Below are 57671 nucleotides of genomic sequence, written 5' to 3'. Positions count from 1 at the left end.
TAGCAATTACGCAGTGCCTGGTCTCTACTTCTACGACAATGACGTCATTCAGATCGCCAAAGCGATCAAGCCGAGCGCACGCGGTGAGCTTGAAATCTCGACGATCAATGAGGTGTATCTGAATCGGGGAACTCTGACCGTGCAGGTTCTCGATCGGGGAACCGCGTGGCTGGATACCGGGACGTTTGAGTCGATGATGCAGGCAAGTGAATATGTGAAGGTCATCGAAGACCGTCAGGGTTTCAAAATCGGTTGCATAGAGGAAATCGCGTGGCGAGCCGGATGGATTAATGACGACCAACTCGCAGCACTTGCGGCGCCCTTGAACAAGAGCGGTTATGGGCGATATTTGGCCAAGCTGCTCTCTTAGCTCACGTGCCCAGAAACTGGTTGATTCCCCTCGCTTGTGCGCTGGTTAGTTCTTGGACGACCTGAGGCCGCTCGTAGAAGTCAATTTGCCGCTTGTAGTCGGAAAAGAATATCCTGCATGGTGTTGCGGATACCGACAGGCAGTGGCGTTAGATTTCGCTCATCGAGATCGGTCCAGACTACCGACTTCAGCCTCAGGTCGACCGCTTGGAGTGCTCCAGCTGCCGAGTATCCCAGCATGACATGCGGGTGATTTTTTGAGATCGAACGAAACAATCCCAGCAGGGTGCTGATTGTCACGGATTGTCCCGAAACCAGATTTTTCATTGTGTGCACAGTCGTTCCGGCATCGCTCAGAATGAGGGTGCGGTCGAGACCATCCAGAATTAACTCAGCGCAGTCGCGAACATAAATATAATCGCGGGATGTTTCCAGAGGTACAAAGATCGACGCTGGTTGGGTGCCAAATTGTGCTTTGGCGATGTGCGAGATGAGCCCTTGCATCTTTGTGAGACGTTGGCCCGGACCGTAGATGTTCGAGATCCTTCCCGCTAACGTCGAAATGCGCGCGGGAGCGAGCACCCTCGTCATGACCTGCTCTGCGTCGAGTTTGAACTGGCCGTAGCCGGAGAGCGGATGTGGCTCGGTCAACTCGGAGAAGGGCGGCTCGGGCGAGCCGGCATAGATACCTCCGGCAGAGGAAGCATAGAAGAAAGCTCCCGATTGCTGGCCTCCAGTTGCCGCAACGGTCGAAGCGATGGAGCTCACGATGAGGCGGAATTGTTCCAGTTCGCGTTCTATCTGTTCCGCACTGCTAGAGGTCACGACGGCACCTGCAGCCCACACGATCGCCCATCGGGATTGGGAGATACGGGACTGGTCAAGAAGTAGGTTCGTTGCTCGATTCACAGCGGCAACCATGCGTGCGTCGTCCGTCCACGGAAGTGATGGCACGTCGAGAACTGCCCACCCCGGTCGGTCCTCGACGGCCGAGACAATTGCGCTGCCCAGTAGACCCCGTGAACCAATAACCCAGACCAGAGAGGTCATTGGCGACCTTGAGCCGCGCGGCCCATCGGACCGTTTTGCGGGTCAGACGTAATAAGGTAGGGCGGCTTGCCCATCGCCATATTGACATTGACGCCGATGTACTCGGCGATGATGCCCAGCGAGAATAGGACCGCCCCCGACGTGAGCAGTTGAACAACAATCATCGATGCCCAACCCTGGGTGTCAACGCCGCCCGTGATGCGCGCAATGAGGATAACGATTGCAACGACGATGCCTATCGCGGCAAACAGGACGCCAAGCACGCTGACCAGCCTGAGGCCGCGCGTGCCACTGGATATGATCATTCGCAAGAAATGCGAGAACAAACGACGTGCGGAGTACCCGGACCGACGTTCACCTTCATCACGCAGGGTTACGGGCGAGGTCACGACCTTCGTCGCAACCCAGCTCATTGCGACGTCCAGGTACACACCAGACCCTGAGTAGGCGGCAATGCTGCGGCCGATGGTCCCAAGCATGAGACGGTAACTTTGGTAGTCGGCAGCATTGGCACTCCCGAAGAATCGCGTCAAGATCCACTTGGCTCCCTTGGAAGCAGCATTTCGCACAACCCCGTGTGGCGCTGGATTGAGTGGCTTGGCGTAAACGACATCGGCTTGCTCACGCAGGGCGGTATCCAGGAGCCCGCCAATCTCCAGGGGATTGTGCTGGCCATCCTCGTCAAGCGTAACGATCCATTCGCTCCCACTCGATGCCATGCCGGCGAGCGTCGCTGCGTGCTGGCCGTAATTCTTACTCAACCAGATTGCGCGAACGAAATCGTACTTCGTAGCCAACTCGCGCATGACACGGTCAGACTGGTCTGGTCCGTGATCGTGTACGAGGATCACCTCGCTGACTACGAAATGATGTCCCTCAGCGGAGGCAGTTTCGACCGTCAGCGGCGTGATTTCCGCGACGATTTCCGCGAGGGTCTTCTCGCCTTGATAGACCGGTACAACGATTGAGACTGTGTGCGGTTTAGTGTCCACGCTTGGTTTTCCTATCCGCTATTACGACTGATCTCGTCGCAGCATCCGTTTGAAGGTCCGGCGTCTTGGGTAAGGGGATTGCTCTCAGCGGCCAGATCATTGTCCGGCCCCCGAACTGCGGAGCGCGCCCAGAAACTGGACTACCTCATCCGGAACGAGACGCAGGTGCGACACCGTTATTGGTCCGGTGAGTCCAGAAATATGAAGGTTCGTCGTGCCAGGAGCTGCGGAAACCGGTAGGCGAACCGTACCCACGCCGTCCTTCAGGGTAACGGATACCTTCGATCCTTGCCCGTCGACCCACGCTTTGAGGTTCGCTTTGGGGTCAGCGGTGATAGTGAGCTGGGCTTCAAGTGAGACGGAATCAGTCGTGGTATTCGTGAGCCGAATTTTCGCATTGGAGAGGGCAGTTCCCCACTCGGGAAGGCCATCGGTACTGGACAGCGACTCGAAGTCAGGTTCGAAGTATCCAGTAACAGGTTGGGTGATGAGGCGAGTGATGGATTCAAGCTCGGTGGGAGGAATCGTTTCGCTGATTGTTTTAGCCAGATCCTGCAGATTAAAGAACGTAAACCGCTCGGACTCGCTCACCAGGGGCGTGTGGCCAAGGAGAGACGTCCATCCTGCCTCGAGGAGTGCAGCGTGATCTGGCAGCGCATTCCGGTCCACCATTATTCCAGCAAAGCCTGAGGCCGCGGCAAGATTAGCAACATCCTCGGGACGGTACTGCTCAAGAGCCAAGGGGTAGTCAGATCTCGGCCGTCCCTTAATTCCGCCAGCAGACCAGGAGATGTTCTCGGAGAGAAGGTAGGGGATCAATCCCTCCGAGCCCAGAACGCCTGTGACGGAAGAACTTTCGGGGAATGGAACATAGGGCAACTGCAGAATCATGGATCCGGAGCGGATACCCGTAAGTGCGGTGTCGATCCACACTGTGTCAGCATCGAAGGCTTTCGCTGCGGCTATTCGACCGGCCGTAACATCGCTCGGAGTTTGATCGACGAAGGCCACGACGAGCAGCAGGCTGGCCATGCCTGCAGCGACAACTGCACGAACCGAAAGCCGCCAATTGAACCTGCGGGCGGCATTTGCGATCAACCGATCCAACACAAGACCGACAATACCCAGCGCAAGAATCAGCATGACTATTGACATCCGGTTCCAGCCGCGAAGGCTGCTGGTGAAAAACGAGATTACGGTGGAGAGGCCACCGACCGTGGCGAAGAGAAAAGCTACGAACAGGAGCCCGCCGAGGTCGCCCACTCGGTTGAGTAACAGTTGCTGGTGTTCACCACGCCCGGCGCTGGCGTCACGCTCTGTTCGCCGCCGGGCGATTGCGAGATAGGCAATCGTCAGGAATCCGATCACGAGGCCCAACGCGCCGAGTGCTCCGAGTGCTGGTCGCTCGGACAGCAACGGGTAGTAATTGTCGTAGAGTTCCCGAAAATGTCTGAGTTCGGGAATCCGGTGACCAGGCCACGGCATGATGAGCTGAGTCAGCTTCAGGGCATAGATTTCCGCCTCAGGGGCAGAACGAGCGAGTCCCGCAGCATTCGCACCGTTGAATATGCCGTACAAAATGTCCGGCAGCATGTTGAGAAACATAACGCCAGCCGTGAACGCACCCAATCCCGCAGCTCCCCAGAAACGTGCCCAGGAACCGTCTCGAATAAGGACTGCGATACCGGCGAAGGCGAGGAGGACCAGAAAGAAGATTCCATAGTATGACCCAGATGACGCAAGAAGCGTGGTGAAGAGGAGACTACGGCTGGTCGGGCTAAAAATCACGGCCAACCATTTGTTTTGCGAGCGGCCGCGACCCCATAGACGCCCGCCTGACAGCAAAATCACCAACAAACCTGCACCGAGCGGTACCGCGTAGTAAGAGGCAAGCCACAGATGCCCCTCGCCGCGCATGAAGTGGTACGGGGCCACGGCGAACGCTGTGGCGAGGGCTACGGTCAGGGCTCTGGACACTCCGACGGTACGGAAGAACCAGACGGCACCGAGCGCAGCCAAGGGGAAACCGATTATGTAGTAGACGTTCAAAGCAACGGGCCATTGATCGGTGAATAGCCCAATGATGTTGGCAACGACTAGGTGGAGGTTGTCCGCCGTGGGGAAATCGTTGTATGTCTGGCCGTATGGGGCGCCGAGCAGGCCCTGGTACTCGTACCAGCCGGTTTGCAATACCGTTTTGAAATGCGCGCCCGTCGCGAGAGCGTCGCCGTTGTATTCAAACGGCGCATTCAGGCGCGCGCCCTTGAGATCGATGGCAAACCAAGTGACGATCGATGAAACAAGCGCGGTGACGAGATACAGGAGAGCGTCTGTGTGTGTCCACAGTCGTTCCGGAATGCTCGTGCGTTTAGTGACCTCGTTCGCCATTAATTGCCCCGGTTCATTCTTCGTCGCAACAGAATGTAGGCAAGTCGCCTCGCAAAGGACATGGCATAAGCACGTGCATTACCGAGGAGGACATCGCCGCCATTAACGACGTTGGGATGATCGAGCTTCAACCAACGGTGAAAATCACTCGCTTGTTGAGCCTGCTGACCAGCGAGGCGCACGCTCCACTGGGAATCGCTTATTCTGAATCCGGCCAGTACCTCTGGCACGGCGACGAAGTCGCCTTCCAAAAGAACTCGAACGTAGGTCGCCTCGTCAATGAGGTACGGAAAGCGCGAATCCCACCAGCCAACTCGTTCAAGTACGTCCCGGCGAATTAGGACGCAGGCGGGCTCGCCAAAGATATTGGTTCCAGATCGAACTGTTGCCCGTGCGGCTCGTGCACCGGCCATCTGTCCGCGGAGGCCGGCCAGGCCGCGGCGGGCAATTACGGGCTGGTTGCGAGCGTCTACGATTGATCGCGGCGAGGCGACCAGGACAACGTTGGAGGCCGACTTCATCGCTGCAACCTGTTTGGCCAGGATATCGGGGTGGATAAGATCGTCGCCGCAGACAAGTTTCAGGTAGGTTCCGGTCGCGGCTTGGCTAACACGGTTCCAATTTCGTAGTGCCCCTCCACCGGCTTCCGTGTCCAGGATCACCAGGCGCGGTTCGTGCCGGAACTTCTCTATGACGGCTTTTGTCGAGTCTGTGGATGAGTGGTCAGAAACGATGACCTCGAAATCTTCGAACGTCTGCGCAAAAACCGAAGCGAGGGTTTCCTCAAGGTACTCGGCATTGTTGTAGGCGGGGATAACGACGGAAACCGTGGTCACTCTGAGCTCATTTCTGGTACGTCTGACTGCGACGCTCTGGGGCGCCGAAAGGAAAAATTGCGGTGGCCGACGAAGCTGACCATTGTGGTGACAAAGACAATCAGAGCTTGAGCGACAATCGGTTCAAGTCCGAACAGTTCGACCAAGATCGGGAGAAGTATTGCGTTGATGCCGAGTGCGACTAGATACACCATCTCGAATCGCGCGAGATCGCGCCAGACATGCCCTCGTACACGGAACACGAAGCGCCGGTAGAGCACGAATGCGCAGAGCACGCTCGCGACGTGAGCACAACCCAGAGCGGCCATGTAGCCGAAGGCGCTTCCCACCGTGAATTGAAAGATCGCAAACCAGGCAAATCCAACGATGGTGTTCACGGCTCCGACAAGCAGGAAGGCGACTCGATAGTCCTTAACGACTCGTAGTAAAAGGCCGGGTGCACCCTGCATGCCCGCGGGGGGCTCTGGAAGCTCGTCGGCGGGCAGTGTCGAATTCATATCCTCGAGAGTTTCCTGGATGATCGGGCACCGATGAGGACCAGTGTCCTCTGGAGTCTACATTCCATTGCGTTGCCTGCCGCCGATGACGCGTGCGCGGAGGTACAGCGCGGCTTTCAGAATCATTCGGAGCGGCCAGAGGTACCAACCGGAATAGCGGTTCTCTAAATAGAGGTACGCACTGTTGTGATGTGCCCGAACCATGCGTGTTCGCGCCTGCTCCGTTGAATGAGCCCCGGTATGAACGACGATCGCGGACGGTACGAAGATATTCTCACGCCCGGTCAGTGCGATGCGCCGGCCCAGGTCGACGTCCTCAAAGTACATGAAGAACCGCTCGTCGAAACCGTTCAAAGTGTCAAACACTTCGCGAGAAAGCAGCAAACACGCCCCGGATAGCCAACCGGTGGCACGTTCGAGCTGGTAGCTGGATGCGTCATCGAGATACCGTTGCGACCAGGGGTTTCCGGCCCAGGTTTTATGGAGAAGAGCGTGGCCAATGCCGGTGCGAAGCGAGGGTTGTCGACGTGCCGACGGATAAACCTCGCCGTCGGCACCGACGATTCGCGGACCAAAAGCCGCACCAGTCGGGATCAGTCGAGCTGAAGCAAGGAGTCGATCGATGCTGTCTGGCTCAAAAGTCACGTCGGGATTGACCACGACAATCCACTCGATATCGGGGTTCAGCGTGCTCGTCACCGCATTGATCGCGGCACCATAGCCGACGTTTTCGCTCATCTCATGCAAGAGCACGGAGGGATACCCCACCAAGACAGGCTGAAGATTCACATCACTACCGAGGCTGTTGTCCGCAATGTGGATCTCATAGGGCTGTGATACGGCAGTCGGAACGGAGTTGAGAAGGTTGGAGATGATTCCGGACGACCTGAAGGTCACGGTGATAACAGCGATCATCCCTGCACCACCGTTGATTCATGCCCGACATATGCTGCGAGGTGTATCCGGGCGCTGCGAACCCAAGTAAAGCTGAGTGAGCGGTGCAGCGCCTCGTCGCGCAATGATGCTGAGTCTTCGGGATGTTCAATCACGCGTACGATAGCGGCCGCTATGGATACATCGTCGATCTCCGTATAGAGAACGGCATCCCCTCCCACCTCGGGCAGAGCGAGCCGACGGGTGGTGATCACCAACGCACCACTCGCCATTGCTTCGAGTACGGGCAACCCGAAACCTTCACCGAGGCTTGGATAGACGACGGCGAGCGCCCCATGGAGAAAGGACGGGAGCGCGTCGATCGGGAGGTAACCGGGCTGGATTATCCGCACCGTGCCTTGTGCTGCGGTGACCTCCGCGGCTATCGCTGTGTCCCAACCGGCTCCGCCGGCGAGAACCAAAACAGGAGCTGGATGTCTAGTTGCCACTAAAGCCATCGCCCGGATGAGTGCCGGAATGTTCTTGCGTGGTTCCAGGGTTCCGAGGAAAGCAATGTACGGTTCTTCCCCGAGCCCGATACTGGCGCGAGCGGTGGAACGCTCGGCCGCGGAGGGTGTGTGAAAAATCGACGTATCCACGCCGTGGTGAGCGACCAAGACCTGAGCAGGAAAGCCCGGTAGGTAGTTGGAAAGCTCGCGCGCAGTAGCCGCGCTGGGCACGACGACGGCGTCCGCGCCATTAACAGCCCGCTTGGTCCAGAACCGAAAGAAAGCACCCTTCAGCCGGGAATGAACCTGCGGGTCGCTGAAGAAAGTGGCGTCGTGGATCGTGACAACTCGGCGGAACGAGCCAACGAGCGGCATCGTGTAATGCGGAGAGTGCACGACAGTCGCACCGATCCGACGTGCAAGGAGCGGCAAGCCACTCTGCTCCCAGAGGAACCGCGCCGCACGGGATTGACACGCGCGCGGCAACTCGACGAGCGCGAATTCGGGGAAAGATTCCCGGAAGAACGCAGCATCTCGACTCTGACAGACGATGGTCACGCGCGCACCCGCTGCGGTCAAACCGCCAAGCAGGCCCTCGACGTAGCGTCCCACTCCGCCTCGTGCCTTCGGGAGCGCAGTGGCATCGAACAGAATACTTTCTTCAGGCACGTGTATTTTCCTCTAGACGACAGCCGGGACCGTCATAGTCTAATTGCGTACCTTCGGGCCAGTTGATTAACAAGCGCACGACTTGTGATTCCTTCAGCCTGCCCCGTTGCCTATGTGATAATGAGCTAGCAGACCTTTGATTTTCGAAGTAGACGCGGAAACGAGTAAATCAATGCCTCTCCACACCGACGGTAGTGCCAGAAAGCCGCGGCGGGGTCACCTGCAACGCCTAGTCGCAGTCGTAATCACGCTTGTGACGGCTGCGAGTCTGCTGGTCGCGCTCACTCCGCCTGCGCCGGCCGAAGCGCTCGATGGATCGGGTTTCAACGCCGGAAACATTATTAGCGATGGAGTCTTCTACGACCAGGGTTCGATGTCTGAATCCCAGATACAGGTATTCCTGAATGCTCAGGTGCCAATGTGCCGTTCCGGGTACACCTGCTTGAAGAATTACTCCGAAGTAACTACTTCGCACCCGGCCGACAGCCGGTGTGGCGCCTATCAGGGTGGGGGGCAGAGCAGCGCTGCGATTATCTACGCCGTCAGCCAAGCCTGTGGCATAAACCCGCAAGTGCTCCTCGTTCTTCTCGAAAAGGAACAGGGCCTCGTGACCGATTCCTGGCCCACGGACCGCCAATATCGCAGCGCAACGGGTTATGGCTGCCCTGACACCGCCGATTGCGATGCTGCGTACTACGGCTTCTACAACCAGGTCTACAACGCTGCCCACCAGTACAAGAACTACCAAGCCAACCCAAATAACTGGTCCTACCGTGCTGGTCGCGCGAACACGATCCAGTGGCATCCCAATGCTGCGTGCGGTACGTCGAGCGTCTACATCGAAAATCAGGCAACGGCCGCTCTCTATATTTATACGCCCTACCGGCCCAACGCAGCGGCCCTCAGCAATCTGTACGGCCTGGGCGATTCGTGCTCGTCGTATGGGAACCGCAACTTCTGGCGGATATTCACATCTTGGTTCGGAAGTACTCAGGCAAGCGGTGACCTCGTGAAGAGTGCCGACTCTCCGAGCATTTTTCTCATCGTGGGATCGACCAAACATCACGTGCCTTCGCAGGCAGTGCTCGAAAGTTTGCGTCCTCTGTATCCGTATCGAACCGTTGCCGCCTCGTACTTGGATGCCTTGCCAACAGGAAACACCGTTGGCGCACTGTTCCGCGACCCGGGCACGGGGGATATTTTTCTCTTTGAGAATGGTGTCAAGCACCGCTTCGCCACCTGTGAACTCGTGTCTCTGCTCGGAATGAGCTGTGGAAATACCGTTGATCTCTTGCCGTCGCAGCTAGCCAAGTTCCCCACGGGTGGCGAAGTCGCGCCGTTCGTGAAATCAGCCTTAAACCCGACGGTTTACTATCTCGATTCGGGAAAGAAGCGGTCGATTTCGACGTGGTCGATAGTCGCCGCACTGTACGGGCAGCAGGCCCCATTCATCTACACGGCCTCCGATGCCCTCATGAACTCCTACCCAGCGGGCCCAGCCCTTTTGGCTCCCGGAACTCTCGTCAAGGGTGCGTCTACTCCAGATATCTACATGATCGACGGAACAGGCGCAAAAATTCCGGTGTCCTCGTTTGATACGGCCGCTGATCTCGGAATAAATGGCTGGAGTACGCAATCTGAAGAATTAATGGCCGCGTATCCAACAGCGTCACAGCCGCTGACCAACGTCATTCAGTGCGGGGAACGCCGCTACATTGGCGGGAGTGGTCGACTGACTGCCCTGGCATCGAATGAAGTCGCGGCCCTTCCTGTCACCGCGGTGAGTCCGATCACGTGCGATGCGCTCCCAATGTCTGGCCAAACTGTTGACGGGTTGCTGTTTGTAACGACGGTTTCCGACGCGACGGTTTATCTAATCGATGGGGGTAAGTCTCGAGCGATCGACAGTTGGTCCACGGTGGCAGCTCTCAATGGCAACCGCGGACCGACCATCGTGAAGATCAGTCGTTTTGCATTCAACTCCCTACCGCGCGGAGCCGAAATGTTGGCTCCCGGCACTCTCGTGAAGGCAGCAAGCAATCCGTCTGTGTTCCTCGTAGACGGACTGGCTCGAAAAGTTGCCGTGGACTCATTTGGGATTACGAGCGAGCTTGGCATCGCTGGGTATACAACGCCATCAGACGCACGCTTGGCGACATATGGCACCGATACCACGCCATTGAAGATCGTGGTCAAATGTGGCGACGCCTACTTCATTGGAGGTCACGGCAAACTGTGGAAGCTATCATCACCAGACGGATTCGGTCTGGCCGCTACCGCGCTAAGCACCATCACGTGTGATGTCATACCGCACTCGCCGATAGTAGTAGCGGGCAATTTCTTCGTGAAGGATCCCGCCGGTTCTACGGTGTATCAGCTGTCTGGTGGTCAGAAGCGGCCCATCGAATCATGGGGGCGGCTGATTGCATTGAGCGGGAGTACTGAACCAACGATCGTGACGATTAGTGGTGGTCCGTTGGCGACCATTCCGACGGGTCCCTCCGCATAGTGCAGTTTCTGCATGGTAAGAATCGAAGAAACGCTCCACGGAGCCTACAGAAAGTGAACATGTCAGCTACTAAAAGGCACAACCGTGTGCTCACGACCGCCTCGATCGTGAGTGCGGTTATTGTCCATGTAGCTTTGCAGTGGGGGGCACTGTTCGCCCGATCTGATTTCTCGTTCAGTTCCTTTCGCGCCTACTTTGCAGGCGATCAACTTTCCTATATGTCCATGGTGGTTAATGCCTCGCAGGGTGAGCTCGCAAATGTCGAGCCGTTTACGCAGACCGGCACGAATAGCTACCCGCATCTGTATTACTACTTTCTAGGCACGGTGTCGCGGATTGTCGGCATTAGCCCGCTTCAGGCATGGGCCGTCGGTGGGCTGATATCTCAGATGATCCTTGTGGCGGTGCTCGCCACCGCGCTCGTGCTACTCAGCCGCCGGTGGTGGGCTGCGCTGCTTGCGCCAATCCCGTTCATCCTCGGGACATTTTCTGTTTTTCTGTCTGACAGTTGGTTCACGGCGATGGACTCCCACGCGGTACTGTGGGGCCCCTTCGGCGTGCTCTTTACACTGAACGGCGAATCGGTGGGACTCTGCATGGGGGCGGCGGCCCTGCTGCTGATCCTCATCGCCTTTCTCAGGGTGCGCCAGCCTTGGGCTCGGATCCTTCTGGTCTGCATCGCGAGCCTGACCGTCGGCCTCCTTGCCAACGTTCAGACCTACGCGTTCTTGACCGTGATCTACCTTCTGTCTTACGTCGTGGCGGCATATGTCATAGTCACAGCGCGCCGTCCGCGTCTCCTTGCGGGAATATCGCTGGTTTTGGTAGCGGGGCTGTTTATCGTTGGTCCTCTCATCGCTGCGGAGGCCGGTCCGCTCGTCACTTTGGTACTAGGGCTGATTCCGACAGTGCCAGGCTGGATCGCGCTAATCGCGAGATCCAGAGGCTTGGTGGCCGTGTTCATCCTGCTAGCAGGGCTCGCAGCACTACCCCAGCTGCTGGGGACGGCGCAGGGCATTCTCGGTGATGATCCATTCCTGACCTACCGCGTAGCGTCCAGTAAGAACTTGGGAGTAGATTGGCGTGGCATCGTCGGATCACTCGGTATTTCAATTCCTTTACTCGCGACGCTCGCTGCGGGGCTGCATCGGAAGAATATGCTGTGGATCGCTTATCCGGTGGGCGCGCTGGCGGCGTGGATTCTCGGAGCAACGAACGACGTATGGGGAGCAAATCAGGAACCGTATCGGTTCTGGCTCGATCTGTTCGTTCTCATTTCCATCTCTGCACTGCCGATCTTCGTCCTAGCGGCTCTCAGCTACTTCCGGCCCCGACCGGAGAGGCCAACATCGGAGTCGGAGTCGGAGTCGGAGTCGGACTTGGGCTTGGCTCCTGGCGTCCGGAGCAAGACGACCCTCGTTGCGACGTGGGTTTTTGCTCTTTGCGTTTCTACCGCGGCAGTGTCCGCCGTGGACTTCGCCCGGTTCGCTGTAGATACCACGTACCACTCACTCTGGAGCTACGACAACCCCAGGGACCACGCCATTGGCCAACTTGGAAAAGAGGCCGACGCGGCGCAAACGCGTGGTCTCATTGTCGCGGACCCGTGCGTGGACGTGCTCGCAATGAAGATCACGTCCGGTGCCCCGGTTGCTGATTACAACGTCGGTATGGCTTGGCCAGCCGATCATGATGCAGTGCATGCCGTCATGATCGAGCGGGGGGAAAATATACTCTCCATCGAACACGCGCACGCTGCAGGAGTGGAATGGGCCATTACCGACACAGCCTGTGCGGTGGACTGGGCGGCAACCTACGCGGATGATCTGAAAGCGGTCAGTTCCGTTGTCTACTATGAAAACGAGGTTGGTGAGCAGGAAAGGATCCAGCTGTGGAAAATTCAGTAATAGCCCTTGTTCGATCGGATTGGCGCGACATCCGACCTGACTCTCACCTGTTGAACCGCACATCGGCATTGTAGAACGGACGTAAATACCGTGGAATATGAACCCATTGAAGAATTGCGGAAACGGCTGGCTGCTGCAGAAGCGGAGCGCGACGATCTCAGGGCGCGCATAAATGCCGATCTGAATGACACCGTGACGGACTGGCTCGTATCGGTTGTGGCCTACGCGACGGTTGTCCCGGATGTACACAACACCGTCTCTTGGCGCGTCACGCGTCCGCTTCGGCTTGTTCGAACCTTTCAACTAAAAGTTTCTCAGGTTGGACTTCGACCGGCGGTCGGTATTGTTGCATCCCGGGCTCGTCGCCGACTGGCGCGCGGTCGTACACATTGAATCTGCTGCTTCCGCCGGAAGTGCGTTCTCAAAAGACCGCCATGGAATTAGCGCTTTCTCAGCGGCTTGGCGCGATCGCGCCAGATCTCGGCCTGAGCACGACGTCACTCGAGAGACTTCAAACAGAGGGGTCAGGACCGCTCCTTTGGGAAATTTGCCGTCTGGTGAAGGCTGACTTGACGAGCGACAGGGTCTGGTTGCTGTTCGTCGGCGTTGCCGGGTTGTTCCCTGAGCCCGACGAAGTCCGGTCCCTGCAACGCCAACTCGAACTTGTCGCGACGGCTCAGGTGCACCGAGTAGTTCTGAGTGCCTGTCGTGACTCAGCGATTCGGTACCGATCGCACCTCACCACAATTCGGGTGGTCCGAGAGCAAGTCTTAGTGGACGTCAACTTTTCTGCTCGTACGGGGCACAATAGCGGCGTCCAGCGCGTCGTCCGTGAAACAGCGCGTCGGTGGAGCGTTGACGTTCAGCCGCAATTCGTGGTCTGGACTGACAATGACCGTTCGTTCCGAGACCTGACGACGGCAGAATCCGATCGTCTCCTCGCCGAGGGACCGATTCTTGACGGTTGTCCGATTACCGCCAGAACGGAGATTATTGTTCCCGTTGATTGCATTCTGACCATGATCGAGGTTCCTCAGCGCGAGGAGTGTGCGTCACTGAGTGCTTTAGCCGAGTTCTCAGGCAACAAGCTTGCACTCGTTGTTCACGACATGATCCCGGTAGTGAGCGGCGACATGGTGTCATTCGCCGAATCCGACCGGTTCGTGGAATTTCTTGCCGTTGTCAAGCATGCCGACCGCATTTCGGGTGTGAGCGAGTCGGCAGCCTCCGAGTTTCAAGGATTCATCGACTCGCTCTCATCGCAGGGTCTGACGGGTCCGGTGGTGACGTCTGTCCCGCTTCCGATCGACACCCCAGTGGCGATTTCTCGTCCGGGCGTCAGTCCCAATAAAGATCCCCTAATCCTCTGCGTCGGCAGTGAAGAGCCACGGAAGAATCACCACGCGGTCCTCTTCGCTGCTGAAGTGCTCTGGCGCGAGGGACTGCGATTTCGATTGCGATTCATTGGAGGCGGGAGCGCCTCTTTCATCTACGCTTTTGATCGAGACGTGAAAAGCCTGCGGCGGGCCGGTCACACGATCGAGGTGCTCCGTAACGTCGGCGACGACATCTTGCTGAGCTCGTACAGAGAGGCGTCGTTTTCAGTCTTTCCGTCTCTCCATGAAGGCTTCGGGTTACCGGTCGGCGAGTCGTTAGCGCTTGGACTGCCTGTGATCACATCCAATTTCGGTAGCACAGCTGAAATCGCGTCAGACGGCGGTTGCCTACTCGTTGACCCACGTGATGATCTTGCGATCGCGAGCGCTATGCGAACGCTACTCACAGATCCGGCGTGCCTGGCCCGACTGCGTGCAGAGGCTTTGGCCCGACCTCGGCGAACATGGGACGATTTCTCCAGAGAACTTTGGGCCGAGCTCGTACTCCCTATCCTGGAAAAGAAGAATGAATAAGCTCACTGCACGGACAGAGTTACTCGCAGGAATTCTGCTTTCCGGTGGGTGGGCGTCGTTGTCGAAGTCTCAGCTTGAGCGGACGGTCGGTGCTGCCATCGGAACCAGTGCGGAACGGCTCTGGCTTCTCTTCGCAGTGATGACAGCTACGTTGCCTGTGCAAGACGAGGTCGTCAACCTGGTTCGGATGTCCCGCCTCATGGGCTCGCAGGTGGCGTTTCAGCACGTGCGGCGCCTGGCTCGAACGCGCTTTATTGGACGTTTGGGTAACGAGGTACGGATTCTGCAAGGGGAAACAATCGTTGATGCCCATCATACGGCCCGCTCCGAACTTGCGACAGGTATCCAGAAGGTTGTTCGCAAGACAATCGTGGAGTGGGAAGCCAGCCACACGATCATTCTTGTCGGATGGGACGCGGACTACACGCGATTACGAATGTTGGACGTCGACGAGCGTGAGAACGCACTCTTCGGAACTCGGCCAAACGCGCGACAGGCGCCGCGCCTGAGGGTAACGATCCCGTGGAACTGTGACTACATTCTTCCAGAGCTGGCGACGGAACCGGACCGCACTGCTCGTATTCAGGCGTTGGCGCAATTCTCGAACAACAGACTGCACGTCGTCGGACACGACTGCGTTCCACTTACTACAGCGGAAACTGTGGGGCCCGGAATGGGGGGCGCTTTTGCCAAGAATCTCAGTGCGGTCGCGCGAGCGACCAGAGTTGCAACGACGTCAACCGCATCGACAGCCGAGTACCGCGGATGGCGCACCATGCTGGGTAGCATCGGTGTAGTCGGCCCCGAAATTCAGGAGATCATGCTGCCCACAGCAGCGGAATTCGCCGAGTCCGAGTCCGAGTCCGAGTCCGAGTCCGAGTCCGAGGGTACCCATAGGCGTCCGCCCCTGTTGCTGTGCGTGGGGAGCCACGAACCGCGAAAGAATCACCTTGCAGTACTGCATGCATGTGAACTCTTGTGGCGAGAGAGGCAAGACTTTGAGCTGCTCTTCGTCGGGGGCAATTCATGGAACAGCGACGCTTTTGAGCAGCAACTTGATCGAATGATCGCGTTTGGCCGACCTGTTCGCGTTGCGCGCGGATTGAGTGACCGCCAACTTTGGCAGGCCTATCGTGAGGCCACGTTGACTCTTTTTCCGTCCGTGAACGAGGGGTTTGGCCTACCCGTCGCTGAATCTCTCGCGGTGGGTACGCCAGTAGTCACGAGCAACTTCGGGAGCATGAAGGAAATCGCGGACGCCGGCGGTGGGGCACTCCTGGTAGACCCCAGAGACGATGCCACCTTGGCCGAGGCCATTCGGGAGTTTCTGACAAATTCCGAGCTTAGAGATCGGCTACGGTTGGAGGCCGCTGCACGCACTCAGCGCACCTGGACGCAATATGCAGACGACCTGTGGCATTATTTCGACCCACAGGTCGCATCTGGTTACGCGCCGCGAGTCCCTTAGCGCGAACGCTTCTCTGAACGGTGCAGCAGAGCTGCTCCGAGCCTCCATTTGACGAGGCCGTATGCCCCTCGGTGCTCGAGCTCGTGCAGGCGAGCGCCTAACTCGCCTGCACGGGTAGCCATCGGGCGGAGCTCGTCCTCCACGGTCCTTGCGGCATCAGTGGCTTGGTCGAGTTGACTCCGCAGCGAGGAAATCTCGGCTTCAGCCGAGTCGAGGGCGGCATTGAGCCATCCGGCGTAATCGTGTGCAATGCTAACCGCGATCTTCAAAGGATTCTCGCTGCTGAACTCGTCATCGGGAAGGGATTCAAAATCCGCTCGCGGAATCTGGCACGTGTCTTCGATGGGGCTGTCGGCGGTGGGGGCTGCGGCCAATACGTGCTTCCACCGCTCAATAAATGCCAGACCCGCATGGTCGGACGCAAACCGACGAAAGCGCAGGTCGCGATCAGTCGAAGCGCCAGATAGGTGGGTGGCCCGCGCTTTCGGTTCGACGATTACGTCGAACCCAAGAGACTTGAAGCGAAAGGAAAGATCGGCATCTTCAAAATACGCTGGTCGATAGCGCTTGTCATATCCGCCAATAGCAGAGAAGACCTCATGCCTTACCAATACGGCCGCTCCGGAACCATAGTCTATTGACCGTCGCCGCAGAAATGGGATTGCGGTTGAAGAAGACAGTGAGAGGCCCGCGCCGAGTTGCACTGTACCGGCCGTGCCCAACATTCGCGACCCGGCCTCTTGGAGGGTCCCATCGGGATTGAGCAGCACGGCGGCAACTGCCCCGATGTGATTTTCGCCGGGTGCACGTGGCGCATCCGCTGCATCCACAAGAGCACGGATCATGTCCAGATCCGCGACGGCGTCATCGTTGAGAAAGAGCAGAAAGCGACCTCGGGCGATGGCCGACCCGCGGTTACATCCGTCGCCAAATCCGGTGTTTTCCGGAACGTCGACCAGATGTGCTCCGACTATGTCGGTCGCGACTGTTTGGCGTACATCAGGGCTGGCCCCGTTGAGGACCACGATCACCTCGAAAGGCGGTGGATTTCGCGAGTTAGCGACAGACGCAAGTGCTTGTCGCAGGGGACCGGAAAGTCGCCACGCGAGGACGACGACACTCACGACAGGGGTGGATTCGGGCTTGAAAACGACCTGCGGCACTAGTGGGTGCGCCCAGGTTGATGCGCCAGACAGCGGTGTCTCTTCCATCTACGTCTTTCAGTTTGAACCACCGTAGTAGGCTAGCATGAGCGATTATTGCCGTCCGATGTGACTTCACGGTCAAATACTTGACGTGACAGTACATAACCGATCTCATCCACTGGACATCGCCGTGGATGGTGCGATGGAGATGCATGGGTACCGAAGCACGGAGGCGAGCATCTAGACTCGCTTCACTTCCATTCGAGCGAGCCGGGTCTGCAAGCGGTTCAGCCGTTTCGGGTTTTGCTTCGGCCGTGCGTGAAGCGTGGAGTCACCGCGAACTCCTCGACTTGTTGATCAGGCGCGAGCTCAAGGCCCGCTACAAAGACAGCTCATTAGGTTTTCTCTGGAGCCTGATCCGCCCTCTCGTAATGTTGGCGATCTATTACTTCGCTATTGGAAAGATACTTGGCGCGGAGCGCGGAATTCCTCAGTTCGCCATTTTCGTTTTTAGCGGATTAACCCTCTGGGGGTTGTTCAGCGAAATCATCTCAGGCGGCACGATGTCGATCTTGAGCAATGCCGGACTTATAAAGAAGGTTTACCTCCCTCGAGAAATATTTCCTCTGGCTTCGACAGGTTCCGCGATGTTTAATTTCGCCGTTCAGCTCGTCGTACTTATTTTTGCCACAGTCGTTCTCCTGCAAATTCCGTGGCAGATAGAGATATTCTACGCGCCATTGGCGATCCTCGTTGTCGCAGTATTTGGAATTGCTTTCAGCCTCTTTCTCTCAGCTGTGAATGTCTATCTTCGCGATGTTCAATACTTAGTCGAGGTGTCGTTGCTCATTGGGTTTTGGATCTCGCCCATCGTCTATTCCTTTGGTTTCGTTGTTGATGCCTTGGGGCGAGCAGGCTTGCCGGGGTGGGTCACCGAAATTTACCTTGCCAATCCAATTACGATCGCCATCCTCGCTTTTCAAAAAGCTTTCTGGATCGCTGGCAGCACGCCCGAAGCGGGGGCTGTTTACCCTGAACATCTCGGCCTCCGGCTCGTTGTGATGATCATTGTTGGACTCTTGTGCGTGTGGGGCGCCCAGCGCGTTTTCTCGCGTTTGCAAGGCAATTTCGCCCAGGAGATCTAGGAATGTCGACAGTATCTACAGTGCCCGATGTGATTCACATCAATGACGTGTCCAAGCGCTTTGTTATCCGCAAGGATAAATCCCTCAAAGAACGGATCGTGAATTTTCGCCGTTCCAACATGCACAAGGATGATTTCTGGGCCTTGCGAGACGTCTCGATTTCGATAACGGCCGGCACGACCATTGGGCTGCTGGGAGCGAACGGTTCAGGGAAGAGCACGCTCCTCAAGGTGATCGGAGGGATTATCGAGCCCAGCAGTGGATTTGTTGAGCGGCGTGGGCGTCTCGCCGCGTTGTTGGAGCTGGGCGCGGGGTTTCATCCTGACCTCACTGGACGCGAGAATGTGTACCTCAATGCTTCTATTTTGGGACTTTCGAAGCAAGAGACTGATGAATATTTTCAGTCGATTGTCGACTTCTCCGAGATCAGTGAGTTCATCGACACTCAGGTGAAGTTCTACTCCTCAGGGATGTACGTGCGCCTCGCCTTCGCAATCGCAGTACACGTTGATCCGGATATTTTGCTCGTCGACGAAGTACTCGCCGTGGGCGATGAACCGTTCCAACAGAAGTGCATGGCGAAAATCCGAGAATTTCAGAGCGAGGGGCGAACCATCGTCTTCGTGTCTCACGCGGCATCGCAGATTGCTGAATTGTGTGATCGCGTTGTTGTTTTGTCGCATGGGAACATTATTTTCGATGGTGAAACAGAACCAGGGATTGCCGCGCTTAGGGAGTCCTTCGGAAGTCACTAGCCGATGAGGCCGGTCTGACGCTGATCGAAGCGCTTGCCCCTCCGTGCTCAATCGTCGTCCCGAATTGGTGCGGTAGATATATGGGGATCCGGTATAGAACGCGAATTTCTGTTCGAATTGGCTTAGTTGTGGTACTGGCCTTGGCGCTGCGGCGCCGGCCGAGCCGATCGTGAGTGATCCGCCGGTGGCGTCGCAGGCTCCCTCTGCGACTGCCGAAGCATTTGATCCGGTCGCGGAGGCGCCGGAGTGCGCGACGGCCTTCACGCCCGACGCGTACACAGATTTCGATAGCTCCGGGCTGAAATTGCGGGAGTACCAGGGGTGGCGAACGGATAGCCAGTTCATGTCAGACGATGACGGCATCGCCTGCGCGTGGCAGGGTTCAGGGGACGCGGTGGTCGTCTTTGGCCAACTCGCTCTGGCCGCCGCTGAGTGGGAATCCAAAATGGCGGAGCTCCTCACCGCTGGCTTCCTAGAAGAGACCGCTCCGGTCAGGGGCGCGAACACGGTATCCAGCTAGGAGATCAACGCCCGGCGCGCAGCTCGTCAAGGGCGGACGCGGTGGTTACGGCAACATTGAAGAGCGGCAGGTCTGAAAACCCTCCGCGGATCAGCGGCGGCCGGTACCGTATGCCGTCCAGCCGTGCCACGGCGAATATTCGCTTCGATGGACACCACCTGTGGTGCGAGTGAGTCCCACTGTTCAGATGCGTGACTTGTATCGTTCAGCCCCACTACCGAAGTGGCGCAGGTTCCGCGCAGCGGCGCAGCCCCCGCGTAGCTGGGCCTGGTGACGACGCGGCGCGACGCAGTCACACACAACCGAGCCCCGGGGACCGAGCGGCCTCGGGCTTACGGGGCGTCGGGGTGCGGCTTGTGGGGCAGGGCGCTGCGCCAGCTCAGGCCTTGCGCGGCCTTGACCGCACAGATCACGAGCAGCAGCCAGCCGAACTCGAACAGAATGGTGCTCTCCGCGGCGCTGGTCACGAGCAGGGTCACCAGAATGAGCGGAGCCCAGACATACGCCAGCGAGCGCTTGTTCGAAGCGAGCAGCCAGGAGCGCACGAAAGCCAGCAGCACCAGGGCGAGAAACGCCAGAAAGCCGATCAGTCCCACCTGAAAGTACACGTCGAGGTAGGCGTTCAGGCCGGTCACGTGCACGCGCCCGGTGGTGAATTCCAGCCAGCCATACGGGGTCACGTCTTGCGGCCAGAATCCGGCCCAGCCCCAGCCCTCGAGCGGATGCAGCTCCACCAGCCGCCACATCTCGGTCCAGAGCGAGTAGCGGGCTTCGAACTCGCTGCCGGCGTTCAGGGCGCTGATGATGGCGGTGCGGCCGAGCCAGGCCGCGCCGGCGGCCACGAGAGCCGCGCTCAGGAGGCCGAGCTGCAGCATCCGCCTGCCGTCAACGGCAGTGCGGCGCAATCGATAGAGGGCGAGGGCGGCGACGGTCACGCAGAGGGCGACGACCACGATGACGGGGGAGCGGGTGAGCACGAGGCAGATGCCGGCCAGCCACATGGAGCCGATGCCGAGGCCGCGCGGAATGGAGCGGGCGCGCAGTTCCACGTAGAAGGTGACCGCGGCGATGAGGGCGATGAGGCCGAAGACGTTGCGACTGCCGAAGATGCCCTGGATGGGGCCGAGCCGGTCGATGTCGCCGACGACGCCGAGAAAGGCGATCGGCAGGTCGAGCAGCAGTCCCGAGAGCACCTCGAGCACAATGGAGAGCCCGAGCAGCATCCGCAGCACATCGCCGGTGGCCCGCACCACCTGAAAGGTATCGCGCACGAGGGCCACGTAGATGGCGAGGAACCCCACGGTGATCTGGTAGCTGACGCCGATGATGGTGTCGGAGACGTAGCCGCTCCACAGGCCGGAGAGCGCGCACCAGGCCACGAACACGATGATCGAGATGGGGAGCAGGCCGTGCCACTCCACGATGGGGCGGCGGGCAACGAGCGAGAAGATGGCCAGCACGACGAGGCCGCCGAGAATGCCGATGAGGCCGGCCCAGCCCATGACGCTGCGCAGCAGGTGGGTGCTGAACGCGGTGGCCAGAATGATGAGCGTGAGCGAAGCCGCGAATTTCGGCGACGCGAGTACGCGACGCAGGGCTTCGGGCAGGGTGGGCATCCTCTAATTTACCGCGCCGGGGTTACGGCATCGGCCGGGGCGCGTGCTGCTGCCGCTTGGTGACGACGGCGAGCACGACGAGAATCACCCAGCCGCTCTCGATCAGCATCCGGCTTTCGGCGATGCTCTGCGCGATCAGCGCGGCGAGCAGCAGCAGCGGCAGCAGGGCGCTGGCGGCGAACGGTTCGGTGTCTTTCACGCCGAGGCGCGGCCGGTCGACGGCCAGAAACCAGGCCCGCCACAGGGTGGAGAAGACCAGGGCGGCGAACAGAATCACGCCGATGATGCCGAGCTGCAGCCATACGTCGAGCCAGGCGTTGTGCGCCTGCAGGTAGGTGACGCCCTTGCGCACGGCGAGGTCGTTGAACGGTTCCACCCACGGCACCCAGTAGCTCACCCAGCCCCAGCCGAACACAGGACGTTCCAGGGCGAGGTGGGTGACGCTGCCCCAGATATCGAAGCGGCCGGTGAGATCCTCGCTGCGGCCGAGCATGCCGAACAGCTGCCCGGAGAACAGCGCGAGTGCCGCTGCCACCACCAGAACGGATGCCGCCGCCACGACATACAGCGGCCGGCGGTGCTGGTCGTGCACTCTGCGCGCCCAGAGGGCGAAGAGCAGGGCGGCGACGACCGCGACGAGCGACACGGTGACCGTGGCGGAGCGGGTGAGCAGCAGCATCCCGATGGCCAGCGCCAGCCAGACCAGGCCGGCGTTGCGCTTGACGGTGTGGGCTCGTAGCTGAACGGCGAAGACGATGATGGCGGTGAGTGCGATGAATCCGAGCAGGTTGCGGTTGGCGACGATGCCCTCGATGGGGCCGCCGGCTAGCAGCAGGCCGCGGCTCCAGTAGAAGGCGTTCGGTACGTCTTGAGTGCCGTAGTCGACGAAGAACGGCAGCACTTCATGTTGTACGACGACGGCCACGAACAGCTCGAACACGAGGCTGAGTGCGAGCACCCAGCGCAGGGCGCCCCCCAGGGTGCGCAGCAGCTCCGGCCAGGTGAGGGTGACGGCCAGGAACAGCGCGGCGAGGGTGGTGATGAGCTGCAGGGCCACACCCAGAGCGGATGCCCCCGGGTAATACGACCACGCGATGGACAGGGTCGCCAGTAGCAGGAACGCCGTGATGGTCTTGGGAAACTTGCGCCAGTTCAGGGCGGGGGCGAGGGCGGCCTGGTAGGTGTTTCCGAGGGCGATGTCGCGGGCGACGTCTTGGGCGGTAGGGGTGTCGTTGGCGACGCTGCCGGCCGCGACGAGCTTGAGGGCATTCGCGCGGTTGCGGGCGTTGGTGCGCTGGGTGCTGAGGCCGATCACGCTGCCGACCGCCACGATGAGTGCGATGGCGCCGAAGCCCCACCAGCCGCCGAGGTTGCGCCAGAACTGGCCGGCCAGAACGGTGAACCAGACGAAGGTCGCGAAGAGTCGAATGACGAGGCGACTCTGCACGGCGGACATGGCTTCAGATTACCGGTGTTGTTGTATCGGCAGGCGCGACACCGATGCGCCAGGTCACGCGAGAGCGCAAAAAGTGCCCGATTGGAGGGCTCAATCGGGCACTTTTTGCGCTCTCGTGGAGCGGAGTTGCGGGGTTTTGCGGCTACTCGGCGTGGCCCTCGGATAGGTAGGCGAGGCGGAGCAGGGTCTCGGTGTTGCGGTAAGCGATGGCCAGATCGCTCAGCGGGGTGGGAACCAGGCGGGCCGGGCCAGCGACGACGTCTTCGGTGATGCGCACGCGGCATCCGCTGTCGTGATTTTGGATGTCGATCGACACGTGCGCCTCACCCATCGGCCAGCCGCGGGCCTTGAGCATGACATGGCGGGGCGCGTTCCACTCGAGAACGGAGGTGGTGTCGTCGATGAGGGCGGGCCAGACTCCGACCGAGTGATGGATGCGGCTGCCGACCGCGGGCCAGCTGGCGTCGACGTCGCGCATGCGGCTCGCGCCGACGACCCAGGTGGGGTAGAGCCATCCGTTTTCGAGCACCGCGAAGACCTGCTCCGGGGTGCAGCTCATCGTTCGGTAGTTCACGGCCATCGGGGCTCCTATGGTTTGTCGCGAGAGCGCAAAAAGTGCCCGATTGGAGTGCCCAAACGGGCACTTTTTGCGCTCTCGCGGGGAAATAATCAGGGGGAGAGGGGCGGGGGAACAGTGATGTTGTATTCGTGGGCCAGGGCACTCAGAGCAGCTCGGTAGCCGCACATTCCGTGCACGCCGGGGCCGGGCGAGGTCGACGATGAGCACAGGTAGACGCCGTCGAGCGGGGTGCGCCACGGGTCGGGCGAGAGCACGGGACGGCGCACGAGTTGGGCCAGGCTGATGGCTCCGGCCGCGATGTCGCCGCCGATGTGATTGGGATTGTGGTTCTGCATCTGCGCGGCGGTCTGGCTGGCCGTGGCGAGAATGGTGTCGCGAAAGCCCGGGGCGAAGCGTTCGATCTGGCGGGTGATCTGCTCGGTCTGGTCGCGGGTGGAGCCCGCCGGCACGTGCGTGTAGGCCCAGAGCACGTGCTTGCCCTCCGGCGCGCGGCTGGGGTCGATGATGCTCGGCTGGCTCGCGAGCACGTAGGGGGAGTCGGAGTGCTGCCCGTGGGCGACCAGGTTCTCGGCGCGGGCCTGGTCGGCGCGGGTTCCGCCCACGTGCAGGGTCGGCGCTCGCCGCAGGTCGTCGGCGCTCCACGGCACCGGTTCATTCAGGGCGAAATCCACCTTGGCGACGGCGTTGCCGTAGCGAAACCGGCTGAGGGTCGTGGTGTACCGGTCGGGCAGGGCCCCGGCGGCCAGCTCGACGAGCGCCCGGGGCGTCACGTCGAGCAGCACGATTCGGGCCGGTGGCAGGTCTGTGAGCTTGTGGATGTCAGCATCCGTTATTATTTCGCCGCCGTGCGCGAGCAGGTCGTCGGCGAGGGCCTGAACGATGGCGCCGCTTCCGCCGGTGGGGATGGGCCAGCCCCCGGCGTGCGCGTGTGCGGCGAGAACGAGGCCGGCGCCGGCGGTTGACGGACTCGGCAGCCGCCCGATCGAGTGGGCGAACGTGCCGGTGAGCAGCGCCGGGGCCGTCTCGCCGGTGAAGCGCCAGTTCCAGGCAGGGCCACCCTGCTCGAGGGTGCGCAGCCCGAACCGGGCCAGCGTGAGCGGATGCCGCGGCACCCGCAGCAGCGCGTCCCCGGTGAGTTCGGCGACTTCTGAGATGTTGTCGACGAGGGGATTCAGCAGCTGAAGCCAGGCCGGGCCGTCGCGGCCGAGGCCGGCGGCGGTGCGCTCGATGTCGTGCCAGGCCACGCCGGCGCGGCCGCCGGGCAGCGGATGCCCGTAGGAGATCTCGGGCACAGTGAGTTCGATGCGGTCTTTGAGACCGAACTTCTGAAAGAACTCGGAGGCCAGCGCGAGTGGGTGCACGGCGCTGCCCACGTCGTGGTGGAACCCGGGCAGGGTGAGTTCGGCGGTTGCCGCGCCGCCGCCGATCTGCGCGTTGCGCTCGTAGACGCGCACCCTGAGGCCGGCGCGGGCGAGGGTGACGGCGGCGGCGAGGCCGTTCGGGCCGGATCCGACGACGATCGCGTCAAGCCCCTGGTCGGTCGTCACGCGCGGCCGTGCTCGTCAAGTCTCATTCCGACACCGTAGCCCGGGGGTGTGGTTGTCGCACAGTACACGGCCGGTTTTGGGGGCGCGTTCCTAAGAATCTGCAGCCCTACTCGAGGGGGTGTTCACAACTGCGGAGATGTTCCCGCGAATGCGTGAAATCCGGCTGTGACGACCCGGTTCGTGCGAAATCTCCGCAGTTATGAATGGCACTCCGGGTAGAGATCGCGGGAGCGGGGTCGCGGGCCATCCGTTTGGGTACGTAACGCCGGGAATCTGCGACACGCCGCGCCAAACGGATCGCGGCAGAGCGTGCGGCCGGGGTCGTTCTTTCTGGGGGCACCCCGTCTGGGGCTGCCGGAACAGCACATGCCGCCGGTATGTTTACACATCGACGTGTGGCCCGCCCCCGGGCTACACGTCACCCGCGCCGAAAGCTCAGACGAAGGCGGTCTGGCCGGTGATGGTGCGGCCCACGATGAGGGTGTTCATCTCTTGGGTGCCCTCGTAGGAGTAGATGGCCTCGGCGTCGGCGAAGTGCCGGGCCACGTTGTACTCGAGGGTGACGCCGTTGCCGCCGAACAGCTCGCGGCACCAGGCCACACTTTCGCGCATGCGGCTGGTCGTGTAGGCCTTGGTGAGTGCGGAGTGCTCGTCGCGCTGCACGCCCTCGTCTTGCAGCTGCGACACCCGCACGACCATGCCGAGGCTCGCGGTGATGTTGCCGAGGCTTTTGACCAGCAGGTCCTGCACGAGCTGGTGCCCGCCGATCGGCTTGCCGAACTGTTCGCGCTCGTGCGCGTAGGCGACGGCGGCGTCGTAAGCACCGATGGCGTTGCCGACGGCCGCCCAGGAGACCTCGGCGCGCGTGGCCCGCAACACCTTGGCGGTGTCCTTAAACGAGTTGGCATTCTGCAGGCGCAGGCGCTCGGGAACCACCACGTCGGTCAGGGTGATGTCCGCGTTCTGCACGGCGCGCAGGCTGATCTTGCCCTCGATCTTGGTGGCCGCATAGCCGGCAGTATCGGTGGGAACGATGAACCCCAACACCTGGTTGTCGGCGGTGTCCTTGGCCCAGATGATTGTTATGTCGCTGAACGTGGCGTTGCCGATCCAGCGCTTGGCGCCGTTCAGGGTCCAGTTGTCGCCGCTGCGAGTGGCCGTGGTGCGCAGGCCCCGTGCGCTGTCCGAACCGCTGAGCGGCTCGGTCAGGCCGAACGCTCCAATGATGTCGCCCGAGGCCAGCTGCGGAATCCACTCGGCCCGCTGCTCGTCCGACCCGCAGGCTTCGAGCGACCCGGCCGCCAGGCCGTTCTGCACGCCGACAAAGGTGGCGACGGATGCATCCACTCGCGCCAGTTCCAGCGCCACGAATCCCCGGAACACCGCCGAATTCGCAAACGGCTTCGTTGACTCCCAGCCGAAGGAGTACATGCCGAGCTCGGCAAGGGGCTTGATGATCTGGGTGGGGAATTCGGCGCGGTCCCAGCATCCGTTTGCGATCGGCCGTACCTCTTTTTCGAGGTAGGCGCGCAGTTTGACGATGGCCTCCTGCTCGGGCTCGGTGAGAAGGTTTTCGTAGCCGAAGAAGTCGCTGCCGAGTAGCTCAAAGGTCATGGATGCTCCGTTGCAAGATGGGCGGTCGACGCGCGACCGGTGCGGTTTGGTCAGCCTAGGGTCGTTGGCTGAATGCTCGAAGTCGGTTGGTAGTTTGGTCTAAACACTTTGAGAAGGAGCCGAACATGTTTGTGGGCATCACCAACGCGCCGCGCAATTACGCCTGGGGGTCCACGCACGCGATCGCCGATCTGCTGGGTCGCACGCCGTCGGGTTTGCCTGAGGCCGAGCTCTGGTTGGGGGCCCACGCCGGGTCACCGTCGGTAATCGAGGATCCGTCGCAGGTCGGCGGGTCTTCGAACCTCGCCGAGTGGATCGCTTCTGCGCCCGAGGTGGCGCTCGGCGCTGGCTGGGCGACGCGGCAAGCGGATGCCCCGCGCCTCCCCTTTCTGCTGAAGATTCTGGCCGCCGGACGCCCGCTATCGCTGCAGGCGCATCCCACGACAGAGCAGGCCCGCGCCGGATTCGAGCTCGAAAACGAGGCCGGAATCGCCGTCGACGCCGGCAACCGCAACTACCGCGACCCGTTCCACAAGCCCGAACTCATTTTTGCCCTGAGTGACACGTTCGAAGCGCTCTGCGGATTCCGACCGCTGCCCGAGGTGCGCGGCATCATCGCCGAGCTGCGCCTGCTCGACCTCGCCACCGAGAACCCGCAGGCCGCGGCCATCGACTCGCTGGAGAATCACCTGGCCGGGGGGCTGCGCGACACCGTCGACTGGCTGCTGCGAGATGGCCGGGGCGGCGACTCCGGCGAGGTGGAATGGCTGGTCGAGCGGGTGGTCGCGCTCGCCGCGCACGCCGAGTTTCTGGCCGCGGGCGGAGCGGCCATCGGCTATGCCCGCGAGCTCGCGACGGTGCGCGCGCTCGCCGCCGAGTACCCGGGCGACCCCGGAATCGTGCTGGCCCTGCTCCTCAACCGGGTGTCTTTGAAACGCGGCGAGGTGTTGTATCTGCCGGCCGGCAACATCCACGCGTATCTGTCGGGACTCGGCGTGGAGCTGATGGCCGCCTCCGACAACGTGCTGCGCGGCGGGCTGACGCCGAAGCACATCGATATCGAGGAGCTGCTCGCGGTGCTCGACTTCGAGGCGGTGACGGCGCCGTACCTCGCGCCGGTTGTGCTTGCGGAGGGCGTCGCGCTGTATCGCCCCGGGGTGCCTGATTTCGAGCTCGTGCACATTGAAGCGGATGCTGCCGCCGCATCGGCGACACCCGTCACCATGCGACAGATCACCCTCACCGGCCCGGCCATTGCGATCTGCACTGCCGGCGGGTTTCTGGTCGCGGGGGCGGCATCCTCTCGCCCGTTGAAGCGCGGCCAGGCTGTGTACGTCACACCCGACGAGGGCACGCTGACCTTCGCGGGCACCGGCGAGGTCTTTCTGGCGATGCCCGGCGCCTAGCCGACCTTGCGGGGGCCGAAGGCCCGGCGGTAGGCGGTCGGGGTGGTCTGCAGAACCTGTAGAAAGTGGTGGCGCATCACGGCGGCTGCGCCGAAGCCGGTGTCGGCGGCGATCTCTTCGAGGCTGCGGGAGCTGTCTTCGAGCAGTTCCTGTGCGCGCAACAGTCGCTGCCGGTTGAGCCAGCGAGTCGGCGTGGTGCCGAGTTCGGCGCGAAACCGGCGGGCGAAGGTGCGCGGTGACATGTGCGACTTGCGGGCGAGCAGGTCGACCGGTAGTTCCTGGTCGAGGTGGCGCAGCATCCACTCGGTGACGGCGGCGAAGGATTCGTCCTGGCAGTCCACGACCGGGGCTTCGATGTACTGCGACTGGCCGCCGTCGCGCTGCGGCGGCACGACCATGCGGCGGGCGATGATATTGGCGGCCGTGGCGCCGAGCTCGGTGCGCACGATGTGCAGTGCGGCGTCGATGCCGGCGGCGGTGCCGGCGCCGGTGACGACGTGGTTGTCGTCAACGAAGAGCACATCGGGGTCGACGGTGGTCTGGGGGAACGATCGGGCGAGGGCGTCGGTGTACATCCAGTGGGTGGTGCTGCGGCGTCCGTCGAGGATGCCGGCGTGGGCGAGCACGAAGGCGCCGCTACAGACGCTGAGTACCCAGGCGCCGCGGGCTTCGGCGTCGCGCACGACCTGGAGCACGCGGGGGTCGATCGGTGCGCCGGACTCGTAGCCGGGAATGGCGATGAGGTCGGCGTCGGCCGCGGCTGAGAGGTCGTCGTGAATGACGATGTCGAAGCCGATCTTGGTGCGGATCGGTCCGGGTTCGGCGGCCACAACGTGGAAGTCGAAGGCTGGCCCGCCCTGGGCGCTGCGGTCGATGCCGAACACCTCGCAGATCACGCCGAATTCGAACGGCGCCAGACCCGGGAGGGTGACGCAGACGATTTTCTGGAGCATGGGCATCCTCTCGTCAAGGTTGGCAGAAATGTGTCGAACTGTGTCAATGCTGCCACTCGCGGCAGAAAAGCACAATACATAGAGTTTCTGCCATGTTCATCTTTATGCTCCTCCTCATCGTCCTTGCGGTCGCGGGTATTGCTGCCACGATCCGCTCCCTGTACCTCGACGGCTACGGCCAGAAAACTCCCCACGTGACCGACGAATATGACGCTCTGATTCGCTGGCGCTAGCCTGTAGCGGTGGCGCATCGAGTGCCACGCGAACGAGCGGAGCCTCATGGCGTGGTTGGTAACCGGCGGGGCGGGCTATATCGGCTCGCATGTGGTGCGTGCTTTCCAGGCTGAAGGCCTCGACGTGGTCGTGCTCGATGATCTCTCGAGTGGACACGAGTCGTTCGTGCCGGCCGACGTGCCGTTCATTCGGGCCAACGTGCTCGACGGCGAAACCGTGTTGCATGCCTTCCACGAGCATCACGTGCACGGAGTCGTTCATGTGGCCGGCTTCAAGTACGCCGGCGTCTCGGTGCAGCGCCCGTTGCACACCTACGAGCAGAACGTGACGGCAACCGCCACGCTGCTCGCCGCCATGAGCTCGGCCGAGATCGATCGCATTGTGTTCTCCTCGAGCGCCGCTGTCTATGGCACGCCGCACACCGACCTGGTCACCGAGGAGACGCCGAAGAGCCCGGAGTCGCCGTACGGCGAATCCAAGCTGATCGGCGAGTGGCTGCTGCGCGACCAGGCCGTGGCGACCGGTCTGCGCCACACCTCGCTGCGTTATTTCAACGTGGTCGGCTCCGGTGACGTGTCACTCCGTGACACCAGTCCGCACAACCTCTTTCCCCTGGTCTTTGCGGCCCTGCTCGACGGCCGCACGCCGCGCATCAACGGCGATGACTATGCCACGCCCGACGGCACCTGCGTGCGCGACTACATTCACGTGGCCGACCTCGCGCTCTCCCATGTGGCTGCGGCTCGCCGCCTGGATGCCGGCGACGCAATCGAACCGGTCTACAACCTGGGCAGCGGCGACGGCGTCTCGGTCGGCGAGATCATGGCCACGGTGCGCCGGGTCACCGGCATCGACTTCACGCCCGAGATCGGTCCGCGCCGCGCCGGCGACCCGGATCGCATCGTGGCCTCCGGCGCGCTCGCGGCTCGTGACCTGCGCTGGAGCATGCGTCACACCCTGGAGCAGATGGTGCAGAGCGCCTGGGATTCCTCGCGCACCGCCGTGCACTGAGCTCAGCGACACGCCGGTCGGGCCAACGATCGTGCTACGTTCGCGACGTTGTTTTGAGCCCGCGTACCCCCCGAATGCCCGATTTTGCCATCATCGGCGCGTCGCAACCCTCCAGCCCGTATTGAGGGTTTACGATCTGCGACTTGACGTTAGCGAATTACACCGGTGTAATTAGGTGCAGCACCAAACGGTGCGTAGCGAGCGCTGGGAGACGATATGGCTATACCTGACTATCGTTCCGGAGTACCAGAGGACTGGTTCGTTGACCCCGTCACCCTCGGTGTCCCGGGAGTACGACAAGATCTCGGCGACGAGAACCTTCTGGCCTGGCAGGCCGACTCGCTCTGCGCCCAGACCGACCCCGAGGCGTTCTTCCCCGAAAAAGGCGGCTCCACCCGCGACGCCAAGAAGATCTGCTCCGGCTGCGAGGTGCGCAACCAGTGCCTCGAATACGCGCTCAGCAACGACGAGCGGTTCGGCATCTGGGGCGGACTCTCCGAGCGCGAACGCCGCAAACTGCGAAAGCGCGCCTAACTCCTTCGGCGCGCGCAAGCAAATGCCGGCAGGCGAGCCGCTCCACGGACCGACGAGACCCGGTCTCTGAGCGGATGGCGCCGCATCCGCTTCGCTATTGCCTCGCCAATATTTGAGGCGCGCCCTCTCGGTTCAGGGCCGCGGGCCGATCCCGACCTAGGCTGGTTCTGTTATGCAACCCAGAGTCACCGCCATCCTTGTCGCCCGAAACGGCGCGAAACACCTTGAGCGAACTCTCAAGGCGCTGTCGCTGCAGACCCGTAAACCCGACATTGTCATCACCGTGGACTGCGGTTCGAGCGATGCGACCGCAAAGATGCTCGCCGAATTCGGGCCGACGCAGTTCATTGCCGCCGACTCCGATCTGAACTTTGGTCAGGCGATCGCCGCCGCAGTGCGCGCGAGCGCGCCGCCCACGCACGACCGCGAGCTGCTCTGGCTGCTCGCCCAGGACAGCGCGCCCGACCCGACCGCCCTCGAGGTGCTCGTCGACGCGCTCGAGATCGCCCCTTCGGTAGCAGTCGCCGGACCGAAGGTCATGGAATGGATCGCCGGCGAATATATCCATAATTTCGGCGAGTCGATGACGCCGACCGGCGCCACCGTCACCCTGGTCGAGAGTGAACTCGACCAGGGCCAGCACGACGGACTGAGCGACGTGCTCGCCGTCAGCGCCGGCGGCCTGCTCGTGCGCCACACGGTGTGGGAGCAGCTCGGCGGGTTCGACCCGGCCCTGCCGACAGTGGATGATTCCCTCGACTTCTGCGTGCGGGTGCGGCTCGCCGGGTACCGCGTGTCGGTCGTTCCGGCGGCCCGCGTCGCCTCGGCCGGTGACGGCGTCGCCGGGCCCAACCAATCCTCGCGGGGGCGCCTCCGCCGTCGCCGCGTGCGCGCGGAACGTTCAGCGCAGCTGCACCGCCGGCTGGTCTACGCGCCCGCCGGAGCCCTGGTTTTTCACTGGCTGTCGCTGCTGCCGCTGGCTTTTGTGCGCTCGCTCGGGCAACTGCTGCGCAAGGAACCCGGCGCGATCGTGGGCGAATTCGCGGCCGCGTTCGGCGCCGCGTTCAACGGAATGCGCGTCGGCAACGCCCGCCGCTCCTTTGCGAAAACGCGCACGCTCGGTTGGGATGCCATCTCCACGCTGCGGGTTCCCTCGAATGAGGTGCGCCGGCGACACTCGCTCAAGCGCGAGGCGAGCCTGTTCGGCCTGCACGGCGAACGCCCGGAGATTCGATTCTTTTCCGGCGGCGGCGCCTGGACCATGCTCGCCGCTGCGGTCGTGGGCATCATCATGATGGTGCCGCTGCTCGGCGCCGACACCCTCACCGGCGGCGGGCTGCTGCCGCTGTCTCCGACCCTGCCCGAACTGTGGGCGAGCGTCGGCTTCGGCTGGCGCGACCTGGGGCTCGGCTTCGTCGGCGCGGCCGATCCGTTCGCCGCGGTCGTGGCCGTGCTCGGTTCGATTGCGTTCTGGTCGCCGTCGTTTGCTCTCGTACTGGTCTATGCGCTCGCCTTTCCCCTCGCTGCCGTCGGTGCCTGGATGGCCGCGACCCGCCTGACCGACCGCGGCAGCCTGCGCGCCCTGGCCGCCGCGCTCTGGGTGCTGGCCCCGACCTTTCTGATCGCCCTCGCCGACGCACGTCCGGCCGCGATTCTGGTGCACCTGCTGCTGCCGTGGCTGTTCTTCGCCTGGTTCGCCGCCGCGCGCACCTGGTCGGCATCGGCATCCGCTGCCCTGCTGTTCGCGGCCGTCGTCGCCTGCGCGCCCTCGCTCGCCCCGGCCCTGCTCGTGGTTTGGGCGCTCAGCGTGGCCCTGGCCGGCCGCCGAGTGATGCGCTTCATCGGTATTCCGCTGCCGGCGCTCGCGCTGGCCCTGCCTCTGCTGGTCAACCAGGGACTGCGCGGTGACTGGCTGAACCTCGTCGCCGACCCGGGCCTGCCCGTGCCGAGCGGCCAGGCTCCTACCCTGCAACTGCTGCTCGGACTGCCCGGAACCGACGGCTGGGCCGGCGTGCTCGACCGCTTCGGCGTCGAGGGCCTGGACCCGCAGTTGTTCGTACCGATTCTGCTCGCGCCCCTCGCCGTGCTCGCCCTGCTCGCGCTGCTGCTGCCCGGCGCGCGCCTCGCCGGCGGCGCCTGGCTCGTTGCGCTGCTCGGCTTCGGCACCGCCCTCGCCGTCAACCAGCTCGTTCTCGCCGCGATCGGCGCCGAACCGGTGCGCGTCTGGACCGGCAGCGGCCTCAGCCTGTACTGGCTCGGACTAGTCGGTGCCCTGGTGATCGGCCTGCGCTCCCTGCACCGCTTTGCGTCGACGCCCGGTGTGGTCGCCGCGCTCGCCCTGGCCGTGGTCGTGCTGCCGCTGGTCGCCTCGCTGCACCTCGGCACCGCCGCCGTGCGCGAGGGAACCGGGCAGACCCAGCCGGCCTTCGTCGCCGCCGAGGCCCAGATCGACAACCGGGTCGGCACGCTCAAGCTCACCCCGCAGGCTGACGGCGGGCTGCTCGCCACGATCGAGCGCGGTGTCGGCGCGACCCTGAACCAGCAATCCACCCTGGACAGCACCGATGCAACCCTCAGTAACCGCGAGAAAGCGCTCGCGGAGCTCGCCGGCAACCTGGCCTCGCACAGCGGACTCGACACCAACGCTGACCTGGCCGAGTTCGGCATCCGCTTTATCGTGCTGCAGCCCGGCGGCGCGGGCGTCGACGCGGCCGACACCGCGCTGCGCACCGAAACCGCCCTCGACGGCAACTCGAGCCTGGCCCCGGTCGGCGATACCGAGTTCGGCCGCCTGTGGCAGTTCGGCGAAACGGATGCTGCCGCCTCGACCCCGATACCGGCTCGCGCCGGCGGCGTTTTCGGCCTGGTGACCCTGCTCATTGCCTTCGCCGTGGTGGGCAGCGCCGTTCTGCTGTCGCTGCCGATCGGCGCCGGGCGCGAAGCCGTCCGCCAGGCCAACCGCGACGCGATTCGCCGGGCCGCCCGTGCCGACGCCAAACAGAAGCCCAAGCGCGTGCGGCGGTCGAAGGGTGCTGTGTCATCCGATCGTGACGAGGAGTTGGAGGTGCCGCTCGGCACCGATCTCGAAGCCGACCTCGCGATCGACCGGGAGACCGGCGTCGGGACCGGGTTGGAATCGGACGACCGGTTCGCCGCCGCCGACGATGCTGCGGCCTCCGAACCAGGCGCCGCCGCTGCCGACCGTGCTATCGCCGACCCTGCTGCTGCCGACTCGGCTGCCAACGACCGACCGGAGGACGACAATGCCAGATAAAAGCCAACTCGCCCGCATTGGCGGCCGGGCCGGTCGCGGTGTGCTCGGCCTCGTCGGCATCGCTGTCGTCGTCGCGACGCTCGGCGCGGCCACCCTCGTGACGCTGCCGACCGTTGCACGCAACCCGCAGTCCAGCGAGATCGCGCCGCTGCCCAGTGAGCAGCAGCGGGTCTGCCCCGGACCACTGCTGACCCTGGCCGAGGACTCGACGAAGGCGCAGTCCGCGTCGAGTGTGGGAGCGGCATCCGCTGTGTATGGAGCGGTTGAGGCTTCATCGCTGGAACAGATTCGGCCGCAGGTGACCGAGATCACCGCGGTCGACGACTCGAACAGCCGGCAGCCGCCGTTGCTGCTGACCGTTCCCGTGCAGGATGGCGCGACCGTTCCGCCTCTCGTGGCCGGAAGTCAGTCGCAGGTCGCCGCCACCGACACCATTGGCGGGCTCGCCGTCGCCGCCTGCGCCGAAGCGGTCAGCGACAGCTGGATCGTGGGCGGCTCGACCGATATCGGGCGTACCAGCCTGCTGCTGCTCGGCAACCCGACCTCCGTACTTGCGACCGTCAACGTGACGGTCTACGGCGAGAGCGGACTCGTGGACGCACCCGGCGCGACCGGCATCCTGGTGCAGCCGGGCGAGCAGCGGGTCATCTCACTAGCCGGACTCGCGCCGAACGTGAAATCGCCGGTTCTTCACGTCTCCTCGCGCGGCGGGCAGGTTGCCGCGTCGCTGGAGCAGAGCAGCATTCGCGGCATCGAACCGGGCGGAGTCGAGATCATCGGCACCACCGCGACCCCCGCCACCAACCAGATCATTGCCGGCGTACGCGTCACGGCGGCCGTCAGCGAGAAGACGGTGACGACGGGCGAGGGGTTCAACGCCGACACCGCGTCGATTCGGGTGTTCGTGCCGGGTGATGCGGCGGCGACCGTGCAGATCGGCGTGACGAGCGCCGACGGGTCAGGTTCCGGCACGTCGACCCAGGTGAATGTCGAACCCGGCATCGCCACCGAAATTCCGCTCGCGCCGCTGGCCGTTGGCAGCTTCTCGGTGCAGTTGCGCTCCGACGAGCCGATCGTCGCGGCCGCCCGCACCGCCACTGACAGCACCGGCGGTAAGGACTTCGGCTGGTTCTCGGCGTCGGCGCCGCTCAAGGGCCCCTTCGTGGTGGCCGTGGCCGAGGGCCCGTCGCCGACGCTGCACCTCGTCAACAGTGGGGCAGCGGATGCCTCCCTCACCCTCACCCCCGCCGCTGGCACCCCGGTAGACCTCACGGTGGGCGCTGGGGCCAGCGCCACGGTGCCGCTTCAAAGCGGAGAGCGCTACGTGGTGAGTGGCGGGTCTGAACTCTGGGCGCTCGTGGATTACTCCGGCGACGGGGTGCTGTCGTCGTTCGCGCTGAACCCGCCCGGGCCGCTCGCGTCGTCGATTCGCGTCTACACGCACTAGCTGTCTGTGCAACCGGGACCGGTCCCGGAAACCGGGCCCATTTTCTGGTCGGGGCCCGACCGGGTAGGCGGGCTTGCGCGGGCACGCAGGTTTCGATGGCACACTGAACACTCGACTTTTAAACGCTGGGAGCCGCTTGTGACGTTTGACCCGACTGCCGACCAATTGGCTGCGCCCTCGGCCGAATCGCTGCCCGAACCTCTGGTCGACCCGACGGCGCGTGCCGAGGTTGCCGTCATCGGCGGATCCGGACTCTACGAACTCATCGACCCGGCCGGCGCCGTAACGCACCAGGTACAGACGCCCTACGGAACCACGCCCGTCACGATCGGCCTGCGAGCCGGTCGCCGGGTCGCGTTTCTGCCCCGGCACGGCAGCGGTCACAGCGTCGCCCCGCACCTGATCAACTACCGCGCGAATATCTGGGCGCTGGCCTCGATCGGCGTGCGGGCGATCATCTCCTCCTCGGCGGTCGGGGGAGTCACGCCGGAGTATGCGCCCGGGCTGCTCGTGGTCACCGACCAGTTCATCGACCGCACGACTGGACGTCCCGACACGTTCTACGACCGGGAATCGGTGCAGCATCTCTCCGCCGCCGACCCGTTCGATCCGCTGCTGCGCGGGTACGCCGTGAACGCCCTCGAAGAGCTGGGCGAGAACTTCGCCCCCACCGGAACGGTCGTCGTCATTCAGGGCCCGCGGTTTTCGACCCGGGCGGAGTCGGTCTGGTTCCGCTCGATCGGCGCCCACATCGTCAACATGACCGCGTACCCCGAGATCGTGCTGGCCGGCGAGCTCAACCTCGGCACGGTAAACCTTTCCTTCGTGACGGATGCCGACGCCGGGCTCGCGCCGGTGCTCGCAGCGGATGCCGGGGACGCCGAGACCGCCGCCCGTGGTGAATCCTCCCTCGAAACGGATGCCGTGACCGCCTCGGTCGTGTTCCGGCGCCTGCGCGACGCCCAGCCGCGTATTCTGGCCGCGATCGACGGCATCCTGCGGGCCCTGCCGACTGACTTCGCTCCGCGTGAGCTCATCGACCCGGCCCAGGTCGCCGCCGTACTCGCTCGTGCCGTGGTGTCTGACCCGGATGAGCTGGCGTGAACATGGATCGCTCGGCGCGCGGTGCGTTTCAGCGGGTCGCCGGCGGATCGACGGGGAACGCGGAGCGCCACCCTGGTGCCGGCTGTGTCAGCACCGTCAAGCGGGACCAGCCATGACCGGCGAACACCTGCTGATCACTGGCGGAGCGGGCTTCATTGGGTCCGCGATCGTCGACGCCGCCCTCGCCCGCGGCTATCAGGTGCGCGTACTGGACTCACTGCGCGCCGACGTGCACGGGCCTGCGCCGGCACTCGTGTCCGAGCCCGAGCGCGCGTCCGCGGCCGATCGCGGGCTAAGGTCCGAGGTTGAGTCCACGCCTGAATCCGCGTCCCCTACCTTTCCGGGCCCGGGCCCGGAAAGCGGGCCCATGAGAGAACCTGGGCCCAGTTTCCGGGCCCGGAACGCACGCCCGGCGGGCCTGGACCCACGGGTGGAGTTCCTGCTCGGCGACGTGACCGACCCGGACACCGTCGCCCGCGCCCTCGAAGACATCGACGTGGTCTGCCATCAGGCGGCCAAAGTGGGACTCGGCGTCGACTTTGCCGACGCCCCCGACTACGTGCACAGCAACGAGGTGGGAACGGCGGTATTGCTGGCCGCGATGGCCGAGCGGGGCATCCGCCGTCTGGTTCTGGCGTCATCCATGGTGGTCTACGGGGAGGGCAGCTATCGCGGCCCGAACGGTTTCACCCGGCCGGGCCCGCGCCTCGCGAGCGACCTCGACGCCGGGCGCTTCGACCCGCTCGACCCGGAGACGGGCCAGGCGCTCGAGCCCGTTCTGGTGAGCGAAACCGACCCGCTCGACCCGCGCAACGTCTACGCGAGCAGCAAACTCGGTCAGGAATATCTCGCCACGGCCTGGGCGCGCTCGACCGGCGGGCAGGTCGCCGCCCTGCGCTACCACAACGTCTACGGACCGGGCATGCCGCAGAACACGCCCTACGCGGGGGTCGCCTCCCTGTTTCGTTCGGCGATCGAGCGCGGTGAGGCTCCGCGGGTGTACGAAGACGGCCGGCAGCGCCGCGACTTCGTGCACGTGCGTGATGTGGCCGCAGCCAACATTTCCGCGCTGGAATTCACGGCCCATTCCGATTCCGGAATATTCCGCCCGTTCAACGTTGGCAGCGGAATCGTGCACACCATTGGCGATATGGCGACCGCCCTTGCCGCGGCGGCCGGTGGCCTCACCCCGATCGTGACCGGGCAGTACCGGCTCGGCGACGTGCGACACATTACGGCGTCCTCCGAGCGATTGCGCACGGAACTCGGTTGGTCCGCCCAGGTCTCCTTCGAAGACGGCATGCGCGAGTTCGCGACGGCCCCTCTGCGTGCTGCCGTGTGTCCCTGACCCAGCCCTCGGGGCTATTCCGGTCGCCACAGACACCTGTAGGAGTGGCGAAAACGGCGTAACTCCTGCAAATTCTCGGCGGCCCCGCGCGGAAGCGCGGAATTCCGGCCAACTTTCCTGGCACCTTCTGCAAATTGCAGGAGTCATGCCGTGGGAAGTGATTGAACCCTGAAGAGAGACCGGGAGCTGCTTTGGCCTGCCGACCGATCAGGCCAGCGGATGCTGCGGCAACAGCATCTCAAACCGGCATCCGTTCCCCACATTGGTCACCGTCACCTGCCCAGCATGAGCCCGCACGATGCCCTCGACGATCGCGAGCCCCAACCCGGCGCCGCCGCTCTGACCGGCGCCGGTTCCCCAGGCGGACACGGTCCGCGGTCCACTCGCTCGCCAGCCAGCCTCGAACACCCGGCCGAGATCCTGCTCCGGAATCCCGCCGGCCGCATCCACAACCGAAATCACAGCCCTGCCGTCGACGTGCCGGGTGACCGAGACGACGATGGCGCTGTCGGCCGGGGAATACTGAATGGCGTTCATGACCAGGTTGCCGACCGCGCGGGCGAGCTCCCGGGCATCCGCTTGGAGGGTGAGACCGCGTTCACCCTCGAAGCGCAGGTCGAGCGATTTGCCGAGGGCGACCGGCGCGAGATCTGCGACGGTGTCGCTGATCAGGTCATACAGGGCCACCCGTTCAAAGTTGAGCTGCAGCGCCCCGGCGTGGATCTTGGACAGCTCGAACAGGTCGTCGACCATGCCGCTGAGCCGGTCGACCTGCCCGCGAATCTGCACGTAATACCGCTGTGGGTCGGGAGCCATGCCGTCTTCAAGGGCCTCGGCCATGGCGCGGATGCCAGCGAGGGGCGTGCGTAGGTCGTGCGAGATCCACGCCACGATTTCGCGACGCGACGACTCGATGCGCTCCTCCCGCTGGCGGGATTCGGTCAGCCGATCGGCCGTCGCGGCCAACTCCCCGGCGAGCGAGGCGAACTCCGTCGATGTATGCCGATCCGGAGATATAACAGATTCGCCCCGACCGATGCTTGCCGCAGCAGCCCGAAAGTATTGGTTGTCGCGCACCAGCGACCGCCCCAAAACAGAGGCCATGACGAGCGACACGATTCCGGCGACGGCGGCTACCGAGTAGAACACGTTCAGGTCGTGCTCCGACAGGTACATGAGCGACGCCACCGCGGAGGTTCCGCTGACCACCGACACGACGGTCGCGAACGCGACGACGACCACCTGCATCACGAGCGACCCCCGCGACAGCAGCCGCAGGGTGAGCAGGGCGAGTGCTCCCACAACCAGCGCGCAACCGAGCGCGATGCCGGCCACGGTCGCAATGACGCCAGCGGTCACGGTGTGCCACCCGCTAAACGGATGCCGCGGGCCGGCCAAGCCCCGGTGCCTCCCGCGAGCCTCGAATCCCAGACAACCGTGATGACGACCTCGCCCGGCGCGCTCATCCCGCGCTCCTCGATGCGTCGTTAGCGGGCGTCGAACCGGCCCCAAGCGGCACCGGATCGAACCGGTATCCGACCCCCCACACGGTATTCACGAGCAGCGGATGCGCCGGGTCGGCTTCGACCTTCTCCCGCAACCGCCGCACGTGCACGGTCACGGTGGACAGGTCCCCGAATTCCCAGCCCCAGACCGAACGTAGCAACTCCTCGCGGGTCAGCACCCGCGACGGCCGCCAGATCAGATAGGCGAGCAGGTCGAATTCCCGGCTCGTGAGCACGAGCGGCTTGTCGCGCAACCGAATCTCGTGTGCGGCGAGGTTGAGCGAGAACTCGCCGGCGTCGAGGATCCCCTCCGGAATGGATTCGGTGCCGCTCCGCCGCAATACTGACTGCACCCGCAGCACCAGCTCGCGCGGAGAGAACGGCTTCACCAGGTAGTCGTCCGCGCCCGCTTCGAGCCCTTCGATGCGGTGTTCCTCCTCGCCGAGCGCCGTCAGCATGATCACCGGAAGCGCGCCCCAGTTCACGCGGATGCGGCGACACACTTCGATGCCATCGAGCAGCGGAAGCATGCGGTCGAGCACAATAAGGTCGGGCTGCGCGAGTTCGGCTTGGCGCAGGCCGGCAAGCCCGTCCACGGTTTCATCCACGACGAATCCGGCGGCGCGCAGGTATTGCCCGACCACCTCGGATACCGTCGGGTCGTCCTCGATCAGGAGCACGCGACGGCTGGCGAGGGCATCCGCTCGGGGCGGCGCAAAATATTGGGAGGGAGACACCCCCTTAGACTAGGCGCGCGCACCCCATACCGCGCGGGGCGCGCGCACCCACCTGTCGGTCGGTCCAGCGGATGCCCCGCCTCACGCCGTCCGCCCAACCGGACGGGGCCCGGGCCCGTCCACGGGCCCAGCTTCTAAACTGGGCCCAGGGCCACAACATGGGCCCGGACAACCAACCCGTCACCGGCATCCGCCAATCGTGCGTTGAGCCAATTCACACCAAACGCCCAGAAACATTCAGCGGTTCGTAACCTGTTTCGCCCCGAAGCCCCAGACCTCCCCTTTAGGGTCGAAGAATGATGAATATTCGGGTGGATGTGGTGTTGCCCTGCCTCAACGAGGCGCAGGCACTGCCGTGGATCCTCGAACGCCTGCCCGCCGGCTACCGCGCGATCGTCGTCGACAACGGGTCGACCGACGGGTCCGCCGACCTCGCCCGCATCCTCGGCGCGTACGTCGTGCACGAACGCCGCCGTGGATTCGGCGCCGCCGCCCACGCCGGGCTCCTCGCCGCGACCGCCCCGATCGTGGCCTTCTGCGACGCCGACGCCTCGATGGACCCCCGCGACCTGCCGCTGGTGGTCGATCCGATCAGCGCCGACGAGGCTGATCTCGTGCTTGGCCGCCGTCGCCCCACGACCCGAAACGCCTGGCCTCCGCATGCCCGTCTAGCAAATACCTATCTTTCCTGGCGACTGCGCCGAATAACAGGTGTGAACATTCATGACCTCGGCCCCATGCGAGCGGCCCGCCGCGACCACCTCCTCGCCCTCGACCTGCACGACCGCCGCAGCGGATATCCGCTCGAGATGTTTCTCGGCGCGGCCGCAGCGAATTGGCGCATCCGCGAGGTGGACACGGGCTACGCGCCGCGCGTCGGCCGCAGCAAGGTAACGGGAACCGTGCGCGGAACCCTGACTGCCATTCAGGACATGTCCGCGCTGCTCAGTGCCAACAACGCCCAAAGGGCCAACAACGCCCAAAGCGCCAACAGCGCGAGCAGCACCAGGAACCCAAACACCAACGAGGCCCGCTCATGACCGCTATCGTCGTCATCGCCAAGGAATGCCTTCCCGGCAAGGTCAAGACCCGCCTGCACCCGCCGCTCTCCCTCGAGCAGGCCGCCCAGCTTGCCGCCACCAGCCTCGCCGACACCCTGGCCGTCGCCGGCGCGCTGCCCGCCACCCGCCACATCCTCGCGTTCGACGGTGTGACCCCGCCGCCGGAGGCATCCGATTGGGAGATTCTGCCGCAGACCTCCGGTGGTCTCGATGAGCGACTCGCCGCCATCTTCGACCACCTCGACGAGGAGACCCTGCTTCTTGGCATGGACACCCCGCAGGTCAGCGCCGAACTGCTCGCCCCCATATTTCAGAACTGGAATACGGATGCCTGGTTCGGTCCCGCAGACGATGGCGGTTTCTGGGCGCTCGCGCTCAAAAACCCGACCGGCGCGCTGCTCCGCGGCATCCCGATGAGCCGCGCCGACACCGGCGCTCACCAGCTGCAACGCCTCGACGAGGCCGGCCTCACCGTCGGCCTGCTGCCCGCGCTCACCGACATCGACACCATAACGGATGCCCACACCGTCGCCTCCAGCGCCCCCCACACCCGGTTCGCGCGTGCATTCGCGGAGGTGACGGCATCCGCTCTGTTGCGGAATGCCGAATCGCTCACCGTGAACGGGGCACGTTCATGACCCTCGTGTCGCCGCGCCTGTGGGAGCAGCCGGCCGACTGGGAACTCGACGACGCTGCCAGAGACCGCGCCACGGCCGAGCGTTTTCGCCGCCCGACCACGTTCGGGTCCGGCGGATCCGAACCGTATGCCCAGGCGCTGCAATCCGATGACAACGTGCTGTACCTGCACGGCAATCGAGCCGATGCCGATCCGGGAACGCCGACGCGAGTGTCGACCATGCACGCCGGGCGCTGGAGCGCCGGAGCCGATGCAATCGACCGTTCCCTGCTCTGCGGCGTCGCGGGACCGGTGCTGGACATCGGCTGCGGACCGGGTCGCATGATCCAGGCCGCGATCGACGAGGGACTCGATGCCCTCGGCGTCGACGTCTCGCCGACCGCCGTGCGCATCGCCCTCGCAGCCGGTCTCGCCGTGCTGCAGCGCTCCGTCTTCGACTACATCCCGATGGCGGGAACCTGGGCGACCCTGCTCCTCGTTGACGGCAATATCGGTATCGGCGGCGACCCCGACGCTCTGCTCGACCGCTGTGTGTCGCTGCTCTGCGCCGACGGCGTGCTCGTCGTCGAGGTGCACCGCGACCCCGAGCACGACCTCGCCTACGAGGGCACCTTGCACGACGCCGCCGGACACACGAGCGATGCGTTCCCCTGGGCCGAGATCGGCGTCAGCGCCCTGCGCCGCCGCGCGGCCCGCGTTGGACTCGTGCAGGTCGCCGAATGGACCCGCGGAGGCCGTTCCTTCGCCCGCCTAGCCCGCGCCTGACCGTACCTTCTTTCCGGGCCCGGGCCCGGAAACTGGGCCCATGCTAGCTTGGGTCCCAGTTCTCAAAGCTGGGCCCGGCCGCTCCTCAATAGCGGGCCGCCGACAATAGCCCCCCACCTCAGCGCCCGGAGTCGTCCGGAAAAGCCACGTCCGGTCGTCGCCGGCGCAGAAACGCCCACACCGACAGCCCCACGGTTACCGCCGCGAGCACGAGCCAGAAAATCCCTAGGTTGAGCCCGTAATTCAGCGGCAGCACCGTCGGGTTGGCCGGGGCGAAGTTTTTCGCCACGATCAGTGGCACCGCCACGAGCGAGACCAGAGACCCGACGACAATGCCGCCCTGCACGATCGCAATGATCGTCCCGGTCGCCCGTCGTCCGACCCGCCCCAGCGCAATCCCGAACGCAAACACGATCGGCGCCAGAATCGCATCGTGCAGCACGATCGCCGCCGCAATCCACAGCGCCACCCCGGGAATGCGGGTCAGCCGCACCGAGTCGAACATCACGAACGCGCCCCAGGCCAGCATCAGCACGCCGACACCCAGCAGCACCAAGCGGATGCTGCGCATCCGTTGACCGGTCGACGCCTCGATTCCGGCCGGCGGTGGGTTCAGACCGCCTTGAAGAGAAGTCATCAGATCGCCTCGATTCGGCTCAGCCACTTGGTTTGCAACACACCGGGCCGGCCGGGCGCGATCATGCGGGCCGGATACCCGTGCTCAAGGTCGAGCGTCTCTCCGTTGAGTTCGAGCGCAACGAGCGTGAGCGGGTCGCGCACATACTCGCGCCCCATCTGCGTTTTGCTGAAACTGCCGCGTTCTTCGAGGCTGATCAGGCGAAACGACGTGTCAGGGTCGGCGTTCATCAGATCGGCGAGGTCGCGCAGTCGCACACCCCGCCACGAAGCCATCTGGCTCCAGCCCTCGACACAGGCGATCGGCAGTTGCACGGACGTCTGCGGCAGTGCGAGCAGCTCGTCCCGAGTGAACGAGCGTTCGGTGCCGGAGACAGCGAGGGTGAGGCTCCACGCGGGGGCCATGGCGGCATCCGCTACCTTGGCCTGTGCGCTCGTGCGGTTCACCGGAACTCCCTGCTGGCCGACGCCCTTCTTGCGCGGCGCGAACAAGTTGACCGCGTTCAGCGGTGTGAAGGTCTGCCCCGCGGTGAGACCGACGACGGCGGTCGTCGCCACACCGACCGTGGTGAGAAACCCGCGCCGACTGACCCGCGACGCAGCGCGCGGCGTCGCATCGATGTAGTCGAGCACCCGCCCGGTCACGCCATTGGGGCGGGTCGTGCCCCAGAGGCGCACGGCCTCGGCCTCGGCATCGGAACCGCGGTCCCCCGACACCGCATCGGAGAGATGCTCGTCGTCGGAGGACGGAGATTTGTTCCAGTACCGCGTGATCACCGGAAGCTTGACCGCGATGTGGATGACCAGCAGCCCGATCAGCACCCAGCCGAGCGCAAAGTGCACCTGCCGAAACGGAAACGGCCACGGGTACCACTGGTAGGTGTTGAGCAGCCCGATCGTGATCTGAACGAGCGAGGCACCGACAAACAGGGCGATCGACGCGCGCTCCAGAAAATGCACGAAGCCGCGAACCGGGGGATACGCGAACAGGTTTGGAAAGACGATGTACAGCTTGGCCAACAGCAGCGGAAAACAGGCGATGCCCGTGATGATGTGCGTGCCCTGGGTCACCTGGTAGAGAAACTCGGGCCGGGTCGCGAAGCGCATCCAGTCGAGCGGTTCCTGCAGAAAGTGGCTGTACAGGCCGGTGCCGAAGCAGATCAGAAAGGCGGCGCCGAGCAGCCGCCCGATCACGGTGGCCATGCGCGGATTGCGCACCGGCGACGCCAGCGCTCGCTGGGCCTCGTACATCAATCGCCGCATACCTTCATTGCACCACTGCGCCGCGCTCAAAAAGGGTAAGAATTCCTTACGATGTGCGGGTGAATGGGTGAACGGTCCCGGAAAAGTCACGACCCATGAGACAGACTGAACCGTGCGCATAACGATCATCGCTGCCCTGCTGGTGGCCAGCGCTGCCCTCACCGCGTTCGGCGTGCTCACGTTCGACCTGTTCAACCCCGACCGCGACGAGGTGCAGCTCGTGCTGGTCACGAGCGCGCTCTGGCTGCTCTTCGGCCTGGCCTGGTGGCTGTTGCGCCGTGTCCGGGGCAAAGCGGTCGTTGCGCTGATCCTCGCCGGTTCCGCTCTGATCGGCGGCGCAGCCATGGTCGGCCCACCCAACACGAGCACCGACTCGGCCCGTTACGCCTGGGACGGCATCGTACAAACCAACGGCATCAGCCCCTACGCTTTCACGCCAGCCGAGGCCCGCCTCGATTCCCTGAGACCAGATTGGCTCTTCCCCGCACCCCAGACCAACGCCGTCGGCGCAGAAGTCTGCGTCGGTGAACGCATTGTGCGCGCCCGCACGACCGATGGCGACCTGCTGTGCTCGGCCCTGAACCGTACGGCCGTACCCACGATCTATCCGCCGGCCAGCGAGATTTTTTTCGCCGGTGTGCGCTTTCTCACCGGACCAGGGCCGGAATATTGGCCGCTGCAGCTCGCCGGGTTGCTGCTGAGCCTCGGAACGACCGTCCTGCTCCTCGACGGCATGCGCCGCCGCGGCCTGAACGAGAGAAACGCGGCCCTTTGGGCCTGGTGTCCGCTCGTGGCGACCGAAGCCATCACCAACTCGCACGTGGACATGCTCGGCGTCATTTTCGTGGTCGCGGCCGTGTTCCTGGTCTCGAGCAAAAAAGTCTGGCGCGGCGGCATCATGCTCGGAATCGCAATCGGCACCAAACTCATTCCTGTGCTGGCGGCACCGGCGCTGCTGAAAAGGGGCGGGTGGCGCATGGTGGCGGCATCTGTTCTGAGTTTCGCTCTGCTGTACGTGCCCTATGTGCTCGCCACCGGAATCGGGGTGCTCGGCTACCTGCCCGGCTACCTCACCGAAGAGGGCTACCAGGACGGCTCGCGGTTCGCGCTGGTGTCTCTGGTCGCGCCGGGGGCATCCGCTGTGATCGTGGCGGGCATTATTCTGGCGATCGTGGCCGTTCTCGTCATCATCAAAACCGACCAGACCCAGCCCTGGGTCGGTCAGCTCGTGATGATCGGCGCGACCCTGCTCGTGCTCAGCCCCCGCTACCCCTGGTATGCGCTGCTACTGCTGCCGTTCGTGGCGCTCAGCGGCCGCTGGGAATGGCTGCTCGTGCCGATGGCGCTCACCCTGCGGTTGCTCCTGCCGAACCCGCAGCTCACCCAGGTGTCGATCGCGGTCGCGGTGATCGTGATCGTGGCCGTCTCGCTGCGCCGCGCCGGCCCCGGTGCGCTCAAGCAGATGCTGTCGCCCCGCCTGACCGCTCGTCGCGCGTAACGCAGTCAACGTGTTAACACAGAGTTCATGCGCCTGATGGCTGCGAAGCGGATGCCGGCCACCTCGCCTCCTTAACGTGGGCAGATGCACGCCTCTCGGCGTGCTTCGATCCACGAAAGAGTGCCGCATGCGCAAGATTGTGATCATCGCGGCGGCTGCCGCCCTCAGCACGGTCCTGGTCGGCGGTGCCGTGGTGGCCGCGCAGGGGGAGCCGGCGCCCGCCGCGCAGACACCCCGCGCGACACAACTCGCCGAGTTCGACCTGCAATCCCATCGTGGCGGCCGCGGCGAACATTCCGAAGAGAGCCTCGCCGCCTTTGCCGCCTCGCTGGAGCTGGGCGTCAGCACCCTCGAACTCGACACCAATCTCACCCGCGACGACGCCGTCGTGGTCTGGCACGACGATGTGCTCACCGCGACCAAGTGCCGGGACACGGATGCCGCCTTCCGCGGCGACCCGCAATTTCCCTACGCCGGCAGCCGGGTGCGCGAGCTGACCCTGGAACAGATCCAGACGCTGGATTGCGGCTACCAGCAGCTTCCGGGCTATCCGGAGCAGCAGAATGTGCCGGGAAACACCATTGCCGAACTCGCCGACGTGTTCGCGCTCGTCGACGTTCACCAGGCCGACACCGTGCAGCTCAACATCGAGACGAAGATCGAGACCCCCGGCCCGGCGGGCGCAGACGAAATGAAGGCGCTCACTCGCGCCGTCGTCGCATCGATCGAAGCGTCGGGCCGCGCCGATCGTGTGACGGTGCAGAGTTTCGACTGGGCGTCCCTCAACCTCGTGCGTGAAATCGCCCCTAAGCTGCGACTCGTCGCCCTCGCCCAGGACGAGGACTGGCTCGGAGTCGGCCGGCCCGGCGCGAGTGTGCACCTGGGCGGCATCGACATTGACGACTACGACGGATCCGTCGCCCGGGCCGCTGCCGCGCAGGGGTATGACGCGCTCTCGCCGATCTTTGAGACGGTCACGCCCGAGCTCGTCGCCGCGGCGCACGCCGCCGGACTGCCCGTGATCCCGTGGACGGTCAGCGAGACCGCGCTCATGCACACCCTCATCGACCTGGGGGTCGACGGCATCATCACCGACTATCCGACCCGGCTGCGCGCCGTGCTCACCGAGCGCGGCCTTGCCCTGCCGACCGCCTACCCAAAGCTGTGAGCAGGATCGCTCGCGCGCAAAGAGTTTCGCCGCGATCGTACGGTGCGCTTCGTGAAAAGCGGCTCGCCCGCCTATCATCGGGCGCTCGCCACGAGTCGCTACCTGGCAAGCCGATGCCGCCCCGGCAGACGCAAAAGCGGGCCCGCCAACCGGCGAGCCCGCTCTCCTGCACCCGGAGTTACAGGTACGCGCTCACGTTCTCGTCGAACGAGGTCGCGATCGCCGTGCTCGCAACGGCGAAGGCCTCGGCCGGGGCGGCCTGCTGCAGCATGATCTTCTCGAGCGCGGTGGTGAGCTCCTTGTCGCCGTTCGGCACGAAGACGCGGCCCCAGTCCTGCGAGCGAGTCGTCTCGAGCTGGTCGACGGCGGTACGAAACTGCGGGAACTCGGCGTAGACCTTGGTCATGGTCTCGCCATCGCGGGCCGAGGTGCGCACCGGCATGTAGCCCGTGTTCGAGGAGAAGTACGCGGTGTTCTCGGAGTTCGTCAGAAACTTCAGGAACATGCCGGCGGCCAGCTGCTGTTCCGGCGTGCGGTCGGAGGCGATCGCGACGCCGGTTCCGCCGGTCGGGCAGGCCTGCCCTTTCGGGCCTTCCGGCAGAAAACCGGTACCGACGTCAAAGGTTGCGGCCTTCAGAATGCCGGTCAGCGAGCCGGTCGAGCCCATGATGCAGCCGGTCAGGCCAGCACCGAAGTCGGCGACCTGGTCGACCGCGGCCACGGTAGCGATCTTGCGGTCGTAGATCAGGGACTGCAGGTAGTCCGCCGCTGCGATCGCTTCGGGAGTATCGAGAGTCATCGTCCACTCGTCGGAGTAGGCGCCGCCCTGGCCCCACAGCATGTTGCAGAACCACCAGGCCGCCCAGGATGCGCCCTTGCCGAGTCCGAGCGGCATCACGCCGCCGTCGGCCGCAATCTTCGGTGCCCACTCATCAAATTCGGCCCAGGTCTTCGGTGCCCGGTCGGGCAGGCCGGCCTTCGCCCAGACTGCCTTGTTGTAGTAGAACAGCGGGGTGGAGCGGGCGTAGGGGATAGCCCAGTGGTTGCCGGTGAAGGTGTAGTCGTCGTACAGCGTCGTGTTGAAGTCGGCGGTGTCGAACTCGAGGTGCTTGGCGAGGTCGTCCAGCGGCAGAATCTGGCCGTTGATCATGTACCGGAACCACCACACGTCGCTCGCCAGCACGAGGTCGGGCACGCTGTTGGTGCCCGATGCCGCCTGGAACTTCTGCGCGATCTCGTCATAGTTGGCGCCGGCCGTGACCAGGTTCACCGTGATCTCGGGGTTCTCGGCCTGGAAGCGCTTGATGATCTCTTCCTCGATCAGCTTCGAGGTTCCCGGGTGGTTGCTCCACCAGGTGATCTCCTTGGCCGGAATGACTCCCGTCCAGTCCGTGACCGGTGCGTCAGCGGCGCCGGCACCCGCTCCGAGCGAGGGCCCGCTGCACGCGGCGAGGGTGGCGGTGGCACCGAATACCGCGGCGAGCTTCAGAATCTGCCGGCGGTTGATGGTGAACGTGGGTGTCGCGGTCATAGAACTCTCCTTGTAGGGGGTGGGCACAAGCGAAAAAGAGGGGGGTGGCATCCGCTTCAATAAAACGGATGCCCGCAGATCAGCCGGTCACGCCACCGGCGGTCAGTCCGGCGATGATGCGTTTCTGCAGCGCAAAGAACGCGATCAGCACGGGCACGGTGACCAGCACTGTGCCGGCCATCAGCACGCCCCAGTTGGTGACGCCGTCGTTGTTCTGCAGCAGGGTCAGGCCCACCGGCAGCGTCATCATGTCGGAGCGGTCGACGACGAGCAGCGGCCAGAGGTATTCGTTCCACTCGGAGACGATCGAGACCAGGGCGACCGCGGCGATGGTCGGCGCGCTGATCGGCACGATGAACCGCCAGAGGCGCATCCAGTGGCTCGCACCGTCGAGGGCTGCGGCTTCGAGAATACTGATCGGCAGGGTCAGAAAATGCTGACGAAACAGAAAGGTGCCAAACGCGCTGGCCAACCCCGGAACGATGATGCCCTGGTAGGTGTTGATCCAGCCGAGCGAGGCCACGAGGGTAAAGTTCGGGATCATAACGATCTGCTGCGGAACCAGCAGGGCAAAGATGACCAGCCCGAAGACGAATTTCTTGAACGGAAACTCCAGAAAGACGACCGCGTAGGCGGTGGTCAGGCCGAGCAGCATCTTGAGGCCGGCGCCGATCACGGTGGTGATGGTGCTGTTGAGAAAGAAATTTCCAAACGGCACGGCGGCCAGGGCGGCCGCATAGTTCGAGAGGTCATAGGCTTCAGGCAGCCACTGGATCGGCACGGTGTAGATCTCGTCGCGTTCCTTGAACCCGGCCAGGAACATCCAGACCAGCGGCAGGATCATGATCGCGATGGCCAGCACGAGGCCGAGGTAGCCGCCGAGCTGCAGCGGCTTGCGGCGACGCGGTGCGGCCGCGGTCGTTGAAAGGCTAGGCGTGGCCATCAGTAGTGCACTCGTTTCTCGACGTACTTCATTTGAATCAGCGTGACCACGAGCAGCACGGCGAACAGAATTGTCGCGACGGCGGAAGAATACCCCGCCCGACCGGCCTGAAAGCCCTCCTGGTAAATCTGGTACATCATCGTGGTGGTGCCCTCGAGCGGTCCGCCCTTGGTCATCGCCTGAATGATGTCGAACGACTGCAGAGAGCTCAGCAGAGTGGTGATCGACAGAAAGAAGGTCGTCGGGCCGAGCAGCGGCAGCACGATGTTGTGAAACGCGCGCACCGGCGAGGCACCGTCGAGCGAGGCAGCCTCGAGCAGGTCGCGCGGCACCGACTGCAACGCCGCCAGGTAGATGAGGGCTACGTAGCCGACGTTCTTCCAGAGGTAGACGATGATGACCATGACCAGCGCCCAGTGCGGATCGTTGTACCAGGGCGGTGAGGCCACGCCGATCGCGTCCAGCAGCGCCGCGGTGATACCGAAGTTCGGGTCGAACACGAACAGCCAGAGCAGCCCGACCGCCACCCCGGAGAGCACATACGGTGCGACCACAATGGTGCGGGCCGCGCCGCGACCGTGCAGCTTGCGATTCAGAAGCACAGCGAACAACAGCCCGATCACCATGCCGCCGCCGACGGTCGCGATCGTGAAGATCAGGGTGACCGTGACGACGCGAACGGTGCCGGGATCGTTGAACCAGGTCACATAGTTACCGAGGCCCACCGGAATCGCCGATGCCGAGCCGAGGTTCCACTGCAGTGTGGAGTAGTAGAGCGACTGCAACAGCGGCTTGTAGGTGAAGACGATGAGCAGCGCCACGTTCGGCCCAGCGAACAGCAGAAACAACAGCCACGACTTCCACGGCTTCTTCTTTTTTCGCGGGGTGAATATACGAGGCGGCACGGGCGACACAACGCCGGTCGGAACCGATTCCGCCACCGCTGAATCGGTACTGCGGTGCAGGTCCTCGATGGTGGGCATACGCGGAAATCTCCCTGAAAAATACCGTCGGCCAAGCAGCAGACTCTGTCAGGTTAGGGAGCGCCCGTGGCGCTGATCGGCCAATTGGTCTGTTTAAGCCCACTCTTCGCGAGGCGTTCGCCTGCACCGCGTCGAAACTTCAGCGGGTGTTCACCTGAGCGGCTCTCGACGTCACCCAGCACCGTTACGGTGTGCAGATGCCCCCTCTTGTCATCGGTCACCGCGGAGCCAGCGGCTACCGCCCCGAACACACTCGTTCCGCCTACGACCTCGCGTTCGAGCTCGGCGCCGACGCCGTCGAGCCCGACATTGTCGCCACCCGCGACGGCATATTGGTGCTGCGCCACGAGAACGACATCTCCGCCACAACGGATGTCGCCTCCCGCACCGAATTCGCCGGCCGCCGCACGACCAAGGAATTCGCCGACCACACCCTCACCGGCTGGTTCACCGAGGACTTCACCTGGGCCGAACTCGCCACGCTGCGCGCCCGGGAACGCCTGGCCCACTTGCGGCCGACGAGCGCCGTGCACGACGACCAGTATCCGATCCTTCGGCTGAGCGACCTGTTTCACCTCATCGACGAGGCCTCGAACACCTATCGGCGCACCCTCGGCATGGTCGCGGAAATCAAGAACGCCGCCTATTTCGAGTCGATCGGCCTGCCGCTCGACGAATTGTTCGCCGCTGAGGTGCGCGCGGCCGGCTGGAGCAACGACGACGAGCGCCTCATCATCGAGAGCTTCGAACCGACCGTGCTCGAGCAGCTCGCTGCCCGGGGCATCAGCGCTCAAAGCGTGTTTCTCATCGCCCCGACCGGACAGCCGCTCGACAAAATCATCGAGCTCGGCGCCGCAGCCCCGTACTACTCGGACTATCTCACCGACAGCGGCCTCGCCGCTCTCAGCGTTGACGGCATCAGCGTTGACAAATCCCTGATCATCCAGGCGGATGCCGCCGGCGAGTTGGTCGTCTCGTCTCTCGTCGCGGACGCCCACGCGGCCGGGTTGGACATCCTCTGCTGGACCCTGCGCCCCGAGAACGCCTTCCTCACTGAGCCGCATCGCCGCGGTGAACAGGCCGCCGATTTCGGCCACTGGCGCGGCGAGTTCGCAGCGGTCATGGGCAGCGGCATCGACGGGGTCTTCGTCGACCACCCCGACCTCGCCGTGACCGTGCGCGACGACCTGCGCAGCCGGGCGGCGGCATCCGTTTGACGCGCCGCGCGGATGCCGCCGCGCAGTTCCGCCGCCTAATCCTGCCGTGGCACGCGTTTGAGAAGTTGGCACTGGTTTGAACACGTGCCAACTTCTCCAAAACGTGCCACGAGCCCGCCGCGCGCGCACGTCAGGTGCGAGACACCGCCCGGGCACGCAAAAATCGAGGCCCGCCGTGTGGCGAGCCCCGATTTTTGCTGTGACGCTGACTCTCTTGTGAAGAGCTACTTGGTGGCGGCGGTGATCGTCGCGATACCAACGAGCAGCTGGTCAGCGACGGCGTCGGTCTTGAACGTGTCGTTCAGCAGGCCGGCGGCGACGGAGGAGATGTGCACCGTGGTGCCGGTCAGGATGGCGTTGTCGCCGTCCATCTTGAGGGGCTCCAGGGTTCCGCCGTAGAGGTTGAAGAGCAGGGCCTGGGTCGCGGCGGATGCGCCGTTGACCGAGACGTCACCGAAGAGCTCCGAGGTGCCCGGGTCGATGGTGAAGTTGGTCAGCTCGACGACGGTGTCGCCGGCGGTCAGCGAGAAGCCGGAACCCTCGTGCTGAATGGAACCCTGAACGAACGGGCGGTAGCTTGCGGCCGGGTCGTAGTAGTCCACGTTGCCGCCGGTGATCGGGAAGTGCAGGCTGCCGTCTTCGAGGGTGGCCGTTCCGACGGTTCCGGCGGTGAGGCCGAGGCTCGTCAGGGCAGCGGCGAAGTTGGCGTCGAGTAGCACCGCGGTGTCAACACCGGAGAGGCTGGGGATCGAGGCGAGCGGCGTCGGGGTGGCTTCGGCCGAGCTGGACGAGCTGGCGGCGGGCGCCGGGGTGGTCGTGGTGCCGGTCGTCGAGCAGCCGGCGAGGCCGGCGATGAGAATTCCAGCAGATGCGAAACCGATGGTGGCCTTGGTAAATGTACGCATGGGATAAATCCTTTTCTGTAGTTCGAGCAGGTGGTGTTGGGGTCTGCATGGTGTTCGGTTCCACCCCCGAAATGGTTTGGAATTACCCCAATCCGTTACCGTTCTGTTACTCAATTCAGCAAACGTTCAGACAAGCGCGCGCGCTAATAGCGCCGCGATCCCAGTCGCAGAAAGGGATCGCGGGGTTGCCGCCCTGCGAATGCCCGCCCCGCCCGCATTCTGCGCGTGGCACGTATTGGGGAAGTTGGCACTGGTTTGAACACGTGCCAACTTCTCAAACACATGCCGCGACGCCCCGTGGCCGACGCTTCTCTGTGGCGGCGCTCGCCGGAAGCACGCCCGGCGGTCTAGAAGTGGCGGAAGCGATCCGGCGCGAGATCCCAGGGGTCTTTGCCGAGGAGTTCGGCGACGCCGCGAAACACGCAGGTCTCGATCATCATGCGCTGGTGCATCTCGTCGTTCTCGTGCAGGCGCGACAGCCGCTGAATCGGCAGGCGGTAGAACACCACGCGATTCGTCTCCGGCGTGACCATCCAGCGCTCCACCCCGACACCGGGGATGACCGAGGGCGGTCCGGCGGCCACCTCAAAAACCGACTTGCCCAATTCTTCGGGCCAGACGCCGCGCAAATACTCGATCGTCGAGGCGATCGTCATGTCGAACAGGTCGATGCGGGTGCGCAGCGGCGGCAGAAAGGGGCCGGTCGCCGAACTGCGGATGCCGCGGCCGTGCCGGTCACGCCCACGGCCGCGCACGGTCGGTTCGGGCGAAGCGGATCGACGGGATCGGGACATGCTGCCATCCTACGGCGGCCCTGTAGCGGCTACCCTTATAAGCAATGACATTCCGCCCGTGTTCTCGCGTTGCCTGCCTCGAACCCTCGGTGGCCACGCTCACCTTTGACTACGGGGAGTCCCTGGCTGTGCTCGGCCCGCTGTCCGGTCGCAAGGAACCGCACAGTTTTGACCTGTGCTCGCGTCACGCCGAGCGCACGAGCGCTCCCCAGGGCTGGCAGCTCATGAGGCACCGCTTCGTGGCCGACGACCCCGACTCTCCCCGCTAGCATCGGTGGCAGGACCCGGCCTCCGACCAACGCGCTGACGCGGCCCGGGGGGAACGCTGCTGAACCGTTCGGACCAGGCTAGGCGGCGATGGCTTTGACGAGACCGGCCAGTGCCGGTGCCAGCCGAGCGGATGCCAGCGCCCGCTTGAGCGCCGCATAGTGCGACGTGCCGAGCCGTTCGGACCGGGCTAGCCGGCGATCGCGTCGACGAGACCGGCCAGTTCCGGCGCCAGCCGAGCGGATGCCAGCGCCCGCTCGAGTGCCGCATCGTGCACCGGGCGGGCCCGATCGTGCAGGGCGTGCCCGGCCGCGGTGAGTTCGGTGTAGATGCCGCGCCGGTCGTCGGCGCAGAGAACGCGGGTGAGCAGCATCCGCTCTTCGAGGCGGTTGACCAGGCGGGTGGTCGCGCTGCTCGACAGGGCGGTCGCGCCGGCGAGTTGCTGCATGCGCATGTGCCAGCCGTGTTGGCGGCCGAGCGCGTCGAGCACGGTGTACTCCACGACCGACAGTTCGACCGCGCCCTGGAGCGCTCGCTCGAGTTCGGTGTCAATGGCCGCGTGCAGGGATGCCAGGGTACGCCAGCCCTGGGCGCGCACCTCGACGGCGTCGTCTGCAATGCCCATGGATCCTCCGGTGTTCACGATGGTTGCTTGCGCGGATAGCTAGCGTGTGCAAGTATTTATAGCGCGCCTGCAACAAGTGTTGGCTACAACTACCAGCGCGTGCAAGTATCAGCGTAGGTGGTCAATCTGTGTCCCGCCAGAGTTGGCGCTCATCCGTCTCGTTCAAGGAGTTTCGCCATGCCCATCAGCCTGATCGCCCTCGCCCTCGGTGGCTTCGGAATCGGCCTCACCGAATTCGTCATCATGGGCCTGCTGCCCGAAGTTGCCGCCGACTTCGCGGTGACCCCGGCCGTGGCGGGCTGGCTCATCTCCGGCTACGCGCTCAGCGTGGTCGTCGGCGCGCTCGGCCTCACCGCCGCGGTCAATCGGTTCTCCCGCAAACGCGTACTCGTGGCGCTCATGGTGCTCTTCATCGTCGGCAACCTGCTCTCGGCCATCGCCCCCACCTACGCAATCATGCTCAGCGGCCGCATCATCGCCGCCCTCTGCCACGGTGCCTTCTTCGGAATCGGCGCCGTCGTCGCGGCCAGCCTCGTTCCCGAGAACAAGAAGGCCGGCGCGATCGCGATCATGTTCACCGGGCTCACCGCCGCCAATGTGCTCGGCGTGCCGTTCGGTACCCTGCTCGGCCAGGCCTTCGGCTGGCGCTCCACCTTCTGGGCGATCACTGCGATCGGCGTCGTCGCCCTGCTTGGTCTGGTCTTTCTGCTGCCGGCCATGGCGCCGCCGCGCGCCGGCACCGCGAGCCTGCGCCAGGAGCTGCGCGCCTTCCGGTCGCCGCAGGTGTGGCTGTCGATCGCGGTCACCGTGCTCGGCTTCGGCGGTATGTTCGGAGCCTTCACCTATATCGCGTTCACCCTCACCGAGGTGACCGGCTTCGCGGCGAGCATGGTGCCGTGGCTGCTCGTCGTGTTCGGCGTCGGACTCTTCGCTGGCAACGCGCTCGGCGGCAAACTCGCCGACCGCAACCTCGACGCGAGCCTGCTCGCCTTCCTCGGCGCCCTGACCCTCGTGCTCGTGTTTTTTGCGCTCACCGCTGCCAACCCGATCGCGACCGTGGTCTCGCTCATTTTGATGGGCGGATTCGGCTTCGGCGTCGTTCCCGGCCTACAAATGCGGGTGATGCGCTACGCAAACGGCGCCACCACGCTGGCTTCCGGCGCCAACATCGCGGCGTTCAACCTCGGTAACGCGCTCGGTGCCGGAGCGGGCGGCAGCCTCATCGCCTCCGGCCTCGGCTACACGGCGCCGATCTGGGCCGGAGCGGCCGCCGCGCTCGTGGCGTTCCTCGTGATGGCGCTGGCCGCAGCGGGCGCGCGGCGCCGGGCCGCGGCATCCGCTCTGCCAACGGACCGCGGCCAGCACGAGGAAAGCCGCAGCGAAGTGGCAGCGCGAGCGTAGCGGCCAGCGCGAGCGATTACGCGCACAACGAGCGTAAGAATGTCGAGTTCATTCAGGCTGAAATGGCAAGATAGTGCCATGACTGTCGCCGCACCCACCGTGCCCTCCACCTTCACCTACAAAATTGCCGATCTGTCGCTCGCGGAGGCTGGGCGCCACCAGCTGCGCCTGGCCGAGAACGAGATGCCCGGCCTCATGGCCCTCCGCACCGAATTCGGTGAGACCAAGCCGCTTCTTGGCGCCCGCATCGCCGGATCCCTGCACATGACCGTGCAAACCGCCGTGCTGATCGAGACCCTCGTGGCCCTCGGCGCCCAGGTGCGCTGGGCCAGCTGCAACATTTTCTCCACGCAAGACGATGCCGCCGCCGCGATCGCGGTTGGCCCCACCGGCACAACGGATGCCCCCGCCGGCGTTCCCGTGTTCGCCTGGAAGGGCGAAACCCTCGAGGACTACTGGTGGTGCACCGCGCAGATCTTCGACTGGAGTGCCGAGGCGGCTAGCGCCGGAGCCAGCTGGACCGGCCCGAACATGATCCTCGACGACGGTGGCGATGCCACCATGCTCGTGCACAAGGGCCGCGAATTCGAGTTGGCAGGTGCCGTACCAGCGGATGCTGCCGGTGACAGCCACGAATACGGCGTCATTCTCGCCGCCCTCCGTAAGTCCCTGGCGGAGTCGAGCGACCGCTGGACCCTGGTCGCCGCCGACCTCATGGGCGTCACTGAAGAAACGACCACCGGTGTGCACCGCCTCTACGAGCTCGCCGCGAGCAAGGAACTGCTCTTTCCGGCCATCAACGTGAACGACTCGGTCACCAAGAGCAAGTTCGACAACAAATACGGCATTCGTCACTCACTGCCCGACGGCCTCAACCGCGCCACCGACGTGCTGATCGGCGGCAAGGTCGTCTTCGTCGCCGGATATGGTGATGTCGGCAAGGGCGCCGCCGAAGCTCTGCGCGGCCAGGGCGCCCGCGTGATCGTGAGCGAGATCGATCCGATCAATGCGCTGCAGGCCGCGATGGACGGTTTTCAGGTGGCTCGCCTCGAGTCCGTTGTCGAGCAGGTCGACATCTTCGTCAGTGGCACCGGAAACGTCAACGTCATCGGCGTCGACCACATGCTGCGCATGAAGCACCTCGCCATCGTCGCCAACGTTGGACACTTCGACAACGAGATCGACATGGCCACGCTCGAGTCGCTGCCGGGTGCCGTCAAGGTGCAGATCAAGCCGCAGGTCGACGAATGGCGCCTCCCGAGCGGACGCAGTGTGCTCATTCTGTCGGAGGGGCGCCTGATGAACCTTGGCAACGCCACCGGCCACCCCTCGTTTGTGATGAGTAACTCCTTCACCAACCAGGTGCTCGCGCAGATCGAGCTCTACGTCTCGCCGGAGAAGTACCCGGTGGGCGTGTACGTGCTGCCCAAGCTGCTGGACGAGAAGGTGGCACGCCTGCACCTCGACGCCCTCGGCGTGGAGCTGACCGTGCTGACTCCCGAGCAGTCCGCCTATATCGGCGTTCCCGCCGAGGGCCCCTACAAGGTGGACCACTACCGCTACTAGCCCCTGCCCGTATTGCGGACGGGGCCCGGGCCCCGTCCGTGGGCCCAGTTTATGANATTGCGGACGGGGCCCGGGCCCCGTCCGTGGGCCCAGTTTATGAACTGGGCCCGTGTTCATAGGGTGGGCCCGGTAGGTGCGGACCGGTGCGACACGCCCGGGTGGGGTGCGTTTTGACGGGTGGGTGTGGTGGCCGTAATGTATCTATACGTACCCCAAAGGTGCGAAAAGCCGCAGTGCTTTTCGGCCTCATGTGGGACCAAATCGTAGCCGGATCAGCTGAGAGTGCTTGTTTCAAGTGCGTTGAAGTTGGGCTAGGATGGTAAGCCTCCCATCGAGTGTGTGTTGCTGGTTGAGTCGTGTTTTTCTGAGCGTTTTGGTGTGCTTTGCATGCCGGAAATTGCCCGGTTTGGCCGATTTGACAGCGACTGGCTGGGTGGGTAAGTTAGACAAGTTGCCCCGGAGCGACAGCCCAGAATAGGGCCTGAAGTCGGGTGTGTCCGATC

General features: G+C 64.0%; 48 protein-coding genes and 1 pseudogene (1 of these 49 running past the window's edge). 25 read left to right on the top strand and 24 right to left on the bottom strand.

Annotated elements, in window-relative coordinates; translation table 11 throughout:
* On the top strand, window positions 1–370 hold the 3' end of the coding sequence (gene rfbA / locus E3T35_RS14170; RefSeq protein WP_134343732.1) for a glucose-1-phosphate thymidylyltransferase RfbA. The gene continues 491 nt to the left of window position 1, outside the view; the window shows 370 of its 861 coding nt (coding positions 492–861); the start codon falls outside the window, past its left edge; its stop codon occupies window positions 368–370.
* A gap of 80 nt (window positions 371–450) precedes the next feature.
* Here rfbA and E3T35_RS14165 read toward each other — a convergent pair whose 3' ends face one another.
* From E3T35_RS14165 to E3T35_RS14135, 7 genes are all read right to left on the bottom strand, one after another.
* Complete coding sequence (locus E3T35_RS14165; RefSeq protein ID WP_134343731.1) at window positions 451–1419, bottom strand: NAD-dependent epimerase/dehydratase family protein; 969 nt, start codon at window positions 1417–1419, stop codon at window positions 451–453.
* Window positions 1416–2411 (bottom strand): glycosyltransferase, encoded by a 996-nt coding sequence (locus tag E3T35_RS14160; protein WP_134343730.1) that lies wholly within the window; start codon window positions 2409–2411, stop codon window positions 1416–1418. The genes E3T35_RS14165 and E3T35_RS14160 overlap by 4 nt, the downstream gene beginning before the upstream one ends.
* Window positions 2412–2507: 96 nt before the next feature.
* Window positions 2508–4799, bottom strand: a complete 2292-nt coding sequence (locus tag E3T35_RS14155; protein WP_134379709.1) for a hypothetical protein — start codon at window positions 4797–4799, stop codon at window positions 2508–2510.
* On the bottom strand, window positions 4799–5635 hold the full coding sequence (locus tag E3T35_RS14150) for a glycosyltransferase family A protein (protein ID WP_134343728.1): 837 nt from the start codon (window positions 5633–5635) through the stop codon (window positions 4799–4801). The genes E3T35_RS14155 and E3T35_RS14150 overlap by 1 nt, the downstream gene beginning before the upstream one ends.
* Window positions 5632–6132: a GtrA family protein gene (locus tag E3T35_RS14145; protein WP_241987573.1), complete on the bottom strand. Its 501-nt coding sequence runs from the start codon at window positions 6130–6132 to the stop codon at window positions 5632–5634. The genes E3T35_RS14150 and E3T35_RS14145 overlap by 4 nt, the downstream gene beginning before the upstream one ends.
* Window positions 6133–6189: 57 nt before the next feature.
* On the bottom strand, window positions 6190–7047 hold the full coding sequence (locus E3T35_RS14140; RefSeq protein WP_134343727.1) for a glycosyltransferase family 2 protein: 858 nt from the start codon (window positions 7045–7047) through the stop codon (window positions 6190–6192).
* Entirely contained in the window at window positions 7044–8183 is a 1140-nt protein-coding gene (locus E3T35_RS14135) for a glycosyltransferase family 1 protein (protein ID WP_166789978.1), read from the bottom strand. The genes E3T35_RS14140 and E3T35_RS14135 overlap by 4 nt, the downstream gene beginning before the upstream one ends.
* Before the next feature lie 172 nt (window positions 8184–8355).
* Here E3T35_RS14135 and E3T35_RS19485 point away from each other — a divergent pair, with 172 nt between their 5' ends.
* The 4 genes from E3T35_RS19485 (at window position 8356) to E3T35_RS14115 (ending at window position 15977) form a co-directional block, all read left to right on the top strand.
* A complete protein-coding gene (locus E3T35_RS19485) occupies window positions 8356–10692 on the top strand; it encodes a hypothetical protein (protein WP_174777100.1) in 2337 nt (778 codons plus the stop codon).
* An 86-nt stretch (window positions 10693–10778) separates the two neighbouring features.
* Window positions 10779–12599 (top strand): hypothetical protein, encoded by a 1821-nt coding sequence (locus tag E3T35_RS14125; RefSeq protein WP_134379707.1) that lies wholly within the window; start codon window positions 10779–10781, stop codon window positions 12597–12599.
* A gap of 773 nt (window positions 12600–13372) precedes the next feature.
* Window positions 13373–14509 (top strand): glycosyltransferase family 1 protein, encoded by a 1137-nt coding sequence (locus E3T35_RS14120; protein WP_166789977.1) that lies wholly within the window; start codon window positions 13373–13375, stop codon window positions 14507–14509.
* Window positions 14502–15977, top strand: a complete 1476-nt coding sequence (locus E3T35_RS14115) for a glycosyltransferase family 1 protein (protein ID WP_166789976.1) — start codon at window positions 14502–14504, stop codon at window positions 15975–15977. Before E3T35_RS14120 ends, E3T35_RS14115 begins: the two co-directional genes overlap by 8 nt.
* Here E3T35_RS14115 and E3T35_RS14110 read toward each other — a convergent pair.
* Window positions 15974–17188, bottom strand: coding sequence for a glycosyltransferase family 2 protein (locus E3T35_RS14110; RefSeq protein WP_134343723.1), 1215 nt, complete (start codon window positions 17186–17188; stop codon window positions 15974–15976). The two genes, E3T35_RS14115 and E3T35_RS14110, sit on opposite strands and share 4 nt — an antisense overlap.
* A gap of 146 nt (window positions 17189–17334) precedes the next feature.
* Here E3T35_RS14110 and E3T35_RS14105 point away from each other — a divergent pair, with 146 nt between their 5' ends.
* The 3 genes and pseudogenes from E3T35_RS14105 (at window position 17335) to E3T35_RS14095 (ending at window position 19542) form a co-directional block, all read left to right on the top strand.
* Entirely contained in the window at window positions 17335–18267 is a 933-nt protein-coding gene (locus E3T35_RS14105) for an ABC transporter permease (protein ID WP_134343722.1), read from the top strand.
* 2 nt (window positions 18268–18269) lie between these two features.
* Window positions 18270–19007 (top strand): annotated as a pseudogene (locus E3T35_RS14100) (ABC transporter ATP-binding protein); the annotation flags it as partial.
* A gap of 184 nt (window positions 19008–19191) precedes the next feature.
* Window positions 19192–19542, top strand: coding sequence for a hypothetical protein (locus tag E3T35_RS14095; protein WP_134379701.1), 351 nt, complete (start codon window positions 19192–19194; stop codon window positions 19540–19542).
* Window positions 19543–19874: 332 nt separating this feature from the next.
* Here the strand turns inward: E3T35_RS14095 and E3T35_RS14090 are convergent, their stop codons facing one another.
* The 5 genes from E3T35_RS14090 to E3T35_RS14070 all read right to left on the bottom strand — a co-directional run bounded on the left by E3T35_RS14090 (window position 19875) and on the right by E3T35_RS14070 (window position 26355).
* Window positions 19875–21158, bottom strand: a complete 1284-nt coding sequence (locus E3T35_RS14090) for an O-antigen ligase (protein WP_134343720.1) — start codon at window positions 21156–21158, stop codon at window positions 19875–19877.
* Window positions 21159–21180: 22 nt separating this feature from the next.
* Window positions 21181–22614, bottom strand: coding sequence for an O-antigen ligase (locus tag E3T35_RS14085; protein WP_134379699.1), 1434 nt, complete (start codon window positions 22612–22614; stop codon window positions 21181–21183).
* Between the two features lie 142 nt (window positions 22615–22756).
* On the bottom strand, window positions 22757–23194 hold the full coding sequence (locus E3T35_RS14080; protein WP_134343718.1) for an SRPBCC family protein: 438 nt from the start codon (window positions 23192–23194) through the stop codon (window positions 22757–22759).
* Between the two features lie 89 nt (window positions 23195–23283).
* Complete coding sequence (locus tag E3T35_RS14075) at window positions 23284–24741, bottom strand: NAD(P)/FAD-dependent oxidoreductase (RefSeq protein ID WP_134343717.1); 1458 nt, start codon at window positions 24739–24741, stop codon at window positions 23284–23286.
* A 435-nt stretch (window positions 24742–25176) separates the two neighbouring features.
* A complete protein-coding gene (locus tag E3T35_RS14070; protein WP_134343716.1) occupies window positions 25177–26355 on the bottom strand; it encodes an acyl-CoA dehydrogenase family protein in 1179 nt (392 codons plus the stop codon).
* Window positions 26356–26480: 125 nt separating this feature from the next.
* On the opposite strand from E3T35_RS14070, the gene manA reads away from it, so the two are divergent.
* On the top strand, window positions 26481–27761 hold the full coding sequence (gene manA, locus E3T35_RS14065; RefSeq protein WP_134379697.1) for a mannose-6-phosphate isomerase, class I: 1281 nt from the start codon (window positions 26481–26483) through the stop codon (window positions 27759–27761).
* On the opposite strand, the gene E3T35_RS14060 is transcribed toward manA, so the two are convergent.
* Window positions 27758–28714, bottom strand: a complete 957-nt coding sequence (locus tag E3T35_RS14060; protein ID WP_134379695.1) for a GlxA family transcriptional regulator — start codon at window positions 28712–28714, stop codon at window positions 27758–27760. The genes manA and E3T35_RS14060 overlap by 4 nt on opposite strands.
* A gap of 92 nt (window positions 28715–28806) precedes the next feature.
* Between E3T35_RS14060 and E3T35_RS19385 the strand changes: the two genes are divergently transcribed.
* The 7 genes from E3T35_RS19385 to E3T35_RS14030 all read left to right on the top strand — a co-directional run bounded on the left by E3T35_RS19385 (window position 28807) and on the right by E3T35_RS14030 (window position 37666).
* Window positions 28807–28947 (top strand): hypothetical protein, encoded by a 141-nt coding sequence (locus E3T35_RS19385; protein WP_158252843.1) that lies wholly within the window; start codon window positions 28807–28809, stop codon window positions 28945–28947.
* Between the two features lie 46 nt (window positions 28948–28993).
* Window positions 28994–29959 (top strand): UDP-glucose 4-epimerase GalE, encoded by a 966-nt coding sequence (galE, locus tag E3T35_RS14055; protein WP_134379693.1) that lies wholly within the window; start codon window positions 28994–28996, stop codon window positions 29957–29959.
* A gap of 216 nt (window positions 29960–30175) precedes the next feature.
* Window positions 30176–30493, top strand: a complete 318-nt coding sequence (locus E3T35_RS14050) for a WhiB family transcriptional regulator (protein WP_092342011.1) — start codon at window positions 30176–30178, stop codon at window positions 30491–30493.
* A 172-nt stretch (window positions 30494–30665) separates the two neighbouring features.
* Complete coding sequence (locus tag E3T35_RS14045) at window positions 30666–33767, top strand: glycosyltransferase (RefSeq protein ID WP_134379691.1); 3102 nt, start codon at window positions 30666–30668, stop codon at window positions 33765–33767.
* Window positions 33757–35214 (top strand): DUF5719 family protein, encoded by a 1458-nt coding sequence (locus E3T35_RS14040; protein WP_134379689.1) that lies wholly within the window; start codon window positions 33757–33759, stop codon window positions 35212–35214. The genes E3T35_RS14045 and E3T35_RS14040 overlap by 11 nt, the downstream gene beginning before the upstream one ends.
* Window positions 35215–35352: 138 nt before the next feature.
* On the top strand, window positions 35353–36318 hold the full coding sequence (locus E3T35_RS14035) for an MTAP family purine nucleoside phosphorylase (RefSeq protein ID WP_241988867.1): 966 nt from the start codon (window positions 35353–35355) through the stop codon (window positions 36316–36318).
* Window positions 36319–36430: 112 nt separating this feature from the next.
* On the top strand, window positions 36431–37666 hold the full coding sequence (locus E3T35_RS14030) for an NAD(P)-dependent oxidoreductase (protein ID WP_134379687.1): 1236 nt from the start codon (window positions 36431–36433) through the stop codon (window positions 37664–37666).
* A gap of 207 nt (window positions 37667–37873) precedes the next feature.
* Here E3T35_RS14030 and E3T35_RS14025 read toward each other — a convergent pair whose 3' ends face one another.
* Together E3T35_RS14025 and E3T35_RS14020 are read right to left on the bottom strand one after the other, a co-directional pair.
* Window positions 37874–39025, bottom strand: coding sequence for a sensor histidine kinase KdpD (locus E3T35_RS14025; RefSeq protein ID WP_241987570.1), 1152 nt, complete (start codon window positions 39023–39025; stop codon window positions 37874–37876).
* Between the two features lie 103 nt (window positions 39026–39128).
* Window positions 39129–39908, bottom strand: coding sequence for a response regulator transcription factor (locus E3T35_RS14020; RefSeq protein ID WP_134343710.1), 780 nt, complete (start codon window positions 39906–39908; stop codon window positions 39129–39131).
* 296 nt (window positions 39909–40204) lie between these two features.
* Between E3T35_RS14020 and E3T35_RS14015 the strand changes: the two genes are divergently transcribed.
* Genes E3T35_RS14015 through E3T35_RS14005 form a run of 3 tightly spaced genes read left to right on the top strand, consistent with a single transcriptional unit; the run spans window position 40205 to window position 42371 of the window.
* Window positions 40205–40948, top strand: coding sequence for a glycosyltransferase family 2 protein (locus tag E3T35_RS14015; RefSeq protein WP_134379685.1), 744 nt, complete (start codon window positions 40205–40207; stop codon window positions 40946–40948).
* On the top strand, window positions 40945–41607 hold the full coding sequence (locus tag E3T35_RS14010) for a DUF2064 domain-containing protein (RefSeq protein WP_134379683.1): 663 nt from the start codon (window positions 40945–40947) through the stop codon (window positions 41605–41607). The genes E3T35_RS14015 and E3T35_RS14010 overlap by 4 nt, the downstream gene beginning before the upstream one ends.
* Window positions 41604–42371 (top strand): class I SAM-dependent methyltransferase, encoded by a 768-nt coding sequence (locus E3T35_RS14005; protein WP_241988866.1) that lies wholly within the window; start codon window positions 41604–41606, stop codon window positions 42369–42371. The genes E3T35_RS14010 and E3T35_RS14005 overlap by 4 nt, the downstream gene beginning before the upstream one ends.
* A 118-nt stretch (window positions 42372–42489) precedes the next feature.
* On the opposite strand, the gene E3T35_RS14000 is transcribed toward E3T35_RS14005, so the two are convergent.
* The gene (locus E3T35_RS14000; RefSeq protein ID WP_134379681.1) at window positions 42490–43008 is read right to left on the bottom strand and encodes a hypothetical protein; all 519 of its coding nucleotides are present in this window, start codon (window positions 43006–43008) and stop codon (window positions 42490–42492) included.
* On the bottom strand, window positions 43008–44270 hold the full coding sequence (locus tag E3T35_RS13995) for a molybdopterin-dependent oxidoreductase (protein WP_134379679.1): 1263 nt from the start codon (window positions 44268–44270) through the stop codon (window positions 43008–43010). The genes E3T35_RS14000 and E3T35_RS13995 overlap by 1 nt, the downstream gene beginning before the upstream one ends.
* 112 nt (window positions 44271–44382) lie before the next feature.
* On the opposite strand from E3T35_RS13995, the gene E3T35_RS13990 reads away from it, so the two are divergent.
* On the top strand, window positions 44383–45768 hold the full coding sequence (locus E3T35_RS13990; RefSeq protein WP_241988865.1) for a glycosyltransferase family 87 protein: 1386 nt from the start codon (window positions 44383–44385) through the stop codon (window positions 45766–45768).
* A 127-nt stretch (window positions 45769–45895) separates the two neighbouring features.
* On the top strand, window positions 45896–46936 hold the full coding sequence (locus tag E3T35_RS13985; RefSeq protein ID WP_134379677.1) for a glycerophosphodiester phosphodiesterase family protein: 1041 nt from the start codon (window positions 45896–45898) through the stop codon (window positions 46934–46936).
* A gap of 178 nt (window positions 46937–47114) precedes the next feature.
* On the opposite strand, the gene E3T35_RS13980 is transcribed toward E3T35_RS13985, so the two are convergent.
* The 3 genes from E3T35_RS13980 to E3T35_RS13970 all read right to left on the bottom strand — a co-directional run bounded on the left by E3T35_RS13980 (window position 47115) and on the right by E3T35_RS13970 (window position 50393).
* Window positions 47115–48467, bottom strand: coding sequence for an ABC transporter substrate-binding protein (locus tag E3T35_RS13980; RefSeq protein WP_092342000.1), 1353 nt, complete (start codon window positions 48465–48467; stop codon window positions 47115–47117).
* Between the two features lie 79 nt (window positions 48468–48546).
* Window positions 48547–49410, bottom strand: coding sequence for a carbohydrate ABC transporter permease (locus E3T35_RS13975; RefSeq protein ID WP_134343704.1), 864 nt, complete (start codon window positions 49408–49410; stop codon window positions 48547–48549).
* Complete coding sequence (locus E3T35_RS13970) at window positions 49410–50393, bottom strand: carbohydrate ABC transporter permease (protein WP_134379675.1); 984 nt, start codon at window positions 50391–50393, stop codon at window positions 49410–49412. Before E3T35_RS13970 ends, E3T35_RS13975 begins: the two co-directional genes overlap by 1 nt.
* A gap of 197 nt (window positions 50394–50590) precedes the next feature.
* Here E3T35_RS13970 and E3T35_RS13965 point away from each other — a divergent pair, with 197 nt between their 5' ends.
* Complete coding sequence (locus E3T35_RS13965; RefSeq protein WP_104088451.1) at window positions 50591–51610, top strand: glycerophosphodiester phosphodiesterase family protein; 1020 nt, start codon at window positions 50591–50593, stop codon at window positions 51608–51610.
* A gap of 224 nt (window positions 51611–51834) precedes the next feature.
* Here the strand turns inward: E3T35_RS13965 and E3T35_RS13960 are convergent, their stop codons facing one another.
* Both E3T35_RS13960 and E3T35_RS13955 read right to left on the bottom strand, forming a co-directional pair.
* Entirely contained in the window at window positions 51835–52515 is a 681-nt protein-coding gene (locus tag E3T35_RS13960) for a hypothetical protein (RefSeq protein ID WP_134379673.1), read from the bottom strand.
* Between the two features lie 347 nt (window positions 52516–52862).
* A complete protein-coding gene (locus tag E3T35_RS13955) occupies window positions 52863–53309 on the bottom strand; it encodes a metallopeptidase family protein (RefSeq protein ID WP_092341995.1) in 447 nt (148 codons plus the stop codon).
* A 44-nt stretch (window positions 53310–53353) separates the two neighbouring features.
* Between E3T35_RS13955 and E3T35_RS13950 the strand changes: the two genes are divergently transcribed.
* Window positions 53354–53578 (top strand): DUF3499 family protein, encoded by a 225-nt coding sequence (locus E3T35_RS13950; RefSeq protein ID WP_134343700.1) that lies wholly within the window; start codon window positions 53354–53356, stop codon window positions 53576–53578.
* Between the two features lie 188 nt (window positions 53579–53766).
* On the opposite strand, the gene E3T35_RS13945 is transcribed toward E3T35_RS13950, so the two are convergent.
* A complete protein-coding gene (locus E3T35_RS13945; RefSeq protein ID WP_092341993.1) occupies window positions 53767–54201 on the bottom strand; it encodes a MarR family winged helix-turn-helix transcriptional regulator in 435 nt (144 codons plus the stop codon).
* Window positions 54202–54378: 177 nt separating this feature from the next.
* On the opposite strand from E3T35_RS13945, the gene E3T35_RS13940 reads away from it, so the two are divergent.
* Both E3T35_RS13940 and ahcY read left to right on the top strand, forming a co-directional pair.
* Window positions 54379–55602 (top strand): MFS transporter, encoded by a 1224-nt coding sequence (locus tag E3T35_RS13940; protein ID WP_134379671.1) that lies wholly within the window; start codon window positions 54379–54381, stop codon window positions 55600–55602.
* A 78-nt stretch (window positions 55603–55680) separates the two neighbouring features.
* On the top strand, window positions 55681–57168 hold the full coding sequence (gene ahcY, locus E3T35_RS13935; RefSeq protein ID WP_134379669.1) for an adenosylhomocysteinase: 1488 nt from the start codon (window positions 55681–55683) through the stop codon (window positions 57166–57168).
* Window positions 57169–57671 lie beyond the last annotated feature (503 nt).

Source organism: Cryobacterium sp. TMT1-2-2 (assembly GCF_004403505.1).
Classification (GTDB): Bacteria; Actinomycetota; Actinomycetes; order Actinomycetales; family Microbacteriaceae; genus Cryobacterium; species Cryobacterium flavum.
Note: the sequence above shows the minus strand (reverse complement) of the source record. Positions and strands in the feature narration are given on the sequence as shown.

Bases quoted from the DNA above. Each gene is read 5' to 3' on its own strand.
- E3T35_RS14165 (WP_134343731.1), bottom strand. From the start codon at position 1,419: ATGACCTCTCTGGTCTGGGTTATTGGTTCACGGGGTCTACTGGGCAGC.
- E3T35_RS14155 (WP_134379709.1), bottom strand. From the start codon at position 4,799: ATGGCGAACGAGGTCACTAAACGCACGAGCATTCCGGAACGACTGTGG.
- E3T35_RS14145 (WP_241987573.1), bottom strand. From the start codon at position 6,132: ATGAATTCGACACTGCCCGCCGACGAGCTTCCAGAGCCCCCCGCGGGC.
- E3T35_RS14140 (WP_134343727.1), bottom strand. From the start codon at position 7,047: ATGATCGCTGTTATCACCGTGACCTTCAGGTCGTCCGGAATCATCTCC.
- E3T35_RS19485 (WP_174777100.1), top strand. From the start codon at position 8,356: ATGCCTCTCCACACCGACGGTAGTGCCAGAAAGCCGCGGCGGGGTCAC.
- E3T35_RS14115 (WP_166789976.1), top strand. From the start codon at position 14,502: ATGAATAAGCTCACTGCACGGACAGAGTTACTCGCAGGAATTCTGCTT.
- E3T35_RS14110 (WP_134343723.1), bottom strand. From the start codon at position 17,188: ATGGAAGAGACACCGCTGTCTGGCGCATCAACCTGGGCGCACCCACTA.
- E3T35_RS14105 (WP_134343722.1), top strand. From the start codon at position 17,335: ATGGGTACCGAAGCACGGAGGCGAGCATCTAGACTCGCTTCACTTCCA.
- E3T35_RS14090 (WP_134343720.1), bottom strand. From the start codon at position 21,158: ATGCCCACCCTGCCCGAAGCCCTGCGTCGCGTACTCGCGTCGCCGAAA.
- E3T35_RS14085 (WP_134379699.1), bottom strand. From the start codon at position 22,614: ATGTCCGCCGTGCAGAGTCGCCTCGTCATTCGACTCTTCGCGACCTTC.
- E3T35_RS14080 (WP_134343718.1), bottom strand. From the start codon at position 23,194: ATGGCCGTGAACTACCGAACGATGAGCTGCACCCCGGAGCAGGTCTTC.
- E3T35_RS14070 (WP_134343716.1), bottom strand. From the start codon at position 26,355: ATGACCTTTGAGCTACTCGGCAGCGACTTCTTCGGCTACGAAAACCTT.
- manA (WP_134379697.1), top strand. From the start codon at position 26,481: ATGTTTGTGGGCATCACCAACGCGCCGCGCAATTACGCCTGGGGGTCC.
- E3T35_RS14060 (WP_134379695.1), bottom strand. From the start codon at position 28,714: ATGCTCCAGAAAATCGTCTGCGTCACCCTCCCGGGTCTGGCGCCGTTC.
- E3T35_RS19385 (WP_158252843.1), top strand. From the start codon at position 28,807: ATGTTCATCTTTATGCTCCTCCTCATCGTCCTTGCGGTCGCGGGTATT.
- galE (WP_134379693.1), top strand. From the start codon at position 28,994: ATGGCGTGGTTGGTAACCGGCGGGGCGGGCTATATCGGCTCGCATGTG.
- E3T35_RS14050 (WP_092342011.1), top strand. From the start codon at position 30,176: ATGGCTATACCTGACTATCGTTCCGGAGTACCAGAGGACTGGTTCGTT.
- E3T35_RS14045 (WP_134379691.1), top strand. From the start codon at position 30,666: ATGCAACCCAGAGTCACCGCCATCCTTGTCGCCCGAAACGGCGCGAAA.
- E3T35_RS14040 (WP_134379689.1), top strand. From the start codon at position 33,757: ATGCCAGATAAAAGCCAACTCGCCCGCATTGGCGGCCGGGCCGGTCGC.
- E3T35_RS14030 (WP_134379687.1), top strand. From the start codon at position 36,431: ATGACCGGCGAACACCTGCTGATCACTGGCGGAGCGGGCTTCATTGGG.
- E3T35_RS14015 (WP_134379685.1), top strand. From the start codon at position 40,205: ATGATGAATATTCGGGTGGATGTGGTGTTGCCCTGCCTCAACGAGGCG.
- E3T35_RS14010 (WP_134379683.1), top strand. From the start codon at position 40,945: ATGACCGCTATCGTCGTCATCGCCAAGGAATGCCTTCCCGGCAAGGTC.
- E3T35_RS14005 (WP_241988866.1), top strand. From the start codon at position 41,604: ATGACCCTCGTGTCGCCGCGCCTGTGGGAGCAGCCGGCCGACTGGGAA.
- E3T35_RS14000 (WP_134379681.1), bottom strand. From the start codon at position 43,008: ATGACTTCTCTTCAAGGCGGTCTGAACCCACCGCCGGCCGGAATCGAG.
- E3T35_RS13995 (WP_134379679.1), bottom strand. From the start codon at position 44,270: ATGCGGCGATTGATGTACGAGGCCCAGCGAGCGCTGGCGTCGCCGGTG.
- E3T35_RS13985 (WP_134379677.1), top strand. From the start codon at position 45,896: ATGCGCAAGATTGTGATCATCGCGGCGGCTGCCGCCCTCAGCACGGTC.
- E3T35_RS13980 (WP_092342000.1), bottom strand. From the start codon at position 48,467: ATGACCGCGACACCCACGTTCACCATCAACCGCCGGCAGATTCTGAAG.
- E3T35_RS13975 (WP_134343704.1), bottom strand. From the start codon at position 49,410: ATGGCCACGCCTAGCCTTTCAACGACCGCGGCCGCACCGCGTCGCCGC.
- E3T35_RS13970 (WP_134379675.1), bottom strand. From the start codon at position 50,393: ATGCCCACCATCGAGGACCTGCACCGCAGTACCGATTCAGCGGTGGCG.
- E3T35_RS13965 (WP_104088451.1), top strand. From the start codon at position 50,591: ATGCCCCCTCTTGTCATCGGTCACCGCGGAGCCAGCGGCTACCGCCCC.
- E3T35_RS13960 (WP_134379673.1), bottom strand. From the start codon at position 52,515: ATGCGTACATTTACCAAGGCCACCATCGGTTTCGCATCTGCTGGAATT.
- E3T35_RS13955 (WP_092341995.1), bottom strand. From the start codon at position 53,309: ATGTCCCGATCCCGTCGATCCGCTTCGCCCGAACCGACCGTGCGCGGC.
- E3T35_RS13950 (WP_134343700.1), top strand. From the start codon at position 53,354: ATGACATTCCGCCCGTGTTCTCGCGTTGCCTGCCTCGAACCCTCGGTG.
- E3T35_RS13945 (WP_092341993.1), bottom strand. From the start codon at position 54,201: ATGGGCATTGCAGACGACGCCGTCGAGGTGCGCGCCCAGGGCTGGCGT.
- E3T35_RS13940 (WP_134379671.1), top strand. From the start codon at position 54,379: ATGCCCATCAGCCTGATCGCCCTCGCCCTCGGTGGCTTCGGAATCGGC.
- ahcY (WP_134379669.1), top strand. From the start codon at position 55,681: ATGACTGTCGCCGCACCCACCGTGCCCTCCACCTTCACCTACAAAATT.